General features: G+C 73.0%; 54 protein-coding genes, 1 tRNA gene, 1 pseudogene and 1 riboswitch (2 of these 57 cut by a window edge). Of the genes and pseudogenes, 22 read left to right on the top strand and 34 right to left on the bottom strand.

Features of this window, described 5'->3' with window-relative positions; all coding sequences use genetic code 11:
* Together ACQP10_RS30010 and ACQP10_RS30015 are read left to right on the top strand one after the other, a co-directional pair.
* Positions 1-667: the 3' portion of a roadblock/LC7 domain-containing protein gene (locus ACQP10_RS30010; RefSeq protein ID WP_433540129.1), read on the top strand. It extends 71 nt beyond the left edge of the window; only the last 667 of its 738 coding nucleotides appear in the window; the start codon falls outside the window, past its left edge; its stop codon occupies positions 665-667.
* A gap of 12 nt (positions 668-679) precedes the next feature.
* The gene (locus tag ACQP10_RS30015) at positions 680-1,051 is read left to right on the top strand and encodes a hypothetical protein (RefSeq protein ID WP_179824301.1); all 372 of its coding nucleotides are present in this window, start codon (positions 680-682) and stop codon (positions 1,049-1,051) included.
* Between the two features lie 47 nt (positions 1,052-1,098).
* Here the strand turns inward: ACQP10_RS30015 and ACQP10_RS30020 are convergent, their stop codons facing one another.
* The 3 genes from ACQP10_RS30020 to ACQP10_RS30030 all read right to left on the bottom strand — a co-directional run bounded on the left by ACQP10_RS30020 (position 1,099) and on the right by ACQP10_RS30030 (position 4,600).
* Complete coding sequence (locus tag ACQP10_RS30020) at positions 1,099-1,959, bottom strand: alpha/beta fold hydrolase (protein ID WP_433540130.1); 861 nt, start codon at positions 1,957-1,959, stop codon at positions 1,099-1,101.
* A 387-nt stretch (positions 1,960-2,346) separates the two neighbouring features.
* The gene (locus ACQP10_RS30025; protein WP_433540131.1) at positions 2,347-3,108 is read right to left on the bottom strand and encodes a hypothetical protein; all 762 of its coding nucleotides are present in this window, start codon (positions 3,106-3,108) and stop codon (positions 2,347-2,349) included.
* 240 nt (positions 3,109-3,348) lie between these two features.
* Positions 3,349-3,486, bottom strand: a riboswitch (cyclic di-AMP (ydaO/yuaA leader).
* 286 nt (positions 3,487-3,772) lie between these two features.
* Positions 3,773-4,600: a DUF4253 domain-containing protein gene (locus ACQP10_RS30030; protein WP_346019450.1), complete on the bottom strand. Its 828-nt coding sequence runs from the start codon at positions 4,598-4,600 to the stop codon at positions 3,773-3,775.
* A 412-nt stretch (positions 4,601-5,012) separates the two neighbouring features.
* Here ACQP10_RS30030 and ACQP10_RS30035 point away from each other — a divergent pair, with 412 nt between their 5' ends.
* Positions 5,013-5,960, top strand: a complete 948-nt coding sequence (locus tag ACQP10_RS30035) for a glycerophosphodiester phosphodiesterase family protein (protein WP_433540132.1) — start codon at positions 5,013-5,015, stop codon at positions 5,958-5,960.
* A 24-nt stretch (positions 5,961-5,984) separates the two neighbouring features.
* On the opposite strand, the gene ACQP10_RS30040 is transcribed toward ACQP10_RS30035, so the two are convergent.
* The 6 genes from ACQP10_RS30040 to ACQP10_RS30065 all read right to left on the bottom strand — a co-directional run bounded on the left by ACQP10_RS30040 (position 5,985) and on the right by ACQP10_RS30065 (position 11,344).
* Positions 5,985-6,803 (bottom strand): nucleotidyltransferase domain-containing protein, encoded by an 819-nt coding sequence (locus ACQP10_RS30040; protein ID WP_346019448.1) that lies wholly within the window; start codon positions 6,801-6,803, stop codon positions 5,985-5,987.
* A 41-nt stretch (positions 6,804-6,844) separates the two neighbouring features.
* Positions 6,845-7,231, bottom strand: a complete 387-nt coding sequence (locus ACQP10_RS30045; RefSeq protein WP_433540133.1) for a PepSY domain-containing protein — start codon at positions 7,229-7,231, stop codon at positions 6,845-6,847.
* Between the two features lie 233 nt (positions 7,232-7,464).
* A complete protein-coding gene (gene fmdA, locus ACQP10_RS30050; protein ID WP_179824313.1) occupies positions 7,465-8,712 on the bottom strand; it encodes a formamidase in 1,248 nt (415 codons plus the stop codon).
* Positions 8,713-8,788: 76 nt separating this feature from the next.
* The gene (locus ACQP10_RS30055; protein ID WP_346019446.1) at positions 8,789-9,064 is read right to left on the bottom strand and encodes an FmdB family zinc ribbon protein; all 276 of its coding nucleotides are present in this window, start codon (positions 9,062-9,064) and stop codon (positions 8,789-8,791) included.
* 293 nt (positions 9,065-9,357) lie between these two features.
* Positions 9,358-10,641, bottom strand: a complete 1,284-nt coding sequence (locus ACQP10_RS30060; protein ID WP_346019445.1) for a HAMP domain-containing sensor histidine kinase — start codon at positions 10,639-10,641, stop codon at positions 9,358-9,360.
* A 10-nt stretch (positions 10,642-10,651) separates the two neighbouring features.
* Positions 10,652-11,344 carry a response regulator transcription factor gene (locus ACQP10_RS30065; protein WP_179824319.1) on the bottom strand — a complete coding sequence of 231 codons (693 nt, stop codon included), beginning with the start codon at positions 11,342-11,344 and terminating at the stop codon, positions 10,652-10,654.
* Between the two features lie 185 nt (positions 11,345-11,529).
* On the opposite strand from ACQP10_RS30065, the gene ACQP10_RS30070 reads away from it, so the two are divergent.
* Positions 11,530-11,982, top strand: a complete 453-nt coding sequence (locus ACQP10_RS30070) for a hypothetical protein (RefSeq protein ID WP_346019444.1) — start codon at positions 11,530-11,532, stop codon at positions 11,980-11,982.
* 9 nt (positions 11,983-11,991) lie between these two features.
* On the opposite strand, the gene ACQP10_RS30075 is transcribed toward ACQP10_RS30070, so the two are convergent.
* Entirely contained in the window at positions 11,992-12,594 is a 603-nt protein-coding gene (locus ACQP10_RS30075; protein ID WP_346019443.1) for a PadR family transcriptional regulator, read from the bottom strand.
* Positions 12,595-12,686: 92 nt separating this feature from the next.
* Here ACQP10_RS30075 and ACQP10_RS30080 point away from each other — a divergent pair, with 92 nt between their 5' ends.
* Positions 12,687-13,862, top strand: a complete 1,176-nt coding sequence (locus ACQP10_RS30080) for an FAD-dependent monooxygenase (RefSeq protein ID WP_346019442.1) — start codon at positions 12,687-12,689, stop codon at positions 13,860-13,862.
* Positions 13,863-13,874: 12 nt separating this feature from the next.
* On the opposite strand, the gene ACQP10_RS30085 is transcribed toward ACQP10_RS30080, so the two are convergent.
* On the bottom strand, positions 13,875-15,119 hold the full coding sequence (locus ACQP10_RS30085; RefSeq protein ID WP_346019441.1) for an MFS transporter: 1,245 nt from the start codon (positions 15,117-15,119) through the stop codon (positions 13,875-13,877).
* A gap of 288 nt (positions 15,120-15,407) precedes the next feature.
* Between ACQP10_RS30085 and ACQP10_RS30090 the strand changes: the two genes are divergently transcribed.
* From ACQP10_RS30090 to ACQP10_RS30105, 4 genes are all read left to right on the top strand, one after another.
* Positions 15,408-16,283 carry a hypothetical protein gene (locus ACQP10_RS30090; protein ID WP_433540134.1) on the top strand — a complete coding sequence of 292 codons (876 nt, stop codon included), beginning with the start codon at positions 15,408-15,410 and terminating at the stop codon, positions 16,281-16,283.
* Between the two features lie 61 nt (positions 16,284-16,344).
* Positions 16,345-17,121 carry an FAD-dependent monooxygenase gene (locus tag ACQP10_RS30095; protein WP_399500121.1) on the top strand — a complete coding sequence of 259 codons (777 nt, stop codon included), beginning with the start codon at positions 16,345-16,347 and terminating at the stop codon, positions 17,119-17,121.
* A 56-nt stretch (positions 17,122-17,177) separates the two neighbouring features.
* Positions 17,178-17,801 carry a TetR/AcrR family transcriptional regulator gene (locus ACQP10_RS30100; protein WP_386148579.1) on the top strand — a complete coding sequence of 208 codons (624 nt, stop codon included), beginning with the start codon at positions 17,178-17,180 and terminating at the stop codon, positions 17,799-17,801.
* 149 nt (positions 17,802-17,950) lie between these two features.
* Positions 17,951-18,415, top strand: coding sequence for a GNAT family N-acetyltransferase (locus ACQP10_RS30105; protein ID WP_346019438.1), 465 nt, complete (start codon positions 17,951-17,953; stop codon positions 18,413-18,415).
* Between the two features lie 52 nt (positions 18,416-18,467).
* Here the strand turns inward: ACQP10_RS30105 and ACQP10_RS30110 are convergent, their stop codons facing one another.
* From ACQP10_RS30110 to ACQP10_RS30135, 6 genes are all read right to left on the bottom strand, one after another.
* A complete protein-coding gene (locus ACQP10_RS30110) occupies positions 18,468-19,583 on the bottom strand; it encodes an alkaline phosphatase family protein (protein ID WP_433540135.1) in 1,116 nt (371 codons plus the stop codon).
* 132 nt (positions 19,584-19,715) lie between these two features.
* Entirely contained in the window at positions 19,716-19,862 is a 147-nt protein-coding gene (locus ACQP10_RS30115; RefSeq protein WP_189247281.1) for a hypothetical protein, read from the bottom strand.
* Between the two features lie 309 nt (positions 19,863-20,171).
* Positions 20,172-21,386 carry an MFS transporter gene (locus tag ACQP10_RS30120; protein ID WP_399500123.1) on the bottom strand — a complete coding sequence of 405 codons (1,215 nt, stop codon included), beginning with the start codon at positions 21,384-21,386 and terminating at the stop codon, positions 20,172-20,174.
* Positions 21,367-22,644 (bottom strand): DUF4910 domain-containing protein, encoded by a 1,278-nt coding sequence (locus tag ACQP10_RS30125; protein ID WP_433540136.1) that lies wholly within the window; start codon positions 22,642-22,644, stop codon positions 21,367-21,369. The genes ACQP10_RS30120 and ACQP10_RS30125 overlap by 20 nt, the downstream gene beginning before the upstream one ends.
* A 681-nt stretch (positions 22,645-23,325) precedes the next feature.
* Positions 23,326-25,113: an aminotransferase class I/II-fold pyridoxal phosphate-dependent enzyme gene (locus ACQP10_RS30130; RefSeq protein WP_433540137.1), complete on the bottom strand. Its 1,788-nt coding sequence runs from the start codon at positions 25,111-25,113 to the stop codon at positions 23,326-23,328.
* A gap of 58 nt (positions 25,114-25,171) precedes the next feature.
* The gene (locus tag ACQP10_RS30135) at positions 25,172-26,380 is read right to left on the bottom strand and encodes a hypothetical protein (protein WP_179824353.1); all 1,209 of its coding nucleotides are present in this window, start codon (positions 26,378-26,380) and stop codon (positions 25,172-25,174) included.
* 115 nt (positions 26,381-26,495) lie between these two features.
* Here ACQP10_RS30135 and ACQP10_RS30140 point away from each other — a divergent pair, with 115 nt between their 5' ends.
* Together ACQP10_RS30140 and ACQP10_RS30145 are read left to right on the top strand one after the other, a co-directional pair.
* The gene (locus ACQP10_RS30140; RefSeq protein WP_346019433.1) at positions 26,496-27,503 is read left to right on the top strand and encodes a GNAT family N-acetyltransferase; all 1,008 of its coding nucleotides are present in this window, start codon (positions 26,496-26,498) and stop codon (positions 27,501-27,503) included.
* Entirely contained in the window at positions 27,500-28,639 is a 1,140-nt protein-coding gene (locus tag ACQP10_RS30145) for a hypothetical protein (protein ID WP_389999976.1), read from the top strand. Before ACQP10_RS30140 ends, ACQP10_RS30145 begins: the two co-directional genes overlap by 4 nt.
* A 66-nt stretch (positions 28,640-28,705) precedes the next feature.
* On the opposite strand, the gene ACQP10_RS30150 is transcribed toward ACQP10_RS30145, so the two are convergent.
* The 4 genes and pseudogenes from ACQP10_RS30150 to ACQP10_RS30165 form a co-directional block, all read right to left on the bottom strand.
* Positions 28,706-29,569: a nucleoside-diphosphate kinase gene (locus ACQP10_RS30150; protein ID WP_346019431.1), complete on the bottom strand. Its 864-nt coding sequence runs from the start codon at positions 29,567-29,569 to the stop codon at positions 28,706-28,708.
* A gap of 630 nt (positions 29,570-30,199) precedes the next feature.
* Positions 30,200-30,892 carry a M16 family metallopeptidase gene (locus ACQP10_RS30155; protein ID WP_433540138.1) on the bottom strand — a complete coding sequence of 231 codons (693 nt, stop codon included), beginning with the start codon at positions 30,890-30,892 and terminating at the stop codon, positions 30,200-30,202.
* Between the two features lie 65 nt (positions 30,893-30,957).
* Positions 30,958-31,425, bottom strand: a pseudogene (locus tag ACQP10_RS30160) (M16 family metallopeptidase); the annotation flags it as partial.
* Positions 31,422-32,639, bottom strand: a complete 1,218-nt coding sequence (locus ACQP10_RS30165; protein ID WP_433540139.1) for a hypothetical protein — start codon at positions 32,637-32,639, stop codon at positions 31,422-31,424. The gene ACQP10_RS30165 and the pseudogene ACQP10_RS30160, both read right to left, overlap by 4 nt.
* Before the next feature lie 346 nt (positions 32,640-32,985).
* Between ACQP10_RS30165 and ACQP10_RS30170 the strand changes: the two genes are divergently transcribed.
* From ACQP10_RS30170 to ACQP10_RS30180, 3 genes are read left to right on the top strand one after another with little or no spacing between them, the layout of a single operon-like run.
* A complete protein-coding gene (locus tag ACQP10_RS30170; protein WP_179824359.1) occupies positions 32,986-33,435 on the top strand; it encodes a hypothetical protein in 450 nt (149 codons plus the stop codon).
* Between the two features lie 10 nt (positions 33,436-33,445).
* Entirely contained in the window at positions 33,446-34,042 is a 597-nt protein-coding gene (locus tag ACQP10_RS30175) for a cell wall protein (protein ID WP_179824361.1), read from the top strand.
* A 9-nt stretch (positions 34,043-34,051) separates the two neighbouring features.
* Positions 34,052-34,828, top strand: coding sequence for a MauE/DoxX family redox-associated membrane protein (locus ACQP10_RS30180; protein WP_433540140.1), 777 nt, complete (start codon positions 34,052-34,054; stop codon positions 34,826-34,828).
* A gap of 149 nt (positions 34,829-34,977) precedes the next feature.
* On the opposite strand, the gene ACQP10_RS30185 is transcribed toward ACQP10_RS30180, so the two are convergent.
* Genes ACQP10_RS30185 through ACQP10_RS30195 form a run of 3 tightly spaced genes read right to left on the bottom strand, consistent with a single transcriptional unit; the run spans position 34,978 to position 36,619 of the window.
* Positions 34,978-35,967 (bottom strand): NAD(P)-dependent alcohol dehydrogenase, encoded by a 990-nt coding sequence (locus ACQP10_RS30185; protein WP_399500129.1) that lies wholly within the window; start codon positions 35,965-35,967, stop codon positions 34,978-34,980.
* Complete coding sequence (locus ACQP10_RS30190; protein ID WP_346019426.1) at positions 35,964-36,197, bottom strand: helix-turn-helix transcriptional regulator; 234 nt, start codon at positions 36,195-36,197, stop codon at positions 35,964-35,966. The genes ACQP10_RS30185 and ACQP10_RS30190 overlap by 4 nt, the downstream gene beginning before the upstream one ends.
* On the bottom strand, positions 36,191-36,619 hold the full coding sequence (locus ACQP10_RS30195) for a hypothetical protein (protein WP_389999962.1): 429 nt from the start codon (positions 36,617-36,619) through the stop codon (positions 36,191-36,193). The genes ACQP10_RS30190 and ACQP10_RS30195 overlap by 7 nt, the downstream gene beginning before the upstream one ends.
* A gap of 155 nt (positions 36,620-36,774) precedes the next feature.
* Here ACQP10_RS30195 and ACQP10_RS30200 point away from each other — a divergent pair, with 155 nt between their 5' ends.
* Entirely contained in the window at positions 36,775-37,080 is a 306-nt protein-coding gene (locus ACQP10_RS30200; RefSeq protein WP_389999959.1) for a GNAT family N-acetyltransferase, read from the top strand.
* Positions 37,081-37,119: 39 nt separating this feature from the next.
* Here ACQP10_RS30200 and ACQP10_RS30205 read toward each other — a convergent pair whose 3' ends face one another.
* From ACQP10_RS30205 to ACQP10_RS30215, 3 genes are read right to left on the bottom strand one after another with little or no spacing between them, the layout of a single operon-like run.
* Positions 37,120-37,539: a hypothetical protein gene (locus ACQP10_RS30205; RefSeq protein ID WP_433540141.1), complete on the bottom strand. Its 420-nt coding sequence runs from the start codon at positions 37,537-37,539 to the stop codon at positions 37,120-37,122.
* A complete protein-coding gene (locus ACQP10_RS30210; RefSeq protein WP_433540142.1) occupies positions 37,509-38,768 on the bottom strand; it encodes a protein kinase domain-containing protein in 1,260 nt (419 codons plus the stop codon). Before ACQP10_RS30210 ends, ACQP10_RS30205 begins: the two co-directional genes overlap by 31 nt.
* Before the next feature lie 8 nt (positions 38,769-38,776).
* The gene (locus ACQP10_RS30215; RefSeq protein WP_346019422.1) at positions 38,777-40,342 is read right to left on the bottom strand and encodes a DUF4407 domain-containing protein; all 1,566 of its coding nucleotides are present in this window, start codon (positions 40,340-40,342) and stop codon (positions 38,777-38,779) included.
* A 234-nt stretch (positions 40,343-40,576) separates the two neighbouring features.
* On the opposite strand from ACQP10_RS30215, the gene ACQP10_RS30220 reads away from it, so the two are divergent.
* The 3 genes from ACQP10_RS30220 to ACQP10_RS30230 all read left to right on the top strand — a co-directional run bounded on the left by ACQP10_RS30220 (position 40,577) and on the right by ACQP10_RS30230 (position 45,487).
* The gene (locus ACQP10_RS30220) at positions 40,577-42,007 is read left to right on the top strand and encodes a hypothetical protein (RefSeq protein WP_346019421.1); all 1,431 of its coding nucleotides are present in this window, start codon (positions 40,577-40,579) and stop codon (positions 42,005-42,007) included.
* Positions 42,004-43,026: a hypothetical protein gene (locus tag ACQP10_RS30225; protein ID WP_433540143.1), complete on the top strand. Its 1,023-nt coding sequence runs from the start codon at positions 42,004-42,006 to the stop codon at positions 43,024-43,026. The genes ACQP10_RS30220 and ACQP10_RS30225 overlap by 4 nt, the downstream gene beginning before the upstream one ends.
* Before the next feature lie 61 nt (positions 43,027-43,087).
* A complete protein-coding gene (locus ACQP10_RS30230; protein WP_346019419.1) occupies positions 43,088-45,487 on the top strand; it encodes a hypothetical protein in 2,400 nt (799 codons plus the stop codon).
* A 92-nt stretch (positions 45,488-45,579) separates the two neighbouring features.
* On the opposite strand, the gene ACQP10_RS30235 is transcribed toward ACQP10_RS30230, so the two are convergent.
* Positions 45,580-45,656, bottom strand: a tRNA-Lys gene (locus ACQP10_RS30235).
* A gap of 79 nt (positions 45,657-45,735) precedes the next feature.
* Positions 45,736-47,505, bottom strand: coding sequence for a hypothetical protein (locus ACQP10_RS30240; protein WP_399500133.1), 1,770 nt, complete (start codon positions 47,503-47,505; stop codon positions 45,736-45,738).
* A 203-nt stretch (positions 47,506-47,708) separates the two neighbouring features.
* Between ACQP10_RS30240 and ACQP10_RS30245 the strand changes: the two genes are divergently transcribed.
* The 4 genes from ACQP10_RS30245 (at position 47,709) to ACQP10_RS30260 (ending at position 50,719) form a co-directional block, all read left to right on the top strand.
* Positions 47,709-48,560 (top strand): AAA family ATPase, encoded by an 852-nt coding sequence (locus ACQP10_RS30245; RefSeq protein WP_346019417.1) that lies wholly within the window; start codon positions 47,709-47,711, stop codon positions 48,558-48,560.
* Positions 48,561-48,594: 34 nt separating this feature from the next.
* A complete protein-coding gene (locus tag ACQP10_RS30250; protein ID WP_433540144.1) occupies positions 48,595-50,016 on the top strand; it encodes a vWA domain-containing protein in 1,422 nt (473 codons plus the stop codon).
* Positions 50,017-50,105: 89 nt separating this feature from the next.
* Positions 50,106-50,288 carry a hypothetical protein gene (locus ACQP10_RS30255; RefSeq protein ID WP_346019415.1) on the top strand — a complete coding sequence of 61 codons (183 nt, stop codon included), beginning with the start codon at positions 50,106-50,108 and terminating at the stop codon, positions 50,286-50,288.
* Positions 50,285-50,719 (top strand): type II toxin-antitoxin system VapC family toxin, encoded by a 435-nt coding sequence (locus tag ACQP10_RS30260; RefSeq protein WP_346019414.1) that lies wholly within the window; start codon positions 50,285-50,287, stop codon positions 50,717-50,719. Before ACQP10_RS30255 ends, ACQP10_RS30260 begins: the two co-directional genes overlap by 4 nt.
* Before the next feature lie 49 nt (positions 50,720-50,768).
* On the opposite strand, the gene ACQP10_RS30265 is transcribed toward ACQP10_RS30260, so the two are convergent.
* The 5 genes from ACQP10_RS30265 to ACQP10_RS30285 form a co-directional block, all read right to left on the bottom strand.
* Positions 50,769-51,545 (bottom strand): neutral zinc metallopeptidase, encoded by a 777-nt coding sequence (locus tag ACQP10_RS30265; protein ID WP_389999936.1) that lies wholly within the window; start codon positions 51,543-51,545, stop codon positions 50,769-50,771.
* A gap of 159 nt (positions 51,546-51,704) precedes the next feature.
* Entirely contained in the window at positions 51,705-52,358 is a 654-nt protein-coding gene (locus tag ACQP10_RS30270; protein ID WP_433540145.1) for a dienelactone hydrolase family protein, read from the bottom strand.
* Positions 52,359-52,398: 40 nt separating this feature from the next.
* Complete coding sequence (locus tag ACQP10_RS30275; protein WP_433540146.1) at positions 52,399-53,979, bottom strand: type I restriction-modification system subunit M; 1,581 nt, start codon at positions 53,977-53,979, stop codon at positions 52,399-52,401.
* A complete protein-coding gene (locus ACQP10_RS30280; protein ID WP_433540147.1) occupies positions 53,976-55,424 on the bottom strand; it encodes a restriction endonuclease subunit S in 1,449 nt (482 codons plus the stop codon). The genes ACQP10_RS30275 and ACQP10_RS30280 overlap by 4 nt, the downstream gene beginning before the upstream one ends.
* A protein-coding gene (locus ACQP10_RS30285) for a DEAD/DEAH box helicase family protein (protein ID WP_433540148.1) crosses the window boundary here: on the bottom strand, positions 55,421-55,727 show its final stretch. Its footprint extends 3,191 nt past the window's final position; only the last 307 of its 3,498 coding nucleotides appear in the window; its start codon lies beyond the right edge, outside the window; it ends in the stop codon at positions 55,421-55,423. The genes ACQP10_RS30280 and ACQP10_RS30285 overlap by 4 nt, the downstream gene beginning before the upstream one ends.

The following is a 55,727-nucleotide window of genomic DNA, read 5'->3' on the forward strand; positions in this document are numbered from 1 at the left end:
CGTCGTGCCGTTCCGCGAACCCGGCGCCGAACCTCCCGGTCCCGGCGCCGAACCGTCCGGACCGGGCACGCCGGACGCGCAGGGCATGCCGGACACGCCGGGCGCCGTACCGGTGCCCTCCGCCGCGGACGGCGCCGGGGCGCCTGCGGGGACGTCCACGGAAACGTCCGCGGAGGCGTCCACGAAGATGCCCACGAGGACGTCCGCGGGCGCGTCCTCCGCGCAGGCGCCTCCCGCGCCGGACGGGGATGGGGTGCCGCTCCACGACCGGGCCCGGCGGGAGCTGGCCCTGCTGCGCGACCGGCTGCACGAGGAGATGGCGCTGCTGCGCGAGCGCGTGCCGGAGGTGAACGGAAGCGTCGCCTGCAGCGTGGACGGCCTGCCGATAGCGAGTGACCTGCGAGGGGAGACCGAGCAGATCGGCGCGCTGTCCTCCGCGGTGCTCGCGCTCAGCGGCCGGCTGACGGCCATGGCCGAGAAGGGCTCCTTCGAGGAGACGCTGATCTCCGGCAGCAACGGCTACGCGGTCTTCTACGCCGCCGGCCCCACGATCGTCCTCACGGTGCTCGCCCGGCCCGGGACCAACCTCGGGCTGCTGCGCCTGGAGGGCCGCAAGACGGCGGCGAGGCTGGCCGCCATCACGTCCCGCACATTGACAACCCACTGATCGGAGTCAGACATGGGCAACATGGATATCTCTCTCAAGGAGATGATGGGCATCGACGGCGCGATCGGCGCGGTCGTCGTCGACTACAACAGCGGCATGGCGCTGGGCGCCCTCGGCGGCTCCAAGGACCTGGACCTGCAGGTGGCCGCGGCGGGCAACACCGAGGTCGTCAAGGCCAAGCTGCGGACGATGGACTCCCTCGGCCTCAAGGACACCATCGAGGACATCCTCATCACGCTCAGCGGGCAGTACCACATCATCCGCCCGGTCACCGGCCGGAGCGGCAAGGGCCTCTTCCTGTACCTGGCGCTGGACCGCAACCGGGGCAACCTGGCGCTGGCCCGGCACACCCTGCGGATGATCGAGGAGAGGCTCGAGATCTGATCCTCCGGTACGGCTCCGCGCACCGGGAGCGCGGGCCGTACCGGAGCTCACCGCTCGGCGGAGGCGGTGAGCTCGCCGATCGCGTCGGCGAAGTCCGGCCAGAGCGGGCTCGGCAGGTCGTGGCCCATGCCGGGGAAGGTGACCAGCTCGGCGCCGGGGATCGCGTCCGCCGTGGCGATCCCCCCGGCCACCGGGATGAGCTGGTCGGCCTCACCGTGCAGCACGAGGACGGGTACGGTGACCTCCCCGAGCAGCGCCGTACGGTCGCCCGAGGCCATGATCGCGGCGAGCTGCCGCGCGGTCCCGGCCGGGTCGTGGCCGCGGTCGTAGCCGAGCCCGGCGGTCCGGGCGACGCGCTCCCGGTCCATCGGGTAGCCGGGGGACCCGAGGATCTCCCAGGTGCTCAGCGCCTGCCGGATCGCGGCCTCGCGGTCGGGCGGCGGCGGCGCCATGAGCACCGCCATCGCCGCCTCGGTGGGCGGGGCGACCGCGTGGCCGGGGGTGGACATGATCGAGGTGAGGCTCCGCACCCGGCGCGGATGGCCGATCGCCATCGCCTGGGCGATCATGCCGCCCATCGAGGCGCCGACCACGTGGGCCGATTCCCAGCCGAGCGCGTCGAGCAGCCCGGCGGTGTCGTCGACCATGTCGCCGAGCCCGTAGGGGGCCCCGCCACCACCGCCGGAGGCGGGCGTCCCGGCGTCGCCCAGGTGGGTGGACTCGCCGGCGTCGCGGTTGTCGAACCGCACCACGTGGTGCCCGCGTCCGGCGAGCAGTTCGCAGAACTCCTCGTCCCAGTGGATCATCTGGGCGCCGAGGCCCATGATCAGCAGGAGTGGCCGGTCGCCGGGAGATCCGAAGGTCTCGTAGGCGATCTCGATGCCGTTGGCCCGGACGCGCGTCGTCATGTCGCTCCCTCTCCCCGTCCGTCCGCGGGCGGGCCGGGTGGCCGCCCGGGCGGTTCCCGCCGCACGGAGCCGGCGGACCGGTGACCCGAAACAGAATGTCATTCTGCCCAGGCCGGGGCAAGGCATCCCCGCGCCGAAGGGCCGGAGACGCGGAACGGGAGCGGACGCCCTGCGCCGGCGTCCGCTCCCGCGTCCAGGGGAGGCTGGGGTTCGAAGCTCTTCGCTTCCGGCCGCCACGGTCTGACGGCGCCGTGACGACGCGACGGCCGTGTCGGTCCGGCGCCGTGACGACCCGATGGCCGTGATGTCCGGCGCCGTGACGGCGCGACGGCACCGCCACGGTTCGGCGCCGTCGCCGTCGTCACGATTTCGGCGGCGCCGCCCTTGTCAGGGCTTGACGGTGATCTGGACCGGCTTGGCCGGGTCGCTGTCCCGCTTGTTCCAGGCGCCGGCGGAGAACGGGACCGGGTGGTTCTTCTTGCCCGGGCCGTCGCCCCACTTGGTGATGACGTAGTCGACCTTGATGTGGCCCTCGCCGCCGTTGCCGTCCACACCGAGGGTGTCGGGGTTGAACGTGCCGCCGGTCAGGTCGGCGAAGGTCTTGGCGTCGAGGTCGATCATGACGCCGCTGCTGGAGGGGACACCGGGGCCGCGGTCGCCGACGAAGAACTTGGCCTTCTTGCCCTTGTAGATGACGTAGCCCTCGGTGAACAGCGGCCAGCTCGGGCTGGCGATCATGCCCTTCTGCATCGGCTTGCCGCTGGCGGGGAGGCCGGTGTCACCGGCGCGGCCGGAGGAGTCGTCCCAGAAGTAGGAGGCCGTGGTGTGGCCCTTCAGCATGACGGTCTTGGTGACCTTCTGCGGCTTGGCCGGGGCGGCCTTCTCCTGCGCGGCCTGCTCGGGGGCGGCCTGCTCGGGGGCGGCGGCGGGCTTCAGCGCGGCGGCCCGGACGGGGGCGCTCTCGGGGGCGACGGCCGCGACCTGCTCGGTCACCGCGGCGACCCGGGCACCGGCCGCGGGCACGTCGTGGTCGGCCGAGGGGAGGGCCGAGACGGCGGCGGCGGAGGCGAGGAGCCCGGCGCCGATCAGGCCGGCCACGGCGTAGCGGGTCTTGCGGGCGGTCTTACGGGGGTCCAGGGAGGAAGGCATGAAGAAAAGAACTCTTTCGCGAGGGAACGGGGCAGCCGCGTGCCATGTGCGAAAAGGCACCGGCGGGGTCGCGCTCACAGGGAAGAGGGGCGCAGGAGGAGATCAGGTGGTGCTACACGGAGCGCTGGGGGATGCCGCGACCGATCGCGGCGAGAGGGCCCAGGGGGCGTGAAAGTCTCAGAGGACCGGCACTGAAATGGTGTATACCGGTACGAAGGTGGCGCAGTCTCCCACTGGGGGATCTCCTCTCCATCTCGTCTACCGGGTTAGCTGACGGGTTCGGGCGGTGGAGTGCCCTACCACCGCGTGCGCGGCGGATTCACCCCGGAAGGGTGGGTCCCCGGTTCCCGTGGCCCTGGTGGCTTCGGGATTCGACGTCGGCCCGGCCGCTCCCTCGGATGAGGGTGCAGGTCACCTGCCGATGACTAGGACACTACCGGCCAAATCCGACAAAGCAAAGCAGAACCCATGGAAACGCCAGAAGATCTACCTTCTATAGCCAAGAAAGGGCAGACGACCGGGTTTAGCCTCCCCCGAACCGGCTCAGACCAGGGCATACACGCCGCGACGAATTACTTACAGGTGATTCACCGCCGCCATTCCCGGTGGTCCGGGCCGCCGTTCCCGCCCGGCCTCGCGGGCCCCGCGCCCGCCCCCGCGCCGGTCAGTCCCACCAGAACGACCAGGCGTTCCTGCCCATGATCTGCTCGGCGTAGCCGGCGAGCGTGCCGGCGCTGTAGATGACGCTGTCCGGGCAGAACGTCCAGTGCTCGGCCGCGACGTGCAGGGCGTGCTCCGCCGTCGTCGGGGGCGCCGCAACGCTCAGGTCAAGGGTGTTGAAACCCACGCCCACCAGCCGCGCCCCGAACCGCTCCTCCCAGCTCCGCACCACGGCGGCCAGCGGGACCATCCACTCGTTGTGGTTCAGCGCGCCCTGCCATCCCATGACGGCCAGCGCGTCGGCCCCCCGGTCGGCGGCCACCAGGCCCAGGGGGGTCCTGCGCTCGGCGACCAGGCCGGCGTACCAGTCGGCGACCACGTCGGGGTCGGCGGCGAGCCGCCCGGCGGGGGCCGGCCCCGGGCACCGCGGGCCGAACGGGGCCAGCAGCTCCAACTGGTCGTCGCTCGCCTTCTCGGTCCAGTCGGCCCAGACCTCGGCCATGAAGGCGGAGGTGTGGTAGTTGTCGATCTCCTCCACCGTGTCCGGGGCGATCTGCCCGGACGACCACGGCTGGACGGAGTCCTCCAGCAGCAGCGGCCACAGGCCCGAGCGCTGATGCTCGGCCCGCAGGCCGGACCACAGCTCGGCGGAGACCGGCTCGTCACTGAGCCAGAAGGCCGGGCGGTACCCGATCATCAACGGAGAGTACCCGGGGTCGGGCCACACCACGTCGCCCGGAGGCAGCTCGACCGAGAGCGCCCGACCCTCACCGCCGTCGGCGAACAGCTGGCCCAGCAACGGCGGAAGTTGCCCCCGCTCGCAATCGCTCATCCCTGTCGATCCGATCCTGACCACGGACCAATTTTGGCCTGTCAGGCGGCGGGAGGACAGTTCTCCCCCCAGCGCGGCCGAAAAACAACGCGCTCGCGGCCCTCGCGGGGAGGACTCCCCTCCGCCTCCCGGCGGGAACCGGGCGGCCCATCAGGGCGAACCGGCGAACCCCGGCTCCGCGCGGGAAGGGACAGAGTCCGGTGGAAGCGGGTCCGAGCCGGTCACGTAACGGTAACGGTTGACCGTTACCTTCCCAATGAAGATCGGAAACGGATATCCAGGAGCGGCTCCGTCCCCTTTTCGACCTGGAAGACGGCCCATGTCCCAACCCGAACGCCCCCGAAGCTCGCGCCGCGCGCCGCGCTCCCGGCCCGCCTGGCCCCTCCGGCTCGCCCGGAGCCTCCCGGTCCGAGTGGTCCTCGTCGCGGCCGTGACCCTGGCCGCCTTCGCCTACTCCAACAACGGCTCCTGGCGGGCGCGAGGCAAGGGCGAACCACTGCTCCTCGCCCACCGCGGCCTGGCGCAGACGTTCGGCTTCGAAGGCATCACCAACGAGACCTGCACGGCCGAGCGCATCCACCCGCCGGAGCACCCCCACCTGGAGAACACGCTGGCCTCGATGCGGGCGGCCTTCAAGGCGGGGGCCGACATGGTCGAGTTCGACGTCCAGGTGACCCGGGACCGCCGGATCGCCGTGTTCCACGACGCCACCCTCGAATGCCGCACCGACGGCCGGGGCAAGGTCCGCGACCACACCCTCGCCGAGCTGCGGCGTCTCGACATCGGCTACGGCTACACCGCCGACGGCGGCGCGACCCACCCCTTCCGCGGCAAGGGCGTGGGCCGCATGCCGGCCCTGGAACAGGTCCTCGCCGCGTTCCCGGAGCGGAATCTGCTGATCCACGTCAAGAGCGACGTGGCGGCCGACGGCGACCTGCTCGCCGGCCGCCTGGCCATGCTGCCGCCGAAGCGGCTCGCCGCGCTCACCGTGTACGGCGGGGACAGGCCGGTGGCCGCGCTGGCCGCGCGGCTGCCGGCCGTACAGGTGATGTCGAAGGCCCTCATGACGGACTGCCTGAAGCGCTACCTCGCCGTGGGCTGGACCGGATCCGTCCCCGACGCGTGCGCCGGCGTGGAACTGCACATCCCGGAGAAGTACGGCCGGTGGCTGTGGGGCTGGCCCAACCTGTTCGTCGAGCGCATGCGCGCCCGCGGCACCCGCGTCATCGTCGTGGCGGGATCCGGTGACTTCTCCGAGGGCTTCGACGCCCCCGCCGACCTCTCCCGCCTCCCCGAGGACTACACCGGCGGCGTCTGGACCAATCGCATCGACGTGGTCGCCCCGCTCCTGAACCGGTGAGACCGGCCGGGGCTCACGCGGTGGTCAGCGGCCGACGGCCGCCCGTACCTCTCTCATCAGGGTCGCCGCCTCGGTGACGGTCTCGGCGATCCGCTCCGCCGGCTCGCCGACGCGGCCGAGCAGCCGCTCCGCCCGTACGGCGAAGCCCCCGGGCGCGGCGGGCAGCCGGCCCGCCGAGGCCACCATGCCCTTCTCGTTGATCAGCCAGCGGCCCGCGTGCCCGTGCAGCGCCTGGCAGGCGACGCCGACCGCGCGGAACAGGCAGCCGGCCGCGTAGGCGGGGTCGGCTCCGGACACCCCGTAACGGGCCAGCTCGACGCAGAAGTCCGCCTCCCACATCCCGTCGGCGAGCGCGTCGCCCAGGGCGGGCGGGTAGGCGCGGGTCCGCTCCCGCAGGTCCGTCAGCTCCCCGCCGGGATCGGCCAGCACCCGGCACAGCGCGACCTCGCCGGCGTAGGCGTGGGAGTAGAAGCCCAGCGGGTGGCCGGGCTGGACGCCGATCTCGTAGCGGCCCTCCCGGCAGTCGGCCCAGATCCGGTGGACCCGGTCCAGGTCGCGATAGATCCAGTCGACCCGGTGACCGCCGACGGTCAGCCAGCCCCCGCCGTTCACCCACGGGCCCCAGCCGCCCGGCGCGGTCAGCTCCGCCTGCTCTCCCGCCTCCTGTACGGCCAGCGCCCGCAGCGCCGTCACGTCCGGCTCTCCCCGGTAGTACAGCCCGAGGTCGAAGTCGGAGTCCGGGCGGTGCGTGCCGCGGGCCCGGCTCCCGCCGAGCACCACCGCGACCACTCCGGGCACCTCCGCCATCCGCCCGGCGAGCGCCTCCAGTTCCGTGTCGTCCACGACGACATGATCACACAGCCGTCCGGCCGGCGGCATCGGCGTCAGTCGTCGTCGTCCTTGTCATCGTCCTGGTCGGCGGCGGCCGTCGAGGTGATCCCGCCGGTGGCGGCGTCCACGACGATCTCCTGCACGGCCCCCTTGGCGTCGGCGACCTCGACCTCCCAGCAGGTGGTGTCGCCCTCGGTCTCCAGTTCGGTGGAGACGACCCATCCGCCGCTCACCTTCGACAGCGCGGTCCGCTGGGCCTGCTCCGCCGACACGGCGGGCTTGCGCACGGCGCCCGCGTCGTCGCCGGAGCCGGTCCCGGGGGTGGCGGACGAGGACGGCGAGGCCGGGTCGGCCTTGATCTCGTCGGCGAGGGCGGCGCCGCCGCCGGCCACGATTCCGGCGAGGGCGAGTCCGGCGATAACGATCATCGGCTTACGCATCGGGCTTTCTCCATATCCGTTGAGAGGCGCGGTTCCACGGAATCCGCGACGACCCCTCAAGGCTGCTCGCCCGGGTGATAGCGCGTTGCTGTGAAGTTCCTAAGGAATCGTTAACACCCCGCTCCGGCCGGTCCGCCGACGGCGCCTCGGGATCGGCCGGCGGCCGGGGCACGGCCACGCCCCCACGGGCCGCGGTCTCCGGTCCGCCGGGGATCGGCGCCCACGCGCGCCGGTCAGGACGTCACGGCGCACTGCCCCCTGTCCTCCCTGGCGGGGCCGGCCCCGCCGGGGCGGATGTCGAAATCGAACATCTCCGTGGGCAGGTAGAGCGTGCAGCAGGCGTTCGGGACGTCGACGATCCCGCTGATCCGTCCCTCCACGGGCGCGGAGCCGAGGAGCAGGTACGCCTGCTCGCCCGTGTAACCCCACTTCTTGAGGTACTCGATGGCGTTGAGGCACGCCCGCCGGTAGGCCAGCGTCGCGTCGAGGTGGTGGTTGACGTCCCTGTCGTGGTCGACCGAGATGCCGACGAACGACAGGAACTCCGAGTAGCGCGGTTCCACGTTTCCGGGCATGAAGACCGGGTTAGTGGTCACGCCGTACTTCTCCATGCCCCCCTTGATGAGGTCCACGTGGAGGTCGATGAAACCTCCCATCTCGACCGCGCCGCAGAAGGTGATCTCGCCGTCGCCCTGGCTGAAGTGCAGGTCTCCCCCGGAGAGCTTGGCGCCCTCCACGTAGACGGGGAAGAAGACCCGCGCCCCGCGGGTGAGGTTCTTGATGTCCTGGTTGCCGCCGTTCTCCCGGGGAGGCACGGTACGGGCGCCCTCGCGGACGATCCGCGCGGCCAGTTCGCCGGTGGCCGTCCCGGCGAGGGCGCCGTCGGACAGCGGCGGCAGGGCCAGCGGCGGGACCCGGTCGGGAGCGGTGTCGATGAGGGCCTGCTCCCGGCGGTTCCAGCGCGCGAGCATCTCCTCCGACGGCGCCGTGCCGAACAGCCCCGGATGGGTGATGCCCGTGTACCGGATGCCGGGCAGGTGGCGTGACGTCGCGAATATGCCGTGGAAGTCCCAGACCGCCTTGTAGGCGTCCGGGAAGTAGTCGGTCAGGAAACCGCCGCCGTTCGCCCTGGCGAAGATTCCGGTGTACCCCCACCCCTGCCCGGACACGGGGCCGGACTGCTGGGGTATCGGGCCGATGTCGAGGATGTCGACGATCAGGAGGTCGCCCGGTTCGGCGCCCTCGACCGCGATGGGGCCGCTCAGCATGTGCGGGACGGACAGGTCGACGTCCCGCACGTCGTTGGCCGAGTCGTTGTTCCCGATCTGGGAGTCGGTCCAGTCGCGGCACTCCAGACGGAACTCGTCTCCCGGCCGCACGGTGGCGACCACCGGGATGTCCGGATGCCACCGGTTGTGGCCGGGCACGTCCTGGTCCCGCATTGACTTCGACTGGTCCACGCCGAACACGACTTCTGGCATGACAGCCCCCTTCTCGTGGAATCCGTGCTCCCGGTACGGCGGGCGCCGACGGGCGAGCCGGGTGTCCCCGTACCGCTCACGGCCTGGGCAGGCGTGCCGTCGCCGGGTGCGGAGGGCGCGCGGCCCGCCGGCCGGGCGGCGCGGCGACGACCTCGGGCGCCTCCCGGCTCCGTTCCCCCCGGTCGAGGGCGGCCGACAGCGCGGGAGACACCCGGGACAGGCGCGGCGCGGACAGGACGCGCCGCGCGGCCCGCTCACAGGCGGGGCAGTCCCGGGTGGGCGGCGCGGCCCCCATCGGCAGGCGCACCTCGAAGCGGCCGCACTCCGGGCAGAGATATTCATAGGTGACCATGGGCACCCCTCCGCGTCGGAAGGACGGATCTCCGGTGCGGCCACGGGGCCGGCCCCCGGAGCCGGGTGGATCGCCTCTCATCACGTCGGATGACCCGGACGACGCGTTCCCGCCGGGCCGGTCGCGTTCTCCTCGGATGACCGACACTGTCTCCCGGGTCTCCCGGGTGGCGTTCCCCCGGGCGACCGCGAACGTCTCCCGGCAGGCGGGACGCTACCCCGCCGACCGGTGAGAGTCCGTTTCATACCCGCCGTGAGCAGGGCGAATCCCGGTGCGCCGGGGCCGGGCCGTTCTCAGCGGGCCGGGCCGGGGCCGAGTTCGACGACGACCTCGGCTCCTCCCGAGGGGCGTGTGCGGGCCAGCAGGCCGCCGCCCGACTCCTCGGCGGTGCGGCGCGCGATGTCGAGACCGAGACCGGTGGACGCGCCGCCGCTCACGCCCCGGCCGGTCGGGTCCGGATGGGCGAAGCCGGGTCCCTCATCGGTGATCACCAGCCGGGCTCCGCCCCCGGGCCGCCGGGGTGTCAGCCCGACGGCGAACGGGGTGCCGTCGGGGGTGTGGGCGAACACGTTCTCCAGCAACAGGTCCACGCAGGCCGCGAGGTCGTGCTCGCTCACCCCCACGGTGATCGGGTCGTTCGCGAGGTCCAGCCGCAGTGGCCGGTCCTGGTCCTCGGCGAGCGCCGACCAGAAGGCGACCCGCTCGCCGACGACCCGGGTGGCGTCGCAGCCCGGCACGCCGTCCCGGTCGAACCGGCGCGCCTCGCGGATGATCTGGTCGACCATGCGCTCGACGCTGTCGACGACCCGTCCCACCCGTTCCGCCTCGTCCCGGTCGCGCATGCCGTCGGCCTCCAGCCGGAGCGCGGTGACGGGGGTGCGCAGCCGGTGGGAGAGGTCGGCGACCGCCTCGCGTTCGTGGGCGAGCAGCTCGCGGATGCGGGCGGCCAGGTGGTTGAGGGCGCTGCCGACCTCGCGGATCTCCGGCGGGCCCGCCGGTTCCACCCGGGCCCGCAGGTCACCGCGGGCCAGCCGCCGGGAGACCTCCGCGACCTGCCCGACGGGCCGGATCAGGGAGCGGGCGAGCCGGTCGGCGACGGCGATGCCGACGAGGAGCAGCGCCAGCCCGGTCAGGCCGAGCACCAGCCAGGCCCACCCGACCCCCCGGTGCAGCCGTTCGGCGTCCACGAACGCGCGGACGACCACGGTGCCGCGCTCCCCACCCTGGACGGCCACCAGCACCTCCCGGCCCGCGGGCGTGTCGACGGTGATGCTCCGGCCGCGCGAGGCCAGCTCGACGCCGGGTCCGCGCGGCGCCGGCGCGCCGAGGAAACCGTGGCCGGGCAGGAAGACGGTGATCGGCACCCCGCCGGCGCCGCTCGCCTGCCGTACGGTGGCCTCCAGGACCTCCGGGTCGTCCAGCGCCGCGGCGGTGGCGACCGACTGGGCCCACGTGGTGGCGGCGGCCGTGGCCCGCTCGGCCGCCAGCGTCCTGACCAGTACGGCGAGCGGCACGAGGAAGGCGATCAGGACCAGCGAGGTGGTCGCCACCGCGAGCAGGGCAAGGCGTCGCCTCATCGGGGTCTCCTCACGTCCCCGGATCGACGATCTTCACGCCCACGCCGTGAACGGTCTGCAGGTAGCGGGGCCGCTGGGCGCTCTCGCCGAGCTTGCGGCGCAGCCACGACAGGTGGACGTCGACGGTCTTGTCCGCGCCGCCGTACGCCATCCGCCACACCTCGGCCAGCAGCTCCCGTTTGGGGACGACCTGGCCGGGGCGGAGCGCGAGGTAGTGCAGCAGGTCGAACTCCTTGGGCGTCAGGTCGAGTCTCACTCCGTCGAGGAACGCCTCCCGGCCGGCCGGTTCGATGAGCAGCCCGCCGACCCGCACCGGCGCCGCCTCGGCGCCCGCGCCCGCGTCCCGGCCGCGGCGCAGCACGGCCCGGATGCGCGCGTCCAGCTGGGCCGCGCTGAACGGTTTGACGACGTAGTCGTCGGCTCCGGCGTCCAGTGCCCGGACGATCTCCGGTTCGGCGTCGCGCGCGGTCGCCACGATGACCGGGACGGCGCTGACGGCCCGGAGCATGCGCAGCACCTCGCAGCCGTCGAGATCGGGCAGGCCCAGGTCGAGCACGACCAGGTCGGGCCGGTCCTCCACCGCCAGGGTGAGTCCGGGCATGCCCGCGACGGCCGAGGTCACGGCGTGGCCCCGGTCGGTCAGCGCTCGGCTCAGCGCGGATCGAACCTGGGCGTCGTCCTCGACGAGCAGCAACCGGGCCACGGTGACGTACCGACCTCTCCTGGCTGGTTAACGGTCCCGACGAGAGTGGAAGGTTCCCCGTCGGACAGGAAAGACACCGGGAGAGGAGACCCGGGGACGGACGGCGGGCACGCCCGCGGAAGGCCGGGCGCGCCGGCCGGCGGCGGACGCGCCGCCCGTCCCCGGCCGCCGACGGGAGGGACGTGATGGGCCGCCGCGCGTTGCTGGGGGTGGGGGGCTGGCTGGCCGCCGCCGTCCTGACCACGATCGCCGTCGTCTGGGCTGTGTCCCTGATCGGCACCGACATCACCGGTCCCGCCGCCCGCCCCATGACCCTGAAGGAGGTCGAGCGGGCCCTGGCCACCGCTTCCGCCGTGCCGAGCGTCGGGCCGCCGGCCTCGGCCGGTCCCGGCTCGCAGGCCCTCGGTTTCTCCTACGCCGAGGGGTCGGTGACCGCCGCCTGCGACGCCGGGCAGGCCCTGCTACTGTCCTGGACGCCCGCCCCCGGGTACGGCGTCGACGACGTCGAGCGCGGTCCGGCCCACACCGCCTCGGTGGTCTTCGAGTCGGACGACCGCAAGACCACGGTCAGCCTGACGTGCCGCTCGGGAACGCCCGTCGCCACGGTCCGCTCCGCGGTCGAACACGACGAGGACTGACCGCGGCGGTCAGGAGGAGCGGTCCCCCGCGACGGCGGCCAGGATCTCCAGCGACCACGGCAGCCGTCCCTCGCGCAGGTCGTCGAGCACCGTGCGCAGCCACGCCGCCTCGGCGGCGGTGACCGCCCGGAGGTACTCGGTCTCCAGCATGGTGATCCGTGGCAGGTCCGCCTCCCGTTCCAGGGCGGCCTCGTACCCCTCCAGCGTCGCGGCGAGCGCGTCCGCGCGCCGGCCGAGCGCGTCCAGCGCCTCCTGCGGCGTGAGCATGAGCAGGTGCGACAGGGCCGCGGGGAACTGCGGGAACTCCTGCTTGGGCACGGCGAGCATGTCGCACAGCCACTGTTTCGCGACCCGGCGCCCGGCGTCGGTGACCTCGTAGACGGTCCGCTCCGGGTACTGCTGGTCGCGCCCGGTCTCCCGGACGGCGATCAGTCCGGCGGCATGCAGCCGGTCGATGGCCCGGTAGAGGCCGGTGCGCTGGCCGACGTTGACGACCTGGTCCTTGCCCCACTGTTTGATCAGCCGCTGCATGCCGTACGGGTGCAGCGGCTTGTGGTGCAGCAGGGCCAGAACGGTGAGGGCCAGCGGGGAGCCGCGGTAGGGAGCGTCCATGAACCGAATCATACTTACAAAGAAACTAGTTGACTAAGCACTAGTTGCAATGCAACTATCCAGGCGTCGGCACCTCACCCCCAGGAGATGACATGTCCGCAGCGCGAACGGCACTGATCATCGGCGGCGGCATCGCCGGGCCCGTGACGGCCCTGGCCCTGCAGAAAGCAGGTATCGAGTCCACCGTCTTCGAGGCGCACCCCACGGCCGCCGACGGCGTCGGGGCCACGCTCACGGTCGCCCCCAACGGCATGCGGGCCCTGGCCGTCGTCGGCGCCGACAAGGCCGTGTGCGCCGTCGGCCAGCCGGTGCCCGGCACCGTCATGGCCGACGCCGAGGGCACCGTCCTCACCTCCACCCCCGGCCTGCCCGGCCTGCCGGACAGCCAGACCCTGTCCAGGTCCGCCCTCTACCGCGCCCTGCACGACCACGCCGTGGCCCAGGGCGTGACGATCGAGCACGGCAAGCGGCTCGTCGAGGTCCGGGAGGGCCCGGCGGGGGTCACCGCGTGTTTCGCCGACGGCACCGAGGCCACCGCCGACATCCTGATCGGCGCGGACGGCGTCCACTCCACGGTCCGCACCCTGATCGACCCCGCCGCGCCGGGCCCGGAGTACACCGGCCTGCTGGGTTTCGGCGGCTTCGTCGCGGACAGCGGGGTGCACCCCGAGCCCGGCCACATGACCTTCTCGTTCGGCGGCCGGGCCTTCCTCGGCTACTGGGCCGTCCCCGACGGCCGGGTCTGCTGGTTCACCTCGCTCCCCTCCGCCGAGCCGCTGACCGCCGCCCAGGTCAAGGAGCTCCCGGCGGCCGGGTGGCTGGCGCAGCTGAGGGAGCTGTTCGAGGGCCACCGGCCTGGCGAGGCCCTGCTCGCGCACACCGGCGCCGCCGACCTCCTGTGCACCGGCGGCATGCTGATGATGCCCCCGGTACCGCACTGGTACCGCGGCCGGATGGTGCTGGTGGGCGACTCGGTCCACGCGCCCTCCTCCAGTTCGGGGCAGGGCGCGTCCCAGGCCGCCGAGAGCGCGGTCGAGCTGGCCCGCTGCCTGCGCGACCTGCCCGATCCGGAGGCCGCCTTCGCCGCCTACGAGGCCCTGCGCCGTCCCCGGGTGGAGTCGATCGCCGCGGCGGCCGTGCGGACCAACGCGCGCAAGGCCGCCGGCGCGCAGGCGCCCGCCCAGCGGTTCTTCCCCACCGCCGAGCAGATGTTCGGCCCGGTGCACCGCCACGGCATCGACTGGGACCAGCCGGTGCCGGCGGTGTGAGGACCCGCGGGATCAGGCGTTCCGGTTCTCCGGGACGTCCCCGGCCGCCGGGGCGCCTTCGGTCTCCGGGACGTCCCCGGCCGTCGCGTCGTCACGGCCCGTCGCCAGCCGGCGCCGTCCGGCGAACAGGAGGAGGGCGCCCGCGGCGGCGCCCGCCGCGCCGCACGCGGCGGCCCAGGGGGCGCTCGCGTGCTCCAGCACGAACCCGGCGGCGGCCGATCCCAGCGCCGTCCCGCTGGTGATCAGCGTGACCAGCCAGGCGAACGCCTCGGTCACCGTCCCGCGCGGGGCGAGCTCCCCGATCAGGGCGAACGTGACCGTCAGCAGGGGCGCCAGGAACAACCCGGTGACGATCATCAGGCAGGCCATGAGGGGCGGGACGGGCAGCAGGCAGAGCAGGGCGTAGCCGCCGGCCAGCCCGGCGGCCAGCGGCGGCACCCGCCGCGCGGGACGCGCCGCCGGGCGCATCGTCCCGTACAGCAGGGCGCCGATCATGGCCCCGAGCGCGTTCAGCGCCAGGAGCGCGGGGGCGCCGCCGAAGACGCGGTGCTCCTCGGCGTAGGAGACCACCAGGACGTTGAGCGCGCCGATGGCGACGCCCGCGCCGGTGAGCCCGGCCAGCAGGAGGAGCAGGGCCCGGCTGCGCAGCGGCCCGAGCCAGTCGGTCGAGCGGAAGGGGGCCCGCCAGTCGCGGGAGGGCGGGGCGGTCACGACGAACAGCACGCCGGCGACGCCCAGGGCCGCCCCGGCCCACAGCGCGGCGACCGGCGAGGCCAGCGCCACGGCGCCGGCCACCACCAGCGGCCCGCCGATGAAGATCAGCTCCTGGGCGGCGGCGTCGAGGGCGTAGGCCGATCCCAGCAGCTCAGGGCCGACGAGGTTCGGCCACAGCACCCGCAGGCAGGGTTCGAGCGGCGGCGTCGCCGCGCCCGCGAGGACCGCCCCGGTCAGCACCGCGTACGGGTTCCCGGGCGCGACGGCGACGGCCGCGAACCCGGCGGCCGCGGCGAGCGCCGCCGGGAGGAGCACCCGCGTCTGGCCGACCCGGTCCACCATGCGTCCCAGGACGGGTCCGCCCACGGCCGCCGCGACGGCGAACGCCCCGGCCGCGACGCCGACGAAGGCGTAGCCGGCGCCGTTCTCCCGCAGTGCCAGGGGGATGGCCACGGCGGCCATCGCGCTGGGCAGGCGGCCGACGAGGCTGCCCAGCAGCAGCCGGACGACGTACGGGACGCGGAGCAGGCTGAGATATCCCATCCGAGCATTCTGGACTGATCCGCGGGTGTCCGGGAGGTACCGACCGCGTCACCTGCCGCGGCGGGGCGGCCGTGCCCGCGAACGCGCGAACGGGCCGCGCCCGGGACGGCGCGGACGGACCGTGCCGGCGAACGCGCGGGCCGGCCGTACCCGCGACCATGGTCCGCCGAAATGTCCGGTACGGTCGTACACCGCCGTCTGCCGGGACGAAACGGGAGGAACCAATACCGTGGTGCGCAAGGCGCGTGAGGCGCTGTCCGTCGCCGTCCTGGCGGTGATCCTGACCGGTTGCGGCCTCGTGCCGCCCTTCTCCGCCCGCCCGGCCGACACGCCCGCCGCGGCCTCCCCGCCCGGGCGGGCACGACGCCCGCCCCCGCCACCACCCCGGCGCCGACGCCGGAGCCGTCGTCCGGGGCGCCCCGGCTCACCCCCGCCGCGGCGAAGCAGGCCGCGGCGTCCTGGGTGGCCGCGTACAACAAGATGATCAAGAAACGCCGATGGGCGGACGACCCGGACGCGATGAGCCGCCTCCTCGGCGAGGCCGCCCTGCACGAGGCGGTCATCGACCGGGCGCACCTGGAGGAGGACAAGAAGCGGGTCCGCAAGCCGATCCGGCTGACCGGCCGCCAGACGTACTACGTGCCCCGGGAGCAGCCGCCCGGCGGGGAGTGGTTCATGCTCCAGGCGACCTACCGCGGGGAGGACCGCCCGCACATCCTGTCCTTCTGGCGGGAGGCCGGCACGCCGTCCTTCGTCCTGGCCGGGAAGAGCCCGCTGCACTACGGCGAGCGGGTCCCCGAGCCGCGCCGGGACTCCGGCGGCTACGTCACCGCCGCGCCGCGCACGGTCGGCACGCTCCTCGCCCTGGAGTACCAGACCTTCTGGAACTCCCCCAAGCACACGAGCCCGGCGGGCACCACCGGCTACCGGCTGGCCAAGGACAACTACAGCCGCCGCGCCTTCCCCCAGGTCTACAAGGGCCTCTACGCGGCCTATCGGTCCTTCACCCCCGCCTACGGCTTCGTCACCCGGGGCGGCGGGTCGTTCTACCTCTTCAGCCTGCTCAACAACCCGCAGGGGGTCACGCAGGTCCTCACCGTCGGCGCGTTCGTCCCCCGGGGCCGCAAGACGATCGACGAGATCGCCGGCGACTGGTACGCCTGACCGCCGGACCGGCCGGCGACGCGGCGCGTCGCCGACCGGCGATCGCGCTCGCCGGATCCCGATGGGTCACCACGGTGGCCTGCCCGCTCTGCGGCGGCGGGCCTTCGCCACCCGGGAGCTGGTCTACCGCAGACCGGACGGAGAGCCCCGCTTCACGCTCAGCGGCCAGGTCATCACCGCCACCATGGGCGCCGGGTCCTTCAACATCCTGCGCGGCGACATCGAGGCGGTGCTGTACGAGGCGGTCGGGGAATCGGCCGCGATCCGCTTCGGCACCACGGGCACCATCAGCGCGGGCGGCCGCACGTTCGCGATGATGAGCATCGGCGACGGCCGTACGGCCGCCTTCTTCGGCTACCGCAGCGACCTCGGCCGTCCGCGGAGGTCGCCGGAGGAGCTGCACGAGGTCTACGGCGACATGGGCTGGCTGGTCCCGCGGGCGCTGGAGGGCCTCAGGAGCGCCGATTCGGTCTACTTCGACACCATCAGCCAGATGGTGGTGGACCGGTGGAGCCACGGCCGGGTCGTGCTGCTCGGCGACGCCGCCTGGTGCGTCACGCTGTTCGCCGGCTACGGCTCCTCCCTCGCCGTCGGCGGCGCCGACCTGCTCGGCGCCGCCCTGGAACGCCACCCCGGCGACGTCGCGGCCGCGCTCGCGGAATGGGAGGCGCGGCTGCGGCCGGAGGCGGAGAAGAAGCAGAGGCTCGGCCGCCGGGTCAAGGGCGTCTACGCACCGCGCAACCGGGTCGCGCTGGAGCTCACCCAGCTCCCGCTGCGACTGTCGTCGTGGGGGCCGGTCCGGCGGATGGTCGAGCGCGGGTTCCAGCTGCGGGGATGAGGCCCTGCCCTTCTGAAAACATACGATCGGAATGTTCATATGGAAGGGACCCGCTCATGCCTCCAGCCTTCTCCGCCGAGGAGCGAGCCCGTATCACCGGGCTTCTCGTGGCCAACGGCCGGCGCCTGTTCACCACGCAGGGCCTGCGCAAGACCTCGCTGGAGGACCTGGTCGCCGGCACCGGCATCGCCAAGAGCACCTTCTACGTCTTCTTCGACTCCAAGGAGGCGCTCTACCTGGAGCTGATGCTCACCCAGATGGCCGAGGTCAAGCGACGCGTCATCGACCAGGCGCTGCTGGGCGGGCCCGACGCCCGCGCGGGACTGCGCCGCTTCCTGCACGCCACCATCGAGGAACTGACCACCAACCCGCTGTACGGCAGGCTGATGACCCACCCCGAGGAGATGGAGGCCGTGACCAGGAGGCTGGACCCCGACCGGGTGGTGTCCGCGCCGGAGAACCCGGTCACCGCGCTGGCCGCCTTCCTCGCCCGGCACGGCGAGGACCTCGTCGACGCCGACCCCGCCGTGATCACCGGTGTCCTGCAGGCCGTCCTCCTGGTGCCCATGCACAGGGACCGGCTGGCCGGCCCCGACCTGTACCCGAAGGTCCTCGACCTGCTGATCGACATCGTCGCCACCGGCCTGACCGAGAGATCGCCGCGGCCCCGCCCTTCGTGAAGGCGCGGCGTCCGCCTCCGTGGTGCGGGATCTCGCCGTCTCCGCGGTGCGGGTCTCGCCGCCTCCCGCTCCGCCGGACCCTTCCGGCGGGGCGGGCCACCGGGGATATCCGGTGGCCCGCCGCCGCGCGGGTGTGCCACCGTGTGCGGATGCGACAGACCGTGGGCCCGCGCCGGGCCCTGCCCGAGGACGCCGAGCGGATCGCCGAGGTCTTCCTGGCCGCCCGCGCCGGGATGACCTACCTGCCGGACCTGCACACCGACGAGGAGACCCGGCACTGGATCGCCCACGTCATGGTCCCGGGCAACGAGGTCTGGGTGGACGGGCCAGACGGCGACGTCGCGGCCTTCGCCGCGCTCGGCGACGGGTGGCTGGACCACCTGTACGTCGCGCCGGAGGCCCAGGGCCGGGGCATCGGCGCCGCGCTGCTCGCGCTGGCCAAGGAACGGCGGCCGGACGGGCTCGACCTGCACGTGTTCCAGGAGAACACCGGCGCCCGCCGCTTCTACGAGCGGCACGGCTTCACGCTGGTGGAGCTGGGCGACGGCGGCGGCAACGAGGAGAACCTCCCCGACGCCCGCTACCGCTGGCGGCCCGCCGACCGGAACGCCTGACCCCTCACGCCCGACCCCTCACGCCGCCGGATCGCCGAGCCGGGAGCACGGCTCAGGCCGGTGGCCAGAGGGCCAATGGCACGAGCATCTCATCCTCGGTCAGCGCCCCGTGCTCGAAACGCGGGCCGCGCACCGGGAGGGGGAAGCGGGGCGAGGCCGCGACGGCCACCACCTCCCCGAGCCGCTCCCGGACGGCCGGGGTCAGCTCCAGCAGGCCCAGGCCGGGCAGCTCCCCGGCGGCCAGCACGAGCGCGTGCTCGCCGAGCGCGGCGGCGAGCCGTTCCGCCGCCTCACCGGCCCGTCCCGGGCGCGGGTGGAGCCAGCGCACCCGTCCCGCGCCCCCGCCCGGCAGCGCGCACAGCTCCGGGGCGTCCACCTCGGCCCACGCGGCCTCCAGGGCCGGATCGGGGATGACGGGCACCTGTCCGTGGTCGGAGTGCGCGATCACGTGCCAGCCCCGCGCGGCCCAGGACAGCGCGTGACGCTCCAGCCCGGCGACGGCGCGCATGGCGAGGGGGTCGTAGCCGTGCCGGTGGAAGTGGTCGTCCAGGTTGACGTAGATCCACAGCAGCAGCCGCCGGCCGTCCGCGGCGTGCTCCGCGAACGCGGCCTCGGCGTCGCGGGCCACGGCCGCCACCAGGCTCTCCGGATCGAGCGCCTGGGCCGTGAGTTCTCGCCGCCGCGCCGCCGGGACGCCGCCGGCGTCCCGGAACGCCGGGAACCGGGCGGCTCCCCGGAGCAGGGCCGCCGACCAGGGGCTCGTGAGCGTGTCGATCTCGCGCCCCACGGCGACGGCGACGGTCCCGGGAAGCGCGGCCGCGCGCTCGAACACGGTCGTCCGCGCCACGATGAGATCACCGCCCGGCGGACCGCCGTCCGCCCAGTCCGGTACGGCTCGCGCGAGGGTCTCACCGGTGATCACGTTCACCAGGGAGCCGTCGGCGGGTGAGCGGCAGGCGGCTCCGATCGCCAGGTGCCCGGCGACGGGAAGGCCGGTGATCGAGGTCATCCAGGCGGTCGCCGAGGTGCTGGGGAACGTCGAGGTGAGGCGGGCGAGATCGGCCGCGGGCCAGGCCGCGCGGGCCGCCCGCCACGACAGGCCGTCCACCGCGAGGACGACGACGCCGCGCTCGGCCCGGTCCAGCGCCGCCAGGATCCGGTCCGGCACCGCGCGCAACGAATCCCGGGGGTGGGGTGTGACGCCGACCCCCGGGACGCCGGCGTGTCCGCCCGTCAGGTCCGCGTCATCCGGCAAGGCCGGACGGGTTTCTCGCGACGGACGTCCCGGGTATTCCGATCATCAGTAGTTCGGCACGCAGTCCGTGCACGTCGTGCGGAATTTCATCACCTGTACGGCCTGGCGCTCGGAGAGCATTGTCTCCACCAGTTCAGGCGTGAGCATAACCGGGGTTTCGGTCGTCGTTTGCTGCAGGATCTCGGGCATCACGCGGGACCTCCTGACGGGGATTTGACGATTTCCCCTGAGATTATGTGAATGAACGTAAAATGGGGCGACTTACCTGTCAACGGGGAAATCGCACAGTCCGCCGTTCATTTACCGACGGGCTCGCGCCGTGTGCCGGCACGTCCCGTCAACGGGCCCGGCCGCGTATCGGCGCGCCGCTCGCCGGACCGGTGGAACCCCCCGGAAGCCCCGCCGGACCCCGACGCCCCGGAAGCCGCCCCGTCCCGGCCCCCGCGCCCGGCGACGCCCGGGACGGGCCCTGTGCCCGGCGACGCCCGGGACGGCCCCGGGTCACCCGGCCTCCCCCGCGGCCACCGGGGACCCGCGGCGCGACAGCAGCACGTACGCCGCCACCGCCGCGAACGCCACCGCGCTGAAGGCGTAGATGAGCCGGAACTCCACGAACCGGATGATGAACGCCCCCACCGCCATCGACGCCACGAACGGCAGGTCGATCAGCGCGTCCATCGCGGTCAGCGCCCGGCCCTGCAGCCCGGCCTCGGTGCGGCGCTGCACGAGCGTGGTGGTCGCGACCATGAACACCGGGATGGAGAAACCGACGAAGACGCCGCTCACGCAGACGCTCACCACGCTCGTCGGGATCACCAGCAGCAGGCCGAACGCGCTGGAGGCGAAGCCGACGGCCGCCGTGCGCTGCTCGCCGTACCTCCGGATGAGGGTCCCGGTGATCAGGCCGCCGACGATGGCGCCGCCGCCCTCGAACGCGGCGATCACCCCGACGAACGCGGGCGGCCGGTCCAGGCCCTGGTCCACCGCGGCGAACATGGCGGAGTTGATGAGCCCCGCCGCGCCCAGTGCCAGGCCGAGCGCGACGACGCCCGCGCGCAGCTCCGCGTCGCGCAGGATGTGCCGGATGCCGGCGGTGAGATCACGCGTCAGGCCGCCCGGCTCACGCTTGCGCTCGCCGGAGCGCGTCAGGTCGGGTGCGCGCCGCAGCGCCAGGAGCACCAGCACCGACACCAGGAAGGTGCCCGCGTCCAGCACCGCCACCGCGCTCAGGCCCATCGCGGTGAAGAGGGCGGCGCCCAGCAGCGGCCCGATGATCCGCAGCCCCTGGCTGAAGGAGCCGAACAGGCCGTTGGCGTCGCCGAGCAGCTCGGAGGGGAGCATGGAGTGGACCAGCCCGCCCCTGGCCGCGTTGAACACCTGGTTGGAGACGCCGTAGCCGAAGGTGACGACGAAGACGATCCACAGGTCACCCGGGTGCCGTACCAGCAGCAGCGACAGCACCAGCACCGCGGCGACCAGGTCGTTGACGATCATCGTCGCGCGCCGCGGGAACCTGTCCACCAGCAGCCCGGTGAGCGGGGCGATGAAGGACGGCAGCGACAGCAGCACCAGGACGACGCCGGCCATCGAGTCCGACCCGGTCAGGTCCTTGACGAAGATGGCGAGGACGATCAGCAGGGCGCGGTCGCCGAACATGTTGACCGCCTGGCCGAAGAAGAGCAGGACGAACTGTCGGTCACGCAGGAGCCTGCGCATCGGCGCCCCTTTCGGCGGTGGTCGTCTCCTCTGCCCAGCCCGCCTCGACGAGGACGGACAGGAACCCGTCGGCGAAGTCCGTCCCGACGGGCAGTTCGGCGGCGTACTCGGCGTACCGGGCCAGCTCCGCGCGGTCCCGCGTGCCGTCGACGCCGTGTGCCAGCGCCAGCATCAGCGCGTAGGCGCGGGAGCGGTCCGCGGCCAGCCGCCCGTCGATCCAGTCCCGCCCGGCCGGGCTCGCGGCCTCGGCCAGCCCGCGCAGGTTGAAGGGCCCCTCCCAGGTACGGCGCAGCGGCGGCCCCACGGGCTCCGACCGGGTGCCGGGCAGCAGTCCGGCGACGTGCGCGGACAGGCCCTCGACCCACCGGCGCGGCCCCGGGTCGCCCGGCCGGCCGCACAGCCGGTCCACCCCGTCGAGCGCGCCGAGCGCCACCGCCGTACGGTGCCGCAGCAGCCCGCGCGCCCGGTCCGCCGCCCGGTCCGCCGGGGGCGCGCCGGGCCGGGGCAGGCACTCCAGCAGCCGCGCCGCGGCCCAGCGGGTCGCGATCCGCTCCAGCTCCCCCCGGTCCCCCTCACCGGCGGCGGCCAGCACCGCGGCGGTGGCGCAGGCGATCGTCGCGGTGCGCCGCAACTCCTGGAAGTCCACCTTGTCGAGGGTGTCGGCGGAACTGTGGTTGAACCGGTCCGGCCAGTGGCCGAGCGTGACCGTGGGGCAGCCGACCGACCGGTCCACCAGCAGGCTGTGGTCGGAGGCGCCGACGAACGGCGTGGCCCGCCAGGCCCAGGTGTCGCAGGCCACGGCGCCCGAGTAGGAGCGGCCGGCCTGCGGGAGCGCGCCGACCACGTACTCGGCCAGCGCGTTGACGAAGCCGGGCAGGTGGTCGGGGCTGCGCTCGACGATGAGCGGGCCGCCGCACAGCCGCTGGTCCTGACCCGCCATGTCCACGTTCACCGCGGCCACCGGCGGGGCGGGCGCGACGTCGTGCAGGTAGGCGGCCATGCCGGTGAACTCCGGGCCCCACACGAAGCGGACGGCCCGGCGGCCGCGCCGGACGCCCGCCAGGACGGCCGCCGCGCCGAGGAGGGCGGCGACCCCCGAGGCGTTGTCGTTGGCGCTGGGCCGGGGGTGGCACAGGTGCGCCGACAGCAGCACCTCCTCCTCCGCCGCGGGGTCGCCGGGCTCCCGGGGCTCCCCGGGCAGCAGCGCGGTGACCACGGGCATGGGCGCCGCGCCGTGCGTCCGTACCGTGACGCGCACGCGGTCGCGTCCCGCCAGGTCGGCGAGCTGCCCGGGGGTGAGGCTGAAGGCGAGGAGGGGCCGCCCGCGCGCAGCTCGATCCGGCCGGTCCTGCCGGGGCCGGAGACGCGGTCGGTCGCCAGGCCGAGCGCGCCGTACCGGGCGGCGAGGTCCAGCGCCGCGGGCAGCGGCAGGTCCGGGTCGTCGTGTACGGCGATGGCGCCGCGCAGCCGTTCCGGGTCGTCGTGCGCCGTGCCGGCCCCCGCGCGGGCCCCGGCGCCCCGCGCGTGGATTCCAGCGGCACCCCGCGCGTGGTCCCCGGTCCCGCGCCGAGCCGGACGACGGGCGCCTCGACCCCGTCGGGACCGGTGGGCGCCGAGTACGCCGCGAGCGCGAACGGCCGGTCCGGGTAGGCGGCCACGCCGGCCAGCTCGGCGTGGACGGGCGTCCACGAGGAGGGGGCGCGGAAGGTCCACCAGTGCCGGCCGCCGTCGGCGGGGAACTCCAGCAGTCGCACGTCGGAGAGCCCCGCCCGCTCCGCGCGTTCGGCGACGTACGCGGCGGCCGCCATGATCCCGTCGGATGCCTGGTAGCGGTCGAACCGGCACAGCTCGGTGACGTCCCGCTCGGCCGCCCCGACGTCGAAGCGGGCGTGCGCCAGCCCGGCGGTCCCGCCGACGTCCCCCGCCGCGCCGGGCCCCGTCATCCGGCCCTCCCGCCGGCCACCGCCTCGCGCAGCGCCCGCCTGCGCGCGGCCGACAGCGGCACGCTGATCCTCGTCAGCGCGGGGCCGCCGGCGCGGTGGCGCAGCGGCCTGCCGAGAACACCCGGCGGGGCGTCGCCCTCGACCGTCACCCACGGCAGCGCGGGGTGCCCGGGGTCGGCCTCCCGGCCCAGGCCGCGCAGGGCCGCGACGAGCTCCGGCTTGGCCTCCGCGACGGCCGCGCGCAGCGGGCCGAGGACGTCGCCCTGCTCCAGCAGCCCCAGCGCGACCTCCAGCGACAGCGGTGACACGGCCAGCGGCGGGGTCACCGCGCGCAGGGTGTCCGCGGCGCCGGCGGAGGCGACGGCGAACCCGGCGCGCAGGCCGCCGCAGCAGTACCCCTTGGAAACGCTGCGCAGCACGACGAGGCCGTGGGCCCGCGTCGTGAGCGGCACCGCGCTCACCTCCGGGCCCGCGTAGGCCGCGCACGCCTCGTCGATCACCAGCAGGCCGCCGGCCCCGCTCACCGCCTCGGCCAGTTCCAGGACGCGGCCGGGCGGCAGCAGGTCACCGCGCACCCCGGGCCGCTCGACGAGCACCATCGAGGGCCGGAGCCGGGCCACCAGCTCCGGGGCCGCGGCGTCCGCCGGGTCGAACACGTGGAGGGCCGCGCCCCGCCGCGCCGCCCACGCCGGCAGGTCGGGATGGGCGTACGGCGTGCACAGCAGCGCCCTGCCCGGCGCGGCGAGCGCGCTCAGCGCGTTGAGCAGCCCGGTCGTCCCGGCACCGGTCACGACCCGGTCGGCGGGCAGGTCCGCGCCGAAGTGCCGGCCGAGCACCGGCGCCGCGCGGGCGCCGCCGTACGGATCGTCCAGCGCGTAGCGCCGCGCGGTCTCGGCGAGCCCGCCCGGTTCCCCGGCCGCCCGCGCCCAGGCCCGGTCGACGGCCTCGCGCACGTACTCCACCTCGTCGGGCGCCCAGCGCAGGTCCACCTCCCCGGCGGACGGCTCCGAGCGCGCGTGGTCGAGCACCGCGGGCTCGGGGCGCGCGGGCGCCACGGCGACGAACTGGACGTACCGGGTGCCGGGCCGCACCGGGGAGCCGGCGGTGAAGTCCGCGTCGGCGCGCACGATGTCGAAGCCGGTCTCGCGGAGCAGGGCGGCCACCTCGTTCGGCTGGTAGAGCCGCACGTCGTCGCGGAGTACGGTGACCGTTTCGCGGCGGGTGACGCGCAGCTCGCCGCGGCTGCGCCCGCTCACCGGGTCGTAGGAGCGCAGGAAGTCGAAGATCTCCCCCTCGGCCTCGAACCGCGCGGTCGGCTCGTAACGGCTCAGGATGGCCGAGACGTTGGAGTGGTCCAGGATCAGCACGCCCCCGGCCACGAGGCGATCGCGTACCCGGGCCAGCAGCGCGCGCTGCTCGGCGTCGGCGCCCCAGCCGAACGCCTGCACGCAGATCGCCGCGTCCGCCTCGGGGAGGTCGGGGGCGGCCAGCAGGTCGGCGTGGCGGAGCCCGACGCGGACGCCCGCCCGGCCGGCCGCCTCGGCGGCCCGGTCGAGCGCCCACGCGCAGACGTCGACGCCGACCACCTCGAAGCCGTGCCGGGCCAGGGGGACCGCGTGCCGTCCGACGCCGCAGCCCAGGTCGAGCACCCGCCGCCCGGGGGCGTGCTCACGGAGGGTCTCGGCCAGGTAGGCGACCTCGCCCGCCGTACGCTCGGCGGTGTACTCGTGGCGGGCGAAGCTCCAGTAGTCGGCGGTGAAGTAGTCGGCGTACCAGCCCGTCACGCGGACCGGCCCGTCACGCGGACTCCCGGCGCGTGAACCCCCGGCGTGAAGAGGCCCGTCACGCGAACTCCCGGCGCGCGAAGAAGTCGCACACGTCGCACAGGCCGGCCGGGTTGCCCGGGACGCCCTCCTGCATGACGTACACGCCCTCGCACACCCGGCACTTGTCCTCCACCAGCGGGAACATGTACCGCTGCATGTTCCCGAAGGCCTCGAACAGGTAGTAGTCGATGCCCGGCCACAGGTCGTAGAGGTGGTCGGCCATCGCGTAGGCCATCGACCTCTCCTGCGGCCCGGTGGTGAACCGGCCCGGCGTGCCCTGGCGGTTCAGCTCCGGCGCCACGAGCTCCAGGTAGAGGGTGAGCTCCTTCTTGGGGATCCGGTAGAGCGGGAAGATGTAGCGCATCCCGCCGATCTCCCGGACCGGGATGCCGCCCATCCGGTAGCCGCTCGTCATCCAGGTGACCATGCTGGCGACCAGGTCGTCGGCGTTGAACCCGAAGGCGACGGTGCCCGCGCCGATCCGCTGGGCGTGGTCCTCCAGCATGCGGCGGAGCACCTGGTGGCCGACGACCATGGTCAGGTGGCTCGTGTCGCCCGCGACCACGCTGTTCATCGCCTCGACGAACGGCCTGCGCAGCTTGAAGACCCGCTCGATGTCGGTGGCGTCCACGATGACCTGGTCGATGCCGAGCCCCTCGGCCGAGGCGCGGGCCGCGGCGAACGTGGCGGGCTCCTCCCAGTCGGGCAGCCCGGTGATGGTCACGGAGGTCATCGTGAAGGCGGGCAGCCGGTGCCGGGTGCGTTCCAGCAGTTTGAGGAAGGCCACGCTGTCCCGGCCGCCGGACAGCCCGATCACCACGGAGTCGCCCTGCCGCAGCACCTCGCCGCGCAGCACGCTCTGGACGAAGGTCTCCTCCACGTAGCGGACGAACCCCTCGGCGTCGAACTGCTCGACGCGCTGCTCCAGGCGGCCCAGGGTGTCGAACAGGACCGACTTGACGTAGACCGGGTCGGGCGTGCCGTAGACCGTGCGGGCGGGCCTGCGGGTGACGTCGAGGTCGTAGTGGCGCACCTGGCGGACCTCGATGAGGTCGTCCTCCCCGACGATCGTCGTCTGCTCGGGGACGATCTGCCCGTTGCGGGTCGTCAGGACGGCGTTGATCGGGATGCCGTGCGCGGCGAGGACCGCCGTCAACGGCTGGCCGGGGGCGGCCGCGAGATTTTCGGACCCACCGACTTTGTTGTGGAAGACGACGTGAACCACGGCTTTCTCCCTCGCTACGGAGAGCAGTATCCGCTTAGTATTGCGCCATATACGACATTGTCGTCAAGCGTCTTGTCTCCCCCGATCCGCGCCGGTTTCTGAGGCTAGGTGTGCCATGAGTGCGTCCTTAACCGTCGAGATCAGCACGTCCATAGAGACCGTTGACACCGCCGAATGGGATGAGGTTGTATCGAGGTCGGGAGCGCCGGTTTTCTACCGGTCCCGCTATTTGCGCGCCTACGAGCGGTTTCCCCTTATCGCGATCGAGGCGTTTTTCTATTTCGTCGTGCGCGCCGGCGGACGTGCCGTCACGGTGCTTCCGGTCACGCTGCTGCGCGGGCTCGACCCGCTCGGCCAGCTCCGCGTCCGCTACCCGCTGTCGGGAGACGAGACCGGCCTGCTCAGCCACGTGTGGCACTGCTACGACGCCTGGGTGCCCGGGGAGCCGAACCTGGAGGCGGTCACCGGGGCCATGCGGGAGCTGGCCGGCGAGCGGGGGGCGGCCTGGTACGGCTTCGTCAACGTGCCGCGCGGGTCGGCGCTGGGCGACGGCCTGGCCTCCCTGGGCTTCCCGGCCCGGCACATCGAGGACCGGTTCCGCGTCGACCTGCGTCCCTTCGGCGACGTGGCCGACTACGTCGCGAGCGCCAACCCCCGTGGGCGGGCCAACATGCGGCGCAACGGCCGCCGGGCCGGCGACGCCGGGGCGCGGAGCGTGTCCATCCCCCTGGAGGAGGCGGACCTCGCCGAGATCGGCGAGCTGTGCGAGCGCACCGCCGCCCGGCACGGCACCGGGTCCTTCTACCCGCAGGAGGTCTTCGCCGGGTTCCTCACCGAGCTCGGCGACGCCGCGCACGTCATCGAGGTCCGAGAGCGCGGGCGGCTGGTCGGCGCGGCCGTCTGCCTGCGCGACGAGAGCCGCTTCCACGCCTGGGCCTGCGGGGTGGACTACGAGGTCGGCGGCAACTACAGCCCCTACCCGCTGCTCTACCCCCTCTCGGTCGGGCAGGCGCTGCGCGAGGGGCTGACGACCCTGGAGGGCGGCCGGGGCAACCACGTGTTCAAGCTCAGACACGGCCTGACCCCGCTCCCCCTCGACGCCTGCCTGCTCCCCGTCCGATGAGCCCGGCGCGCGTCTTCGAGGCGGTGCCCGGCCGCCCGCCGGAGTGGCCCGCCCTGGCGGCGGACGGGCCGATGTTCGCCACCGAGCGGTGGCTCACGGCGATGCGCGGCCGGGTGCCCGGCGCCGCGTACACCTTCGTGCTGCGCGAGGCGGGCGCGGCCGTGCTCGCCCTCTACGGCACGGTGGTGACCGGCGTGGACCGCCCTGGCCGCGGCGAGGTCTTCGACCTGCCGTACGTCCTGGTCGGCGACCCGGCCGAGCTGCCGCTCAGCGCCGCCGCGCGGGCGGCGCGGGCCGCGGGCCCCCCTCTGCCCGCGCCCCCTCGGGAGGACTGGTTCCCGCACCTGGTGGTGATGCTGCCGGGCTACGAGTGCCATCCGCTCGGGCCGCTGGCCCGCGACCGCGAGGCCCTGGACGCCCTGGTCGGGGCGATCACGGACTGGGCCCGGGAACGCGGGCTGCGCGCCGTCGCCTTCCTCTACCCCCCGCCCGGCACCGCGCCGCTCGGGCGGGTCCTGTCCGCCCGGGGGTTCACCGGGGTCCCCCTGGCGTACTCCTGCGAGCTGCGGCTGCCCGGCGGCGGGTTCGAGGACTACCTGGCGGCCCTGCCCCGCAAGCGGCGCGGCGAGGCCCGCCGCGAGCTGCGCCTGCTCCGTGAGGCGGGGGTGGAGGTGCGCGCGGAACGGGTGTCGGAGCCCGGCACGGACGTCGTGGAGCTCAAGTGCGGCCACTCGGCGAAGTACAACGGCCGCCCGCCGGACCGGGCGAAGACGGCCGGGCGGCTCCGGGACCTGTGCGCGGGCGGGGCGCTGCTGCTGCGCGCCGAGCGCGCCGGGGACCTGCTCGGCTACGGCCTGTTCGTCGAGCACGCGGGCGTCTGGTACTGCGTGAGCACCGGCATGGACTACTCCTCCGCCGCGGCCCGGCACACCTACTTCGCGACGGTCTTCTACGAGCCCGCGCGGCTCGCCTACCCGGCGGGTGTACGGCGTCTGCACTACGGCCAGGGGAGCTGGCGGGCGAAGACGGCGCGGGGGTGCGAGGCGGTGGAGCTGCCGGGGTGGGTGCTGCCGCTGGATCCGGCGCTGGAGCCCGCCGTGACGTGGAGCGCCCGCACGACGGCCCTGTCCCCGTGAGTGCCCGCGAGTCCCTGTGAGTCCTCGGGTCTCCCCGTACGGCGGGCCGGCCGTACGGGGTGGGAGTCAGTCCCGCCGCAGCGGGGGGAAGATCATGGAGGTCTGCAGCACCACGTTCTCCCACCGGTCGAGGGTGAGGCCGTACACCGCCATCCGCGCCGCCGCCCGTTTGAGGTCGATCTTCGGGTGGTCCGGCAGGAACTCGCAGGAGAGCAGCTCGGCCAGCGGGTGCGCGGCCCCGCCCGGCAGCAGCGCGGCCAGCTCGGCCCCCGCCCCCTGGCGGGTCAGTCCGGCCAGGCCGGGCGCCAGCTTGCGCCCCTCAGGGGTCAGCTCGTTCCAGACCGCGGCGACCAGCTTGGCGCGCAGCCCGGTGAGCACGTCGTCGTACTCCCTGGTCTCCCTGGGGATGCCCGCCTCCAGCAGCGCCACCAGGTCGCGCAGCTCCGCGGGGCCGCCGTCGAGCGGCCTGCCGAGTCCGGGGCCGAAGAACACCTCGGCCTCGTGCCGGGAGTCCTCGGGGCTGTCGGAGCTGTGCACGATGTCGAGCATGACGTTGATGCCGCGCAGGTCGCGGCGGATGGTGCCGGGCGCGGCCTCGGCGGGGTCGCTCGCGCCCTTGAGCGCGCGCAGCCGGGTGTGGCTCGTGCCGGGCGCGGCGTCCGCGCGCCTGTCCTCTACCAGCAGGGCGAGGGTGGGTCCGAGGTCGAACACCAGGTCGACCTGCCGGTAGAAGTAGGCCTTCCAGACGGAAGTGATGTTGCGTTCCTGAAAGGCGTCCTGGTTGGGGGGCCGGTGCCATAGAACGTCGTACCGGACCGGCGAGAATCCGTTCTCCTCCAGAATGTCGAGGACGGGTCCGCACAGGTGACGTTCGAGCGCGTCGGGCGGTAGGAGGAACAGGACGGTCCTGTGCCACTCGATCGCGGTCACCGATCACTCCCCGTTCGTTCGCCTCGGTTCTCCGGCCGGTCATGGTTCCCGGCCGGTTTCGGCTCGCGGCCGGCATCGGTTCTCCCCGATCCCAGCCGCCGGCTGACACCGGTCCTCGCCGGCCTCAGCCCCTGATCCGGTTTCGTTCTCCGGCCCGGGTCAGCCCTTGGCCTGCTTCACGATGCGCGGCCTGCGAGCCGTCACGCGGTTACGGTCCATCGGTCACCCCTTCCTGGGTTTCGCCGTCCTGGGGCGGCGGAGCAACTGGTGCCTGCGGTCCATCGGTCACCCCTTCTTGGGCTTCGCCGTCCTGGGGCGGCGGAGCAGATGGTGTCTGCGGTCCATGGTCACCTCTTCCTCGGCTTGGAGGTCCTGGGCCGGCGGAGCAGATTGCACCCGCGGTCCATGGTCAGCTCTTCCTCGACGCGACGGCCCTGGGCCGGCGGAGCAGTTTGCGCCTGCGGTCCATGGTCACTTCCCCTTCGGTTTGACGGTCTTGGGACGGCGAAGGAGTTTCGCTTTCCGGTCCATACCGATCCTCCCTTTCGGCCATGGATCACCGCCGAACAGGACAGGAAATGTCCCGCTGGGCCGATCCCTAATAAATGAGTTTTTAGGGATAAATCAGCATTAGTCAATACCGGCGATGGCGATGACGAGGGGGTCCACCGCCGCCCGCAGCGCGGCGAGCACGTCGTCCGAGGTCACCGCGCGGATCGCGGCGACCTGCGTGTCGAGCGTCCACTGCGGGTCACCGCCGAGCAGCCCGTACCGCCCGTACAGCAGCGCCTCCTCCAGCGACTCCTCGGCCTCCAGCCGGAACAGGCCGGCCGTACGGCGGGCCGCCAGCGCCACCTCCTCCCCGGTCCAGCCGAGCCCGGCGCGCTCCTCCAGCAGGGCCACGGCCGTCTCCACCACCTCGCCGACGTTCTCGGGGGCCGTGGAGACGAAGGCCCGCCACACCCCCGCGTCGCGGTAGGCGTTGGCGAACCCCCACATCTCGTACGACAGGCCGCGCCGGTTCCTGATCTCCTCGGTGAGCAGCGCCGAACTGGCGTCCGCGACCAGGTCCATGAGGACCTGCCAGGCGGGCAGCAGCCGGTCGCCGTACGGCACCGCGGGCCCGCCGAGGACCACGCCCGCCGAGTCGCTGTTGAGCGCGAGCGTCCGCCGCCCGCCGCCGCCGAAGCGCGGCCGTTCCGGCACGGGGAGCGGGCCCGCGGGCGGCAGCGCGCCGAGCGGCCCGGTCTCCAGCGCCCGCAGCAGCGCATCGGGGTCGGCTCCCCGCAGATCACCGCGGCCACCGTCCCGGCGCGCGCCCACCGGGCGTGGTGGGCGCGCAGCGCCTCCAGCCCCAGCCGGCCGACGCTCCCGGCCGTCCCGCCGACGGGGCGGCCCAGGGCGCCGCCGGGGAAGGCCGCGTCGAAGAACAGGTCGTGGACCACGTCGGCGGGGTCGGACGCGGCCAGGCGCAGCTCCTCCTGGACCACCCTGCGCTCGGCCTCCAGCACCTCGGCGGTGATGACCGGCTCGGCCAGCGCGCGCGACAGCACGTCCAGCGCGGCGAGCGTCTCGGAGGTGGGCACGCGGGCGTACAGCACGAGGTGGTCCCGGCTGGTGACCGCGTTGGCCTCGCCGCCGAGCGCCTCCAGCAGGTCCACCGGGCGGCCCCCGCCGGGCAGCGGGGCCTGCATCAGGATGTGCTCCAGCAGGTGGGTGCCGCCCGACAGGTCCTCGTCCTCGTATCTGGACCCGGTCAGCGTCCACAGCGTGACGGTCGTCACGCCGGCCCCGGGCCGGTGCAGGATCCAGGCGGGCACTCCGCCCGCGAGCTCGGCGCGGATCGGCTCCGTCATCCCCGGTCCTCCTCGCGCATGCCGCCCGTCGCCTTCTCTCCCTGCGGCTCCTCGCGCATGCCGCCCGCGGCCTTCGCCCCCGCCAGCAGTTCCTCGTCTATCTCGTCGCCGTGGACCAGGACGAACCCGCCCACCGGTGTGTGCGCCCACAGCGCCCCGTCGCGCTCGATCAGCGTGAGCCCCTCCGCCCGGTGGTCGTCGCCCTCGACGGGCAGCGCGAAGAGCGGCAGCCCCGCGTCGAGCGCGGCGCGCGGGCTCATCCTGCGCGACACGGCGTCCCAGGCCCGCCTGCCGAGCATGCCCGCGGAGCCGTTCATCATGCCGTTCTGCAGCGCGGTCACCGCCAGGCCGAACGGCCGCCGCAGCCCGCTCGCCGCGGTCGCCCGCCGCCACATGCGGCTGGCCCGGACCAGGGCCCGCTCGTCCCCCGGCAGGCGGGGGACGGTGAACGGGCTCTCCTCCAGCAGGGCCGCCAGCTCCGCGTACTCGGGCCACAGCGCCAGCTCGTGGACCGCGAGCGCGCAGGACGCGAGCAGCCGCCGCGGGGCCCCGGTCAGCAGCACGGCGGCGTCGACGAGGTCGCGGGCCCGGTACGGCTGCTCGAACCGCTCGAAGAGCAGCGCGACCAGGTTCTTGACCACGGGGTCGGCGCACAGGGCGGGCAGCGCCGTACGGACCGGCACCCCGATCCGGTCGCCGACCAGCGGCGTGGTGCTCAGCTCGATGCCGTACGGCAGCGCGTACGGATCCTCCGGGAGCCTGCGGAGGCTGAGCAGGAACTGCAGGTCCCCGCCGGCCAGCATGAAGGTCGCCGTGTGCATCGACCAGCCGTCCGCGAGCAGCAGGCCCGCGGCCTCCCAGAGCCGGTCCCGCTGAGGGAACCAGTAGTCCAGGTCGTTCATGTAGCGCACCAGCGCGTCCGGGTAGCGGTCGGCGACCTCCAGGCCCTTGAGCGGCACCGCCTCCGGCCACGCCCGGCCGAGACCCGCCTGCAGCCCACGGTAGAAGTCCGTCCGGGCCCGCTGCTGCCGCAGTTCGTGCGAGAGGGCGGGCCCGAGGTCGCGCCCCTCCCGTTCCCAGGCGCTCAGCAGCGTCGCCACCAGGGACGGCTGCTCGCGGCGGGCGACGTGGAGGATCTCGCCGGGCGTCTCCTCCTGCTGCCCCGTGACCAGGGTCAGCACTTCCTCCAGGTCACCGGACGTCAGCTCGATCACCGCGTTCCGCCTTCCACGCGCGCCGGCCGGGATAGTGGATCTTCTGCCGACTGTGACAGATGGGATTACCCCCGACAAGAGGCGACCGGCCGTTCATGACGTTCACCGCGTTCACGGCGTTCACGGCGTTCACGGCGGAGCGCACCCGGGGCCTCCCGGGGCCGAAGCGCCCGCAGGTCGGGGATTGACGAAATTTAGTTACATGCTTTTCATGTGAAAAGTCAGGAAATTTCGTGCTACTGCGCCGCCTGATCGGGCCCCCGACGCCCCGACGTCACCCCCCACCTGATCGGGCCCCTCGGCACCCATCTCACCCCCCACCTCCCATCCCCCCAGGAGGACGCGCATGACGCGCAGCCAGCCCACCGACCCGCCCATCGACCTCCTCGCGGCCGTACAGGGAGAGGTCTCCTGGTTCTGCTGCGGCACGGCCTGGGGGCCGTGCAGCAGCACCGGCAAAGGCGCCTGCGGCACCTGCAACTCGGGAAGCCTGCAACACGCCTGGCCCAACACCTCCGACGCCTGCTGGTCGATCACCCGGCCGGACAGCTGCGGGGTGTCGCTGAGCCGGAGGACCTGCGGCTTCCAGCACCGGATCACCTCGCTGTGCGGCGGCGGCAGCGTCGTCACCTCCATCGCCGACTGCGGCCCGCAGACGGACCTGTTCTGCGGCGAGCGGAGCTGCTGCGGCTCGACCTGCGCGAGCAACCGCCTGATCGACCTGACCCCGGCCGCCTACAGCCGGATCGCCAGCCTGTCCACCGGCCTGCGGCCGTGCGAGATCTCGACCCCCTAGGAGGCCGACGATGACCAGCAGAAGGCAACTGCTCAAGTCCGCCCTCCTCGGGGGCGGGGCCGGTGTCGTCGCCGCGACCGCGCTGGGATCGCTCGGGCCGGAGGCGGCCTTCGGCGCCGCCGCTCCCGATGTCGCGCCCGGCGCGCCCGACCCCGACTTCGCCGAGGGCCGCATCCGTTCCGTCAAGGAGAACACCCTCCTCGTCCTGGGGTCGAACATGGTGTTCCACCGCATCAGGATCGTGGACGGCACGAGCCTGTGGAAGCTGGGCCCCACCACCTTCGACCAGGCGAAACCCGGTGACGGCCTCTACGCCCGCGGGGTCCGCATGCCGGACGGCGTGCTGGCGGCCGAGGCGGTGTGGCTCAACATCGTCAACATCAAGGGACACGTCCGGAACATCACCGCCGAGCGGATCCACCTCGACCACAAGGGTCAGCAGGTCCTCTGCCATCGCGTGCCGGGCAAATCCGTCGCCATCTACTCCGACGCGCCGCCCTCCGGTGACCTGTCGCTGCTGCGCGTGGGCCAGCACGTGCAGGTCATGGGCGCCTGGCGGCCCGACACCAACGAGGTCGACATCGCCACCGTCTTCTCCGCCCACTAGGAGCGACAGATGCAAGGGATCGCCGCGCTGCAGCCGTACGTGATCAGCCTCTTCCTCCTCTGGGCCGCCCTGCTGAAACTGCTCGACCGGCGGATGCGGGCGCAGGCCGGGCAGACCGCGCTGGCCAGGCTGGTCGGCCCGGCGCGGGCGGTTCCCGCGCTCCGGCTCGTCGGGGTGCTGGAGCTCGCGGTGGCGGCGGCGCTGCTGCTGCCGCCCCCGTCTCCTGCGGAGGGTGTGGCCGCCGCCGCGCTCTCCGCGGGGTTCCTCGGCTATCTCGCCTACGCGCACCGGGTGGCGCCCACCTCGTCGTGCGGCTGCCTGGGCGCGCACTCACGCCCCGTCGACCGGCGCGGCTTCGTCCGGGCCGGGCTCCTGCTCGCCATGAGCCTCGTGGCGATCGGGGCGGAGCCGTACCCGATGGACCCGTCGCTCGTGGCGCTGGGCCTGGCGGAGGCCGTCGCCCTGCTGGGGCTCTCGGCGGAGCTGGACCGCCACTGGCTCACCCCCCTGCGCCGGCTGCGTGTACGGCTGCGCAGACCGCTCGCCCCGCCCTCCCCCGGTGAGATCCCGCTGGAGGTCACGCTGCGCCTGCTGTACCTCAGCCCCGCCTACTGCTCGGCGTCCGCCCTGCTCACCTCGGACGTCCAGGACACCTGGGACGAGGACGGCCTGCGGTTCGTGGTCTACGGGGCCGGTCAGCGGACGGCGGTGTTCGCCGCCCCGCTCACCGGCGGCGACCCGTCGGCCGTCCGCGTCGCCCTCACCGAGGTCCCCGCCCTCACCTGACCACCCGTCGAACCCGTCAGGACACCGCACGAACGACCGCCCCTCGTCCGGTACGGCACCGCACACCCGCCGGGCGAGGGGTGACACGGATGTCGCGGGGCGGGAGTCCGAGCCGGCTCCCGTCGCCGCGAGTCCGGGGACCTTCCGCCTCAGGCCGTTCCGGGCACGGTGACGACGACCTTGCCGCCCGGGTGTCCCCCGGTGAGGTGGCGGATCGCGTCGGGCACGGCGGAGAGGGGATAGACACGGTCGATCACCGGGGTGACGGCGCCGGACTCGACGAGCCGGGTCAGTTCCTCCAGGTGCTCGGCGCGCTCTCTCGACATGAGCGGGCGAAGCCGCTGTCCCGTGAACATCGACAGCAGCGGCGCCCGGAACGTGCGTCCCATGCCCCCGGTGAAGCGGTACGCGGTGTGCCCGCCGCCGACGACGACCAGCGTCCCCCGCGGCGTCAGGACGCGACGCAGCAGGGACAGCGGCCGGTTTCCGGCGGTGTCGATGACGACGTCGTAACGTCGCCCGTCCCGGTCGATCTCCCCGTGGGCGTAGTCGATGACGTCGTCGGCCCCGAGCGACCGGACGAGCCCGGCCTTCGCCGCTCCGCACACGCCGGTGACGCTCGCGCCGTCGGCCTTGGCGATCTGCACGGCGAACGACCCCACGCCTCCCGACGCACCGATCACCAGCACCCGCTGCCCCGGCCGTACGCCGCCGCGGTCCCGTACGGCCTGCAGCGCCGTCATGCCGGAGACCGGCACCGCTGCTGCCTGCTCGAACGTGAGATCGGCCGGCTTCGGCGCGAGCCTGCTCTGCCGGGCGCTCGCGTACTCGGCGTACGAACCGCTCTCGCAGGTGCCGTACACCTCCTGACCCGGCTGGAACCGGGTCACGCGGGCGCCGACGGCCGCCACCACCCCGGCCACGTCACGGCCCCGGACCGCGACCTTGGGCCGGCGCAGCCCGAAGCCCGCGGCGCGCATGAGGTACGGCCGGCCGGTCATGAGGACCCACACGCCGGGGTCCACCGCGGCGGCGCGGACCTCGACGAGCACCTCCTCGTCACCGATCCCGGGGCGGTCGACGTCGCCCAGGCGGAGCACATCCGCCGGGCCGTACGCGTCCTGGACGATGGCTTTCATGGCGTTCCCTCCGGGGGGTCTGGGTACTGGAACACGTCGTCGAGCGGAGCGCCGAACACCCGGGCGATCCGGAAGGCCATCTCCAGGGAGGGCGAGTACCGGCCCTGCTCGATGGCGATGACCGTCTGCCTGGTCACACCGATGCGTTCGGCCAGCTCGGCCTGGGTCATCTCGTCGTGGGCGAACCGCAGCGCGCGGATGCGGTTGGTCACGCGTGTCGGCTTCACCATTCGGGAAGACTCCTGCGATAGGCGACGATCCTGGTGATGCCGCCGAGGACCGCCGACAGCGCGAAGCAGAGGTAGACCGCGTTCGCGATCCAGAAGCGGTCCCATCCGGCCATGGCCATGAGCATCGCCGCGAGCGCGCCGATCACCACGAACGCCTGACCGGTGTGCTCGCCGAGCCGGTCGATCTCCCTGTCGCGGACGTCGACGACGCGCGAGGCCCTCGGGTTGACGATCGCCATCCCGATCTCGGCCACGACCGAGACGGCGATGGCCCCGCCGACCGACCACAGCAGGGCGGCGGTGTACGGCACGTCGGGTAACGGCCCTCCGTCCGCCCGTCTGAGGACGGCGACGACGTACGCCGCGTAGGCGAGCACGGCGACGACCAGCCTGATCCAGGCGCGCTTCTCCACGTGAGTCATGATCGACACCTTCCGATGTACAGAATCTTTGACACCTCGAAGGTAACCCATCTTTGACCTCGTGTACAGAATTTTTTACACCGCAGCCACCTGCTTGGCATGGTCACGCTTCGAGCACGCGACTCCCCGGTCGCCCGGGAGGTCACGACGTCCGCGTGGCCGGCGTCGAGCATCAGAGCAAGGGCTACGGGACCGAGGCCCGGGCCGGCCTGCTCGCCCTGCCCTTCGGCCACCTCGACGCGCGTGCCGCGCGTACCGAGGTGTTCCAGGACGACCACGCCTCCCAGGGCGTTTCCCGCAAGCTCGGCTACGAATACGACGGGATCTCGGTCGACGCCCGCGGCGACGAGGCCGTCGTGTCCGATCGCCTACGGCTCACCAGGCAGAAGCGGACCCGGCAGAACCGGCAGCCGGCGAGGGTCGACGGGATGGCGGCCCGCCGCCCCATGTTCGGCCTCTGACGCCATCGCCCATGTTCCGCTCGCGGAAGCCCGACCGGTTCACGTCGCGCCGGACAGGCGGGTGAACTCCTCGCGCACGGCGCGGCCGAGGCCGCCGAGGAGCCGGTCGGTACGGCCGTCCGAGGTCGCCGACAGCAGTCCCGCGACGACGGCGGGCGGCATGTGGGCGAGCACCCGGCAGGCACGCCGTACCGTCATCGCCTCCACCAGGCGGACCGCGACGGGGACGACGCCGAGCGCGCCGAGGACGGCGGCCGTGACGCGGTCGTCCGTGTACGCCAGAACGCTCGCGCTCAGGCCGGTGGGCATCGCGCCCACCAGCCTGGCCGCCCGCTGCGGGATCATGTGGTCGATCAGCCGCGCGGCGCGCGGCGGCGGCAGCAGCGCCAGCGCCTCGGCCGCCGGGCCCGGCGTCTTCGCCGCGTCGTTCAGGAGCCGTCCGGCGGCGTTCGGCTCCATCGAGCCCAGCAGGGTGGCGGCCTCCCGGCCGGACCGGCCGAGCAGCGGGTTCCCGCCGTCGCCGGCCTCCCCCGCCGTGCCGCGTCCCCGGCCCGGTCCGGGCCGTGCGCCCCGGGCCCGCGTCCCGCCACCCGGACGTGCTCCGGCCCGTGGTCGTCGGGTCCGCGCCGCGCCTTCTGGCCCGGCCCGTGCGCGCCCTGTCCGCCTCGCGCCTCCCGGTTCGGGGGACGCGGGTCGCGTCCGCCTCGTGCCTCCCGATCCGGTCCGTGCGCGTCCTGTCCGCCTCGCGCCTCCCGATCCGGTCCCTGCGCGCCGGGTCCGCGCCGCGCCTCCCGGTTCGGGGAACGCGGGTCCTGCCCGCCTCGCGCCTTCCGGTCCCGCCCCGGACCGGTGCGCCGTTCCTCCTCGCGTCCACGGGCCCGCGACCCGGCCGTGAGGATCGCGTCCAGCCGGCGTCCCAGCTCGGCCGCTCCCGTCCGCCCGGCGGGGTCGGCGACGAGCAGGCCGATGATCGCGTCGGCGAGCGGGCCCGGCCGCCGGAAGCTCGGGGGACGCCCGGAGGTGACCGCCCGCACCGTCTCGATCGGGCCGTCACGGAGAAACGGCGAATAGCCCTCCAGCGCGCAGAACAGCGTCACCCCCAGCGACCACAGGTCCGACGCCGGTCCCACCGGCTGTCCCTCGATCCGTTCCGGCGCCATGAACTCGACGGTTCCGATCAGGGTGTTGGCCGAGGTGAGACCGCGCTCCCCGGAGATCCGCGCGATGCCGAAGTCGACCAGGAAGACCCGGTCTTCGGAGTCGACGATGATGTTGGCCGGTTTGACGTCCCGGTGCAGCACCTGCGCGTCGTGCACGGCGGTCAGCCCGGCCAGCACGTCGCGCCCCACCCGGGCGATCTCCCGTTCGGAGAGGGTCTGCCGCTCGATCCGGCGTTCCAGCGAGGTGCCCTCGATGTACGACATGACGATCCAGGGCGACTCGTCGTCCATGATGGCGTCGTAGACGTGGACGACGGCCGGATGCCGGATCCGCGCGGCGGCGCGCGCCTCGCGCAGCGCCCGCTTCCGCCGCACGGTCATGTCCTCGCCGTACGGCGCCAGCACGACCTCCTTTAGCGCGACGGACCGCTGCAGCGTCCGGTCCCAGGCGAGCCACACCGTGCCCATGCCGCCCCTGGCCAGCCGGGACCTCAGTTCGTACCTGCCTCCGATGACCCGTGCCGTCACCCGGGGCCTCAGTCCTCGTCGGGGAGCAGTTCGACGCCGCCCGAGCGCCCCGCACCCGATCCCGGCCCCGCGCCCGGTCCGGCGCCCGGGTCCGGTCCGGCGCCCGGGTCCGGTCTCCGCACGATGCGGGTGTCGGCCATCCCGCGCAGGGCCTGGTCCTCCAGGGGTTCGTACCCGTCGTCGGTCGGGGGGCCGTACTCGTCACGCGGAGAACGGTGCTCACCGCGCGGGGGACCGTACCCACCGCCGGAGGGCGGCCCGTACTCACCGGACCGGGGACCGTGCCCGCCGCCGTCATCGGACCGCTCGACCCGGGTGCCGTTCGGCCCGCGGGGCGTCCCCGTCTCCTCTCCGAAGGCGGGGCCGGACCGGGACGGCGCGTCCTGCGGGTGCGACCAGATGCTCCAGACGCTGTTCGACCCGCCGGACTCCGCCGGCCCGGACCGGGATCGCGAGCCGGAGCGGGTGCCGAACTCCTCGCGCACGCTGTCCATTTGCCGGCGTTCGGCGAGCGCGAGCGCCTTCTCGTAGACGCCGGGCCGCTGCATCAGCTTCACCGCGACCGGCAGGCACTCGATGAGCAGGAACAACGCGAACAGCAGCAGCCGGGCCGCGCTGAGGGTGAAGTCTTTTCCGGTCAGCTCGTTGAGCGCCCGGAGCCGGGTGAGCAGCCCGTCGGTGGCGAGGTTGTCCTCGTCGAAGGACCGCTGGATGCGGGCCTGCTGCTCGACCGCGGCGTCGAGCTGGCGCTGGGCCCTGGGCAGGGCGTCCTGCGCGGCGGCGAGCCGTATCCCCTTGGCCTGTTCCCCGGTCGAGTTCAGCTCCCGTTTGCGGTCCTCCATCTGCCGGGTGAGCAGCTCGATGCGGTCCTTGTCTTTCTCATAGGCGCGGCGGCTCTCCTGAGCGAGGGGACCATTGCCCTTTTTGGGGCAGTTCGCACCGCCATAGAGTTGGCACTGCCACTCTTTGTAGTGTTTGTCCGCCTGCTTCTGCTCATCGGCGCGCCGGGTGGACAGCGCCTTTATCTTCGGGTCCTGCTCCAGGTCGAGGGGGACGTCCCCGCCGGAGGAGATCACCTGCTGCAGGCCGGCCACCTCCTTGCGGAGCTGGTCGACGCTCTTGCCCACCGCGCCCTTCTCCTGCTGCACGGTGAAGGCGTCGGCGCGCCGCTGCTTCATCTCGGAGATCTGGGTGTCGATCTCCGCCTTGAAGACCTGCAGCACCAGGGGGGTGGAGATCACCAGGCCGAGCACGATGGCGATGGCGACGCGCGGCGCGGCCAGCGCCCAGCGGTTCGGCGCGTCGGCCCTGATGGTGGAGACGAGCCACCGGTCGAGGCTGAGGATGGCCAGGCCCCACAGGAGGGCGACGACGACGGCGAGGACGATGTTGACGCCGAGCGCGCTGTTGAGGGCGAACGTCATGGAGACGGCGGCGAGCACGCTCGTGGTGAGGACCGCGCCCCCGATGCCCTCGAACTTGCCGCGTTCGGTGGGGCACGTCCGGAGAACCTCGGGGCGCGCCCCCGAGAGCGCGATCAGCACCGCGGACAGCGCGGCCAGGAAACGTCGCATACCCCTCCTCGGAAAGGAAGTCGTACCGCGCCGGCATCGATCGGAACGCCGCGGGCCCCCTCGAAGGGGCTATCATAGGCGCCCAATGTCACATTTCCGGATGCCCAGTGGGATTTCATCGACGAAACTCGCGGAACTTTATTCGGATAGCTCGTCATAGCATTCTATAAGCCGACTAATCGGGATATTAGGGACGCGGCGCAGCTGATACGACATACCTACGGAGGACTCCCCGTGCCGGAGCCCGACAGGGACCTGACCAGGAAGGCGATCGCCCAGGCTCTGGCCGGCCTCGCCGACACCGGCCACCTCACCGTGGTGGAGGTCGCCGCCGACGGCGTCACCACGTTCCTGCTCCACCGGGACGGCAACGGCCGCCCCCGCGGCCGGAGCTGGCCGGCGACCTGGCCGGACCTCGCGGGCGAGCACGGGTGGGACGCCGATCCGGCCGCGGCCCGGGAGGCCGTGCTCCGCGCGGCCCGCGTCCACCCGTCCCCCGCCGACGTGATCCTCGTGGCCGCGTCCGCCGACCCGAGGGCCGAGCGGGCCCTCGACTGGCTGCGCGCGGCGCATCCCGCCGCGCAGGTGCTGCGCGCCGACGCCCCGACCGCCGCGCTGGTCCGGGAGGTCATGACGGACGATCCGCTGACCAGGCCGTACGAGCTGGTGGTCCTCCTCGCCGATCCGGGCACCGGCAGGCTCCGGCTGACCGGCAGGCGGCTCTTCCCCATCGGCTCCCGCCCGGGGGCCCGGACCCGGGTCGCCCTCCGCTGCACGGAGCCGGGCGCGCACGGCACCGCGCTGGCCGTGGTCACCTGGCAGGGCCCGGAGCCGCGGCTGCTGTCCCTCCAGTCCGCTCCGCTCGCACCCGGCCGGTACGAGGTGACCGCCGAGCTGGTACGGCCCGGCCGGGTACGGTTCACCGGCCTGCCCGCGCTCTCCCCCGACCACCGCGACTGGGAACAGCTCGTCGGCTCGCTCCCGGACCGACTGCCGGGGCGCGCCGGTCCGGCGCACCTCGTCTGCGCGGTGGAGGTCTGCGGGGCCGACGACCAGGTCGCGGAACGGCTGAGCCGGGCACGCCAGATGATCAGTTTCGCCTCCGGAGAGCTCGGCGACCTGCTCCGGGTCTCCCTCCTCGCCTACGCGGCGCACTCCTTCGACCCGTCGGCGCCGGAGCACCCGGTGCGGGTCGCCGCCTGGAACACCGACGCCGGGGAGGCCCTGGACGCGCTCGGCGAGCTGGAGGAGCAGGGGGCGGTGACCAGGGGATATCCGTACCACCCGCAGGCGGCGCAACTGGAGGACGTGCTCGCCGCGGTGACCGGACGGCTCGGCCAGGCCGGCCCGGCGCCCGCCGTCGTCCTCACGGTCGGGGGCCGCCCGCCGCACCCGCCGCGCACCGACCGGTCCAGGATCCTGCCCTGCCCCCGCCGGCACGACTGGCGGAATCTGGTCGCCGTCCTGCGGCAGCGGCCGGGCACGACGCTGGGCGCGATCTGCGACCACGCCGCCGGCCAGGCGCATCGGCTGTGGCACGAGCTCGGCGCGACGGCGCTGGCCCATCTGGAGGCGGTGGACGTGCGCGGGCTGGCCGCCGACCTCGGCCTGACCGCCCCCTCAGCGGTCCACCTCCCGTTCCCCCTGCTCGACGAGACGGAGTGACGACGCCCATGCAGCCCGACCCGAGCCGGGGACGCCCCGATCACGACATCGCCATGTGGGGCGCCCCCGGCAGTGGCAAGACCACCCTGCTGGCGGCGCTGTACATCGCCCTGACCAGGAGCGGCAACGGCTGGAAGATCGTCGGCTCCGACCCCGCGTCGTCGGACTACCTGGTCGAGCGGACCAAAGACCTATTGCAGGGCAAGGTGTTCCCCGAGGCGAGCATGGCCCTGGAGCGCTACCACTGGTCGCTCATCGGCCCCCCTCCCCGTAAGACCGGCTTCTGGAACAGGAAGGCCAAGCCGGGGCAACCGCCCAGGATCGGCATCGGCATGATCGACGCCCCCGGAGGGTTGTTCGGCGCGGGGCAGCGCCCGGCGGGCGGCCCGAGCCCCCAGGACGGCTCGGGGGACCCGCGCCGGCAGGAGCTGCTGGACAACCTGGAGCACAGCCGGGGAATCGTCTTCCTCTTCGACCCGATCAGGGAGTTCACCTACGGGGACGCCTTCGACCACATGTATCCCCCGCTCACCCGGCTCGCCGAGCGGATGCTCGCCGCCGGCGAGTTCACCGATGGGAAGCTGCCGCACCACATCGCCGTGTGCGTCACCAAGTTCGACGACCCCCGGGTGCTGGAGACGGCCGAGGCCCGGGGGCTGCTCACCACGGACGACGACGACCCGTACCGGCTGCCGCGGGTGGCCGGCGACGACGCGCGGGAGCTGTTCCACGAGCTGTGCCAGGTGTCGGCCACCGGCAGCGCCGACATGGTGCTCAAGACGCTCGACCAGTACTTCCACCCCGACCGGATCCGCTTCTTCGCCACCTCCTCGATCGGCTTCTACGTCGACCGGCGCGCCAGGCGTTTCGACTGGGACGACTTCCAGAACATGCTCCCGGGAGAGGCCGACGAGGACTCCCGCATCCGGGGGCAGCTGTATCCGATCAACGTGGTGGAGCCCATGCTCTGGCTGGGACAGCGACTCGCCGCGCTCCGGCCTACGAAGGGGGTCTCGTGACCGGCCGTACGGCGGGACCCCGGCGCGGGACGCCCGCCGTACGACCGGGGAAGGAGGTCTCGTGACCGGTCACGAGATCGGGTTCGAGTGGGCGCTGGAGGGGAAACGGCCCGGCGCCCACAACGACTACGAGCTGCTCTCCTGGAGCGACGGCCGCCTCGGGCCCGAGGTCTTCGAGGAGATCAGGAACAGGTTCGCCACCGGCCTGTCGGCGGACCTGCCCCAGCTGACGGTCGCGGTCGCGGCGACCAGGGAGCGCGAGCGGGTGTCGCGTCACGTCGTGCTCGCGATCCAGGAGTGGTCCGGGCACCGGGACGCCACCAACCGGAAGATCGCCTACACCCGCTGGTTCTACGTCCCGTACGAGGAGCTGGCCGCCCACCGGGTGTCCTACGAGGCGCTCTACCGCGCCCTCGCGCGCCTGCCGGTGGCCCCGTCCGCCCCGCCGGTCGTACGGGTGCCCGAGTCCGATCCCGCGGTGCTCGACCCCGGGCCGGACGCGCGGTGCGCCGCCGCGCTGCTGCTGACCGGGCGGCCCGTCTGCGTGGTGGGCGCGGACGGGGTTCCCATGATCGAACGGCTGCGCTTCCTGGACACCGTCGCCGCGCTCCTGCCGTACGGCATGCGGACGCGGCTGACCGCGGCGACCTGGGTCAGCAGCACGGCCCGGCACCGGATCAGACTGTCCTTCGCGCGGCACGCGCCGGGGGACGCCTATGAGGTGGGATGGGGCCGCGGAACGGAGGTCGCCTGGAGGGACAGCCCGGCGAACGTGTACCTGGACCTGCTGACCAGGACCGACGTCCGCATCGAGGACATGATGGAGGGCCTCGCCCGGGATACCGAGCCCCTGTCGTTCGGCCCCGGTGACCTGCCGCGCGCCGTACGGTTGCTCGAACGCTCGGGTTATCCCGAGGAGGTGCTGTCCTCCGCCGGCTCCGAGGCCGACACGGGGTGGGAGGCGGAGGGGCCGGGGGCGGTCCCCGCCGGCACGGCGGGGTTCCGGAACGCCGTGCCCGGTGCCGGGGAGCCGGAACCGGTTCCGGCGGCCGGCGCCCCGTGGTCCGGAGCGCCTCCGCTCGCCCTGGAACCGGGTGAGGGGCGGGAGCCCGACGAGGCGCGGCCCACTTCGCCCGTCGGCAGGCTGACCTCGCTTGTGAGCACACCGTGGAGACGGCTGAGCCGGGGCGCCGGCGAGACGCGGGCCGTACGCCCGCCCGGCGCGACGCTCGACACCGCGCCCGGAAGCCGGACCGCACCCCCGCTCGGCATCACGTCCGGGAGCCGGGCCGCCCCCGCGATCGAACCCGCGACCGGGAGCCGGGCCGCGCCGACGATGTCCTACCAGCCGGCCGCCGTCCCGGGGCCGGGTGCCATACCGCCCTCGATGCAGGACAACCTCGGCGGGCTGAGACAGGCGGACCACGCGAAACGACTCGGGCCCGCCTGGGGCCCGCACGGCAGGCTCACCCTGGCCGCGGCGTTCATGGCGCTGGCCGTCACCCTGATCGCCGTCGGCGCCGTCGCGATGGTGAGCGCCTCCGGCGGTGATCCGCCCGCCGAAGAGGGCGCGGCCGGAACGGAACCGGACGTGGTCGTCGTCCAGGCCCCGGCCGGGCGGCGGGACGAGTTCGCCAGGTATCTCGTGGCCGAGGCCGTCCGGCGGGCGGGCCACCGGCTCGAGGTCCGGTTGAGCGACACCCCCGCCGCGGCCGCGCCCGCCGCGGAACCGGCCGTGGTGCTCATGGCGGCCCCTCCCCCGGATCCCGTCCCGCCGGACGACGCCGCGCCGGCGCCTCCGGTGAACCCGCTGGCGGCGCAGGGGTTCTCGGAGGTCGCCACCGTTCCGGTCCCGGACCCGTACGTCCTGGTCTACGACGCCGCACGGACCGGGCCCGAGGATGTGGCGGCGGTCCTGACGGGTCAGGACGGGAAGGCCCGGGTGTCGGTGCCGGACGCCTCTCCCGACGGCCTCTCCGGGGAGGTTCCCGGGCGGATCCTGCGGGACCGCTATCCCCGGCTGAAGCCGAGGACCGTCCCGGCGGCCGATCCGCTGCGCGATCTCCGGAAGGGAGAGGTCGAGGCCGCTCTCGTGCCCCGGGAGGTCGCCGGAGGCTATTCCAGGTCCGAGGCGCTCTCCGAGCCTCCGGACCGGTCGCTGCTCGTGCTGGCCAACCGGGCCGTCGGCCGCGGGCTGCGCGACGCGCTGGGCGAGGTCGCCCGGTCCGTCGATCCCGGCAAGCTGGTGTCGGCGGGGTTCGACTCCCCGGCACCGGCGGCGGTCAGGCTGGTCGAGTCGGTCCTGCCGCCGCCCGCCGCCCCCCGTTCCGCGGATCGGGAGGACGACCGGGAGCGGGACGATTCACAGCTCGCCCTCATCCTGATCGTCGGCGGGGCCGTCATCGGGTTCCTGGCCCTCCTGCTGGCCCTCCGGCTGCCGTCCAGGATCGAACCGCACTGAGACGGCGACGTGAGGAGATCCGTACTCGAAGCCCCGCCGGAGGGGTGAATCGAAAAACCCCGGCTCGATCACACCGAGCCGGGGTTTCCCGTTGGTGCGCCGCCAGGGACTCGAACCCCGGACCCGCTGATTAAGAGTCAGCTGCTCTAACCAACTGAGCTAGCGGCGCGTGAAGCCCTTGAAGAATAGCGCACTCCGCCGGACGATCCGAACCGGAATCCGGTGACCGCCCGGCGGGCGCACACCCCCTACGCGCAGCCGGAGCCGGAGCCGGTCCAGGCCGTCCACCCCTGCCGGGCCCCGCCCTCGCCCGTGACCGTCCAGCCCGCCGGGGGCAGGGCCGTCGGGGGTGCGATGACGGTGCAGGCGCCTGCCGGCGGGAGCCGCCGGGCTCCGTCGAAACGCTCCAGTTCCGTCCACCACACCCGATGGACCAGCGGCACCCAGACATGCCACCGCACCCGGAGGTCCACCGCCACCCGGCCCGCGGCCGGAACCGGAAACGGGTCCCCGCCCGCCGCGGACGCGGGAGCCGGGGCCAGATGCACGACGAACGCGATATTGATCGCCGCCAGCACGGCCGCCACCACCGGCAGGCGGCCGCGACGGCGGGGAAGGAGGGCGGCGGCGGCCAGTACGGCCAGCATGGCGAGGGCCGTCGCCGAGGCGGCGGTCATGTCGAGCGAGTCGCGCACGCCGCTGAGGAAGATCACCTCCGGGAAGTCGAAGGCGATGAAGGCGTAACGTCCGAGCCGGTCACCGGCGTACCAGGCGGCCACGCCTCCGGTCCCCGCCATCAGGGCGGCGGCCGCCAGCGCGTGACGCGGCACCGTCAGGCGCCGGGCGCGGACCAGGGTGACGATCCCGATCAGCGTCCAGGCCACCGCGACACAGGCCGTGTACCGGCCGTAGGCGTAGTTGCCCACCCGGTGCTCGTCCGGCAGCGCGGCCGAGGACGCGTACGCGACGCCCAGCGTCACCAGCGCCAGGGTCGCCGCCGAGACGCGCCGGCCGGGCGGGACACCCCGCCGTGCCAGCAGGACGGCCACGCCTCCGAAGCCGACGCCCGCCAGCCCCCAGGTGCCGACGATCAGGTACCAGAGCTGACCGGCCGCCCCGGACAGCGCCCATGCCTGCCCTTCGAGGCTGGTGAGGCGGGTCACCAGCAGGCCCGCCAGGTCACGCGGTCCGCCAGGGTACAGCTCGGCGGAGAGCGCGCCGTTGAGCAGCGTGCCCACGGCCGCCACCGCCGCCGCCACGCCCAGCGCCGCGAACCCGGCCCGGCGCGGCACCCGTCCGCTCACCAGCAGTGCGACCACGATCAGCACCGACACCGCCAGGATCACCGTGCCGCGCAGGTGCACCGCCATCGCGAAGGCCGCCAGCCCGCCCGCGGCCGCTCCGGCGGGGAGCGAACCCCGCTCGGCGAGGTCGTACAGCGCGACCAGCAGGCCGAGCACCAGGGTGGGCAGGATCGCGTCGGCCAGCGCCAGCCCGGAGAACAGCAGCAGCGCCGGCGAGAGGCCGGCCGCGAACGCCATGGCCAGGGCCGCCTTCCTCTCCAGCCCCCAGCGCCGCACCAGCATGTACGCCAGCGGGAACGCACCGGCCGCCGTGATGGACCCGATCCCCACCACCAGCCGGTAGACCTGCGTGGGATCGGAGGTCAGCCAGAAGGCCGGAACGAGCAGCAGCGGATAACCGCCCTGGTAGAACGTGGAGCCGCTGAAGTCCGCCCCCGGGCCTCCGGCCAGCCACCGCGCCGCGGCGAGATAACCCGTCTCGTCCGGATTCGCCACCGGCCCGGTGTGATACCTGAACAGCCACAGCCGCAGCCCCACCTGGGCGGCGAAACCGGCGGCCAGGAGCCACCACGGCCATCGGTGACCGCGACGGGCCCTTCGCCGGGCGGGTGGCGGCGCGAGGGGCCGGACGACAGATGTGGACAGCATGATCTCCTCCGGATCCGGCGCGGGGACGTTCCCGGCTCCGGTCGAGGAGTCCAGCAAAAGATCCATAACTCGCCCGTAACCGGAAACGGTTATCCGGACGTCACACGGCCCCCCGGCCGGGCGGGCGGCCCCCTCCGGGTTCGGCCACCGCGGCCCGGCCCAGTCGCCGCGGGCATGATCGGCGGCTACGCTAGAACAACATTCGGTCCCGTCCGAATCCGCCCGCGCCCGTCCGAAGCGTCCGTCCGAAGTCCTGTCCGGGAGCACACATGTGGTTCGCCTCGCCCGCCGACGTCCGCGACCGGCTCGCCGCCGCGGACTACCTCTCCGACGACTCCATCGCGACCTCGGTGTTCCTGGCCGGCGCGCTCGGCAAGCCGCTGCTGGCCGAGGGCCCGGCGGGGGTGGGCAAGACCCAGCTCGCCAAGGCCGTGTCGGCGGCGACCGGGGCCGCGCTGGTCCGGCTCCAGTGCTACGAGGGGCTGGACGAGGCCCGGGCGCTGTACGAGTGGAACTACAAGAAACAGCTCCTGCGCATCCAGGCGGGCGGCGGCGAGGGCTGGGACGCCGCTCACGACGACATCTTCACCGAGGAGTTCCTGCTGGAGCGGCCGCTGCTGCGGGCGATCCGCGCCGAGACCCCGACCGTCCTGCTGATCGACGAGATCGACAAGGCCGACGTCGAGGTGGAGGGCCTGCTGCTGGAGGTCCTGTCCGACTACCAGGTCACGATCCCCGAACTGGGCACGATCACCGCCACGCGCCGGCCGTACGTGGTGCTGACCTCCAACGCCAGCCGCGAGCTGTCGGAGGCGCTCAAGCGGCGCTGCCTCTACCTGCACCTGGAGTACCCGACGCCGGAGCGCGAGCGGGACATCGTGCTGACGCAGGTGCCCGGCATCGAGGCGGATCTGGCCGAACGGCTCGCCCGTACGGTCGCCACGATGCGCGCCCTGGAGCTGAAGAAGTCGCCCTCCATCGCCGAGACCATCGACTGGGCCAACACCCTGCTCGCCCTCGGGCGGACCGAGCTGGACGAGGCGACCGTGGACGCGACCCTGGGGGTGGTGCTCAAGCACGCCTCCGACCAGACGCGGACCCGCAAGGAGCTCGGCCTGTGACCGGCCGGGGCGATGCCCGGCAGGGAGCCGGGCGGTGAGCCTGCTGGACCGGCACGTCGGCTTCGTGCGCGCGCTGCGCGAGGCCGGGCTGCCGGTGTCGCCGGCCGAGGGACTGGACGCCGCTCGGGCGCTACTGGTCGTCGACCTGGCCGAGCGCGAGTCGCTGCGCGCCGCCTACGCCGCCACGCTGGTCAAGCGGCCGTCGTACCGGCCGGGGTTCGACGCGCTCTTCGACCTGTGGTTCCCCGCCGCGACCACCGCCCCGCACGCCCTCCCGGACCCGGAGCACCCCCGGGACCCGCGCGCCGGGGCCCCTGGCGCGGACCTCTCCGAAAGCGCGGACCTCTCCGAAAGCGCGGACCCGGGGACCGCCGCGCTGCCCGAGCTGCGCGACCGGCTGGCGGAGCTGCTGCTGGACGCCGAGGGCATGGACGCCTTCGCCCGGGCCATGGTGGAGCGCTTCGGCCGCCAGGCCGCCTCACCCGGCCGGCAGAACTGGTTCTCCTACCCGGTGCTGCGCGCGCTGTCCCCCGAGACGCTCATCGCCCGGCTGCTGGCCGAGGTCCTGGCCGGGCGGGAGCGCGGCGGCCTGGCCGAGAAGGTGGCCCGGCGGCGAATCGGCGACAACATCCGGCGCTTCGAGGAGGCCGTCGCCACCGACGTGCGCCGCCGGATCGCCGAGGAGTCGGGGATCGAGCGGATCGCGCGCTCCGCCGTACGGCCGCCGCTGGAGCAGGTGGACTTCCTCCGGATCACCCGGGCGGACCTGGCGAGGCTGCGCCGGGAGGTCCACCCGCTCGCCCGGCGGCTGGCCGCCCGGCTGACGGTCAGGAACCGGACCGGCCACCGGGGCCGCCTGGACTTCCGCCGGACCGTACGGGCCTCGCTGTCCAGCGGCGGCGTGCCGCTGGCCGTCTTCAACCGGCCGCGCCGCCCGCACCGGCCCGAGCTGGTCGTCCTGTGCGACGTCAGCGACTCGGTCGCCTCCTTCGCCCACTTCACGCTGCTGCTGACCTACGCGTTGCGCGAGCAGTTCGCCAAGGTCAGGGCGTTCGGGTTCGTGGACACCGTGGACGAGATCACCCGCTTCTTCACCCCCGGCGCCGACGTGGCCGAGGCGATGACGCGGATGGCGGCCGAGGCCGACATGGTGCGGTTCGGCCGGACCGACTACGGCCATGCCTTCGAGCGGTTCGCCGAGCGGTACGGCGACGCCGTGGGGCCGAAGACGTCCCTGCTGATCCTGGGCGACGCCCGGTCCAACTACCAGCCGCCCGCCCTGGAGACGCTCCGCGGCCTGGTCCGCGAGGCCCGGCACGTCCACTGGCTCAACCCGGAGCCGGTGAGTCAGTGGGACACCGGCGACTCCCTGGCGAGCGCCTACGGCGCGGTCGTCCCGATGCGCGAGTGCCGCAACGTCGTCCAACTCGCCGCCTTCGTCGAGAACCTGGCCTGACGGCTCATGTCACGCTCCGGCATCAAATCGATGCGACTGGTCAGACCAAGTCTCGCTGCCGCCGAGAGGCGACCGCCTACACTGAAGCCATGACGTTCGACGACGATGTCCGGAACGGCGCCTCCGCCGGGCAGTTCGACGAGCCCCGGCTTCCCAAGCACTTGGCGGCGCTTGTCGGCGCGCTTCAGGGGCCGCCCGACCTCGGCGCGAACCATGACGATTACCTGACGTACCCCCACCGCGAGGAGTCCGGAGGAGCGGTCATCGCGTGATCCTCTGTGACACCGGGCCGCTGGTCGCCGCCTTCAACAAAGCCGACAAGGATCATTCACGCTGCGTTCGGTTCCTGACACGGAACTGGACCAGACTGGTCGTTCCGTCGCTTGCCGTCACCGAGATATGCCACCTGCTGACCGACCCGGTACGCCGCGGCAGTCCGGCTCTCGCCGCGGAGTTCTGCGCCGCCATCGCCGACGATGAGCTTCGCGTCATCGAAGTCACCCCGCATGACTACCGACGGATGTCCGAGTTGCTCCTGGCCTACGCCTCATTACGGCTCCAGGCGGTCGATGCCTGTGTGATCGCGCTTGCCGAGCGTTTCGATCTACGGGAGGTCGCGACACTCGACCAGCGCGACTACCGGATCGTCGCCCCTCGGCATCTGCCCAAGGGGCAGCGTCTCACCGTTCTGCCGGAAAGCTGAGCCCAACGTCGTCCGGCGGGGGGACCTGCGGTGACCGGCCGTATCCCGATCACCGCAGGATCCACCGTTCGGCGGGGGCGGGGTAGCAGTTCTTGGCGCCCGACTCGAAGCCGTCACCGAAGGCGCGGGTGCGCTCGAACCCGCTGCCGTGGGCGGCCGGGTCGGTCCACGCGGTGCCGGGCAGGTCCCGGCCGGAGAAGACCGCCAGCGTGGCCTCGTCCAGGTCGCCCTCCTCCAGCAGGTTCTGCTGCGCCACCCACCGCGCCCAGGCTCCGGCGAAGCAGTCGGCCTGCAGTTCGCGCAGCACCCCCGTCTGCTCCTGGCGCGGCATCCGGGCCTGCATGGCGTGACCGAACTCGTGGGCCAGCACGAAGGAGGCGGCGAAGTCGCCGCCGCCGACGTAGTACGGGATCATCAGCCCGGACTCGTCCCAGGCGACGAAGTCCCCGGCCGGGCAGTAGAAGGCGTTGCGGGCGGGCGCGGGCCGGTCACCGCAGACCGGGCCGCCGCCCTCGTCGGAGCGGTAGTAGGTATAGGCCCGCGGCTTGCTGTAGGAGCCGCCCAGCTCAGGCACCTCATCACTCCAGTACCGCTCCAGGAGACCGAGCGTGACCGACAGGGTGCGCTGGTAGGCGGCGTAGTCGAAGGACGTGCGCCCGTCGGTGCCCAGCGGCGTCGAGTCCCCCCGGCTCGCGGTGGTGCCGCTCTTCTGCTCCCGATGCCGTTTGACGTCGTCGATCGCCTGCTTGATCACGTCGGTGATGCCGCGGTGCCCGCCGTCCCCCGCCGAGCAGGCCGGAAGCAGAAGCACCAGTGCGGCGATCACGGCGTACACCGCCCGGAACCGGGCGCGGGAACGAGGCGGGCGGGGGGTCGTCTTCGACATCACCCGCCCGCCGCTACCCAATCACTGACAAAACATCCATGGCGCACCTACCGGGGCGAACCATCCGCAACCCACCGGACGTTTCTCACCCGACGCCGCTCAGCGGATGCCCGCGAGGAAGCCGAGTACGCGCTCGGTGAGCAGCGCGGTGGCCTCCGCGTCGTACGTGGGCAGGCCCGGGTCGGCGAACAGGTGCCGGTCACCGGGGTAGAGGAACAACTCGGCGTCCTCGGCCTCCGCGACCAGGGCGCGGGCCGCGTCGAGGTCGCCCTCCTCGACGAAGAGCTCGTCGGCGTCCATGCCGTGGACCTGGACCGGAACCCCCTCCGGCCACACGCCGCCGAACTCCGAGACCGGCACGCAGGCGTGGAACAGCAGCGCGCCCTTCGCGCCGGGCCGCGTCTGGGCCAGCGACTGCGCCGGAAGGACACCGAGCGAGAACCCGGCGTAGACCAGTTCGCCGGGCAATCCCTCGGCGGCGGCCCGCCCGCGCTCGGTCAACACGTCGAACCCGACCTTCTGCGCGTGGGCCACGCTCTCCTCGAAGTCGTCGAAGACCCTCCCTTCGTACAGGTCCGGGACGTGGACGGTGTGCCCGGCCCGCCTGAGCTCCTCGGCGAACTCCAGCACCCCGGCCGTCAGCCCGTGCACATGGTGGAACAGCAGAACCTCGGCCATCTCGTTCCCTTCATCCGGCGGTGCCGCAACGGCTTCCGCCGGGGAACGAGTATGGCCGGGGGCACCGACAATCACGATGATTGGCCCCGACCCGGGCAGATGTCCGCGTTTCCCTCTACCGCGCCTCGTCAGGCGACGGACCGCCGGAATCCCCGGAGACGGCCCGATTCTGGAGGGCTTCCGCGATGGCGGCGAACTCGTTCAGCGCGGCCTGGAGGTCGTCGACGATCTCCTGCGCGATGATCTCGGGGGGCTGGAGCGCGTCGGCGTCCTCCAAGCTCGGGTCCTTGAGCCAGAAGATGTCCAGGTTGCACTTGTCGCGGGCGACCAGCTCGTCGTAGGTGAACTTCCGGAACCGTTCGGTCTCCACCCGCGCGTCGGGCGACTCCCCGGGCAGGTAGACGTCGACGAAGTCCTGCAGATGCTCGCGGCGCAGCGGGTTCTGCTTGAGCGTGAAGTGCTGTCCGGTACGGAAGTCGTACACCCACAGGTTCTTCGTCCACGGCTCCTCGCTGGCCGGCTTCCGGTCGAAGAAGAGCACGTTCGCCTTGACACCGCCCGCGTAGAAGATCCCGGTGGGGAGTCGGAGCAGGGTGTGCACGTCGTACTCCTTGAGGAGCGCCCGGCGGATCCCCTCCCCCGCCCCGCCCTCGAAGAGCACGTTGTCGGGGAGGACCACGGCCGCACGGCCGGGGATGGCCATCAGCCGGGCGATGTGCTGGACGAAGTTGAGCTGCTTGTTGGTGGTGGTCTGCCAGAAGTCCTGTCGCTCGTAGGCGACGTCGTCCCGGGTCGCCTTGCCGTCGAGGCCAATGACGGTGATCGCGGACTTCTTGCCGAACGGCGGGTTGGCCAGCACCAGGGAGGCGCGGACGGTGGGGTAGTTGGCGAGCGCGTCCTCGGTCTCGATGGGCGACTCACCGTCCGCCTGGCACATGCCGTGCAGCAGCATGTTCATCGCGGCGAGCCGGGCCGTGCCGTCCACCAGCTCGGTCCCCAGGAACGCCTCCCCGTGCGTCAGGCGGTGCCGCTGGCCGGGGGTGAGGTCCGTGTGGTGCTTGCGGATGTAGTCGTTGGCGGCCAGCAGGAAGCCGCCGGTGCCGCAGGCCGGGTCGATGATCGTGTCCCCGGGGGTGGGCCGCACGCAGTCGACGATCGCGTTGATGAGCGGGCGGGGGGTGAAGTACTGCCCGGCCCCGGACTTGACGTCGGTGGCACTGCGCGCGAGAAGCTGCTCGTAGGCGTCACCCTTGACGTCGGTGCCCTGCCGCCCCCAGGTCTCGTTGTCCATGAGGTCAACGATTAGCTTCCTGAGCAGTGCGGGCTCCTGCACCCGGTTCTGCGCCTTGCGGAAGACCGTCCCAAGGATGCCCTTCTCCTTGCCCAGCTCGGTCAGCGCCTCCCGGTACGCCTCCTCAAGCGCCGCGCCGGTCAGCTTCTTCAGCGCCTCCCAGCTGATCCCCTCGGGCAGGATCCGCCCGCCGCCGAGGCTCACCGGGAGCTTGGCCCGCTCGTCGGCCATCTTGAGGAAGAGCAGGTAGGTCAACTGCTCGACGTAGTCGATCGCCGACACACCCGCGTCGCGGAGCACATCGCAGTAGCTCCACATCTTGTCCGCGAGCCGCCGCGCCTCCGCGTGCCGCGCCGCCTCGGCCGACCGCTCGTCCTGGCCGCTGTCGGGCACGGTCGTCGTCACAGCAGTTCTCCCTGCTCGTAGGTGGTGGGGGTACGGCTCGCGTCCGGCCATTCGGTGCGGCCTGCGGTCTGGGGCTCGGCGAGAGGTACGGCCGGTGATCCGGTGGGATCGGCAACGGGTGGGCGCGCGGCCTTGGTACGGCGTGCGCGCTGGGGCTTGGCCTGCGCGGCTCGTTCGGCTCTGATGCGCGCTAGCAATTCAGAGGCGGGCTCATCAGCCGGATCCTGCGGAACCAACCGCCCTGCGAAAGCTTCCCGCAAGAGCGCTTGGCGAAGGTAATCCGATCGCTTCATAGCCGTCCGGATGGCCGCGTCCATCCGGCTGACAAGCGACAAGCTCTCTCTTACCTCACCAACGATTCTCTTCTGCTCATCCATCGGTGGAATCGGAAACTCCACCGACTTGAGACGTCCTGCGGACAAGTGTGCCAGGTTCGTGGTAATTCGAACCTCTTTGACAAATCGCTTCGCATGCATGTGTCGCCGAAACACGAGGAGAGCCCATTCTGGATACACGTCTGGCCGTGCACGGAATCGCAGAAGGCTGTTGGTGAAGGCAACCTCCTCCGGATCGCCTCGATACATCGCCGGTCGGCCGAGATACTCCGGACTCTGCCCCTCATTAAGAAGGATATCCCCCTCCTTCAGGCGGAAACGCTCGAAGACGACAGGAGGGAAATTCATCTGCATCACGTCACGCAGGTCGATGCGATCCTCAAAGACATTGGCAACCCGCAGGTAGGGCCGCATGTCCGATCCGGTATGCCAATCAGGGTGCCGCTGCCGCCCCAGGTCAACCGAACCGGCATCCCCAACACTCACCAGGTCCCATTCAGTCGGCCCTGGGATCGGTACAGCCTCAACGATGACCCTCTTGCGGAGTACCTCCAAACGCTTCAGACTCCGGGCAAGATCCTCTTTGGCCCTGTCAATCCGGAGAATTCGATCTTCAAGGGCGGCAACTATCCTCCGCTGTTCATTTAGAGGAGGAATCGGAATTGGCAGGCACCGCAACTGTTGTTGCGGAATATGCTTGATAGTGCTCCCCGTGGCATAAGGAAGCAAACTTTCGCGGAAATATAGATTCTCCAACAAATATCGCAAGTAGATTGCAGAAATTCCTCCTTGAGGCCTAACCCGATGAAGGGCCTTCTGAAAAGCCATGTACGAAATCGAACCTTGCCAGACAGCGCAGCGGCCGATCTCCCCTCCTTCACACACAAGAAGATCTCCCGGCCGGAGTTTGAAGAATTCCTGCTCGTCAGGCGGGATGTCCATCGTAAGAACATCATCCAGGTCTACCCGACCCCATTGAACGTTGATATTACGAAGATAAGGAACCGGATGACGACCAGTTCCTTTCTTCCGGTCTAGCATTTTCCCCAGAGTGGTTTCCGCAATATCTCCGAGGGCTGCCCACTCCCAGCCGAGGGGGAGATCGGTCACGCGGTCAGCTCCTTGTTGAGTTCTTCGAGGATGGATTCGGCGCGGTCGCCGAAGGCGTCGGCGAAGCCGTACACGCCGCCGCGCTGGTCGAACGGCATGCCGTGCAGGTCCTTGACCGTGACCTCGACGCTCGTGGCGATCACGCTCACGATGTTGTCGAGATACCAGTGCTGTTCCGGGGTGAAGGTCACCCCGGCTCGCTCCTGGCTCGCCCGCCAGACGGCATAGCGCTCTTCGATGATCGAGCGGAAGGGCCGGACCTCCCGGTCCACGCCCAGCTCGCGGCGGAGCAGAGAGACCAGG

It is taken from the genome of Streptosporangium sandarakinum, assembly GCF_050942225.1.
GTDB lineage: Bacteria > Actinomycetota > Actinomycetes > Streptosporangiales > Streptosporangiaceae > Streptosporangium > Streptosporangium nondiastaticum.

Excerpts from the sequence above, each read along its gene's own strand:
- ACQP10_RS30015 (WP_179824301.1), top strand. The coding sequence starts at position 680 with ATGGGCAACATGGATATCTCTCTCAAGGAGATGATGGGCATCGACGGC.
- ACQP10_RS30020 (WP_433540130.1), bottom strand. The coding sequence starts at position 1,959 with ATGACGACGCGCGTCCGGGCCAACGGCATCGAGATCGCCTACGAGACC.
- ACQP10_RS30025 (WP_433540131.1), bottom strand. The coding sequence starts at position 3,108 with ATGCCTTCCTCCCTGGACCCCCGTAAGACCGCCCGCAAGACCCGCTAC.
- ACQP10_RS30030 (WP_346019450.1), bottom strand. The coding sequence starts at position 4,600 with ATGAGCGATTGCGAGCGGGGGCAACTTCCGCCGTTGCTGGGCCAGCTG.
- ACQP10_RS30045 (WP_433540133.1), bottom strand. The coding sequence starts at position 7,231 with ATGCGTAAGCCGATGATCGTTATCGCCGGACTCGCCCTCGCCGGAATC.
- fmdA (WP_179824313.1), bottom strand. The coding sequence starts at position 8,712 with ATGCCAGAAGTCGTGTTCGGCGTGGACCAGTCGAAGTCAATGCGGGAC.
- ACQP10_RS30055 (WP_346019446.1), bottom strand. The coding sequence starts at position 9,064 with ATGGTCACCTATGAATATCTCTGCCCGGAGTGCGGCCGCTTCGAGGTG.
- ACQP10_RS30060 (WP_346019445.1), bottom strand. The coding sequence starts at position 10,641 with ATGAGGCGACGCCTTGCCCTGCTCGCGGTGGCGACCACCTCGCTGGTC.
- ACQP10_RS30070 (WP_346019444.1), top strand. The coding sequence starts at position 11,530 with ATGGGCCGCCGCGCGTTGCTGGGGGTGGGGGGCTGGCTGGCCGCCGCC.
- ACQP10_RS30075 (WP_346019443.1), bottom strand. The coding sequence starts at position 12,594 with ATGGACGCTCCCTACCGCGGCTCCCCGCTGGCCCTCACCGTTCTGGCC.
- ACQP10_RS30080 (WP_346019442.1), top strand. The coding sequence starts at position 12,687 with ATGTCCGCAGCGCGAACGGCACTGATCATCGGCGGCGGCATCGCCGGG.
- ACQP10_RS30085 (WP_346019441.1), bottom strand. The coding sequence starts at position 15,119 with ATGGGATATCTCAGCCTGCTCCGCGTCCCGTACGTCGTCCGGCTGCTG.
- ACQP10_RS30095 (WP_399500121.1), top strand. The coding sequence starts at position 16,345 with ATGGGTCACCACGGTGGCCTGCCCGCTCTGCGGCGGCGGGCCTTCGCC.
- ACQP10_RS30100 (WP_386148579.1), top strand. The coding sequence starts at position 17,178 with ATGCCTCCAGCCTTCTCCGCCGAGGAGCGAGCCCGTATCACCGGGCTT.
- ACQP10_RS30105 (WP_346019438.1), top strand. The coding sequence starts at position 17,951 with ATGCGACAGACCGTGGGCCCGCGCCGGGCCCTGCCCGAGGACGCCGAG.
- ACQP10_RS30120 (WP_399500123.1), bottom strand. The coding sequence starts at position 21,386 with ATGCGCAGGCTCCTGCGTGACCGACAGTTCGTCCTGCTCTTCTTCGGC.
- ACQP10_RS30140 (WP_346019433.1), top strand. The coding sequence starts at position 26,496 with ATGAGTGCGTCCTTAACCGTCGAGATCAGCACGTCCATAGAGACCGTT.
- ACQP10_RS30145 (WP_389999976.1), top strand. The coding sequence starts at position 27,500 with ATGAGCCCGGCGCGCGTCTTCGAGGCGGTGCCCGGCCGCCCGCCGGAG.
- ACQP10_RS30170 (WP_179824359.1), top strand. The coding sequence starts at position 32,986 with ATGACGCGCAGCCAGCCCACCGACCCGCCCATCGACCTCCTCGCGGCC.
- ACQP10_RS30175 (WP_179824361.1), top strand. The coding sequence starts at position 33,446 with ATGACCAGCAGAAGGCAACTGCTCAAGTCCGCCCTCCTCGGGGGCGGG.
- ACQP10_RS30180 (WP_433540140.1), top strand. The coding sequence starts at position 34,052 with ATGCAAGGGATCGCCGCGCTGCAGCCGTACGTGATCAGCCTCTTCCTC.
- ACQP10_RS30185 (WP_399500129.1), bottom strand. The coding sequence starts at position 35,967 with ATGAAAGCCATCGTCCAGGACGCGTACGGCCCGGCGGATGTGCTCCGC.
- ACQP10_RS30190 (WP_346019426.1), bottom strand. The coding sequence starts at position 36,197 with ATGGTGAAGCCGACACGCGTGACCAACCGCATCCGCGCGCTGCGGTTC.
- ACQP10_RS30195 (WP_389999962.1), bottom strand. The coding sequence starts at position 36,619 with ATGACTCACGTGGAGAAGCGCGCCTGGATCAGGCTGGTCGTCGCCGTG.
- ACQP10_RS30205 (WP_433540141.1), bottom strand. The coding sequence starts at position 37,539 with ATGGAGCCGAACGCCGCCGGACGGCTCCTGAACGACGCGGCGAAGACG.
- ACQP10_RS30215 (WP_346019422.1), bottom strand. The coding sequence starts at position 40,342 with ATGCGACGTTTCCTGGCCGCGCTGTCCGCGGTGCTGATCGCGCTCTCG.
- ACQP10_RS30240 (WP_399500133.1), bottom strand. The coding sequence starts at position 47,505 with ATGGATCTTTTGCTGGACTCCTCGACCGGAGCCGGGAACGTCCCCGCG.
- ACQP10_RS30245 (WP_346019417.1), top strand. The coding sequence starts at position 47,709 with ATGTGGTTCGCCTCGCCCGCCGACGTCCGCGACCGGCTCGCCGCCGCG.
- ACQP10_RS30255 (WP_346019415.1), top strand. The coding sequence starts at position 50,106 with ATGACGTTCGACGACGATGTCCGGAACGGCGCCTCCGCCGGGCAGTTC.